Raw genomic sequence first — 57,671 nt, forward strand, 5'->3', positions numbered from 1 at the left:
TTTCTAAACCATCGATATTAGAAGCTGTTAAGGGAATTACTAGTAAGTATAAAGAACTTGCAATAACGGAAAGAACTCCAACTGAGAGTATTCTAGATGAAACGCAATTATTTGATTCTCTAGTTTCCTTAAATGGAAGAGCATACAAGTAAGGTGGATTATCTAACTGTAAAGCTAGTTCTTTAGGTATTATATGAGTGTTATACGAACATGAAGCGACCAAGAAAATCTTGGTCGCTTCTTTATATAAGAGAGGAGGAAAAAGGGGGTTATAGGCCAAAAAGTGTGTAAAACTAAGCTGATGAGTATTCTGTGGCATAAACTAGCCTCAGCACTGTTAAAAACTCAGTCAAGTATCTTAAGAAAGTAACGGTCATATGTTACTGGTGCAGTACGTAATCTGCGTTAACAACAGATAAGCGGGGTTATATGTTACTGGTGCAGTACGTAATCTGCGTTAACAACAGATAAGCGGGGTTATATGTTACTGGTGCAGTACGTAATCTGCGTTAACAACAGATAAGCGGGGTTATATGTTACTGGTGCAGTACGTAATCTGCGTTAGTAACAGCCTTTGACGATTTATTGTTAAATACTCAGCTAATACATGCTTCGAACGCCGCTTAATATAAGAAATAGCCCACATTCGATATACTGCGAGCCTTACTGCTATAAGGGTTATGAGCTTATTTTTACACACTTTTTGTCCAGGTGGCGAATGTGCAGAAAACAGATTCGATTACCGCAAAACCCTTGTATTGCAAGGTCTAAGACATGATTTCTTACACACTTTTTGGCCTATAACCCATTATTAGATTAATAAGGAGGAAAATATGAAAACATTAGTAAAAAAGACAATGGGTCTATTGATGGCTACATTAGTAGCGTTTGGTGTTATGGCTGGAACTACACAGGCGTTTGCGGCTGAAGGACAACTTGTATATAAAGTCGATAGTCAATTAAACGTAAGCGGATCCTTTTTCTTAAAGAAAATTACAGGAACCGTTGATGTGAGTAAGACGGTAACTGCATCTCCCGTCACGCCAATTGAAGGGCAAAAAGACTCTTATACGGGTACTATAAGCGCAAGCGTGGAAGCTGCAGACCTTTTTGAAGGAGCCTACAAAGTATATGAGAAAGAAATAAAAGGACAAGGTTTTGGACCTTTGAAATTTGAAAATATAATCATGTCCAGTGAAGGTGAAAAGTTCCCTATTGCTCAGTATACGATAAAATTCCCTTCTAACTTCCACGTTGATAAAAAGGGAATTAAAGCTACCGAAAACACATCTACTATCAGTGCCATTGAGACTAAATATGTAGAAAAGGATAATTCAGTTGTTATCACTATTCAACTAGGAAATTGGAATGATTATAAAGAATTTTTTAAGCTTGTAGAAAGTGAACGTAATCAAACTGGGCATGAAATTAACGTAAATATCCCATATATAGTAGAAGGAAAAGAAGAATTACTTGGAACTATAACTGGTTCAGGAATTTGCCAATTATACAAATTTGGCAATCACCCAGTTAGTGATCCAATCGTTAACATTACCTCCCCATTAAAGTCACTTGAAATCAAGAGACCGTAGGAGGTTTTGTATGAAATTACTAAAAAATATGGCTGTAACGATAGTATCAGCTACATTGATTGCATCAGCAGCATTTGTGTCACCAGTGTTTGCCGCGGATGGTAGCAAACCGCTTCTATATTTAATTAAGGATTCGTTGGCTGCTACGCCTGAATATTTGGGCGATAGTACGCTAAAGAATACGTATTGGGTTGATGTGGAAAAGAAAGAGATAACCGATGGTTTTACAGGGAAAACTTATTATGGGGTATTTCCTAAGTATTTAACCTCTTCAAGTAAAACAGCGATTGCTGATTTTCCATTTAACTCTTTAGAAGACATGACTAGTACGCCAAATGCGGGGATAGTGAATAACCCTAATACGTATTGGCTTATGCCTACTGGGATGGATTTTGAAGAAAGATATGGTTATCTCGCAGGTAATGATACGGCAGAAGGAGATACAAAACCAGGACAAAATCCTACAAAACCTATCGAAAATCGTGTCAACCCATTTGGCTTTAAGGAAAATGATTTATTAACTCAAGATGAAATTAAAAAGCCAGTTGATAAACTTAAAGTATACGGTGATCTGAAGCTTAAGGGTGGAAACGGATTCTAAAGCGGTTGGTGAGCTACAATCTGGGGATAAACTGAATCTTGATTTTTCAGTTAGTATCCCATGGTTTAAGCGTTATCTCAATGGTTGGACGCTAAGCTATACGAGAGTTGGTGGCACGAATGACGCCTATGTTACGAAATTCCACAATAGCTACGGTAAGGTTGATGCAGGATTTGCTTTTACGCTAGATATTCCAGATGGTGTAGAAGTAGCTAATGATGCATCTGCTACAATTAGCGGAATTAAGGGATTTTCTCCAAGTGTAACAAAAACAAATGATGGTAAAACGCTCATTGTTACATTAAAGAAAGATAATCCTGGAACAACTCAAAAATGGCAAGACATCATTAACCAAGTTAAGAATGTAGATACCAGCAATATCATTGTTTCAGTAACTGGTCTATCTGTGAAAAAGACAGTTACTGAAGGTAAAAATATAGAATTCGAGGAACGGTAGCCGGTTTCTATGATTTTGCTAATTCTTCCACAGAGAATTTTGTGAAAGCAACCACTGCAAGAGAGGATAACTGTGCTAATCGCAATTATTTCTTCTTTGCTGCTGAACAGGATCCTAAAGGGTTAGATGCGAACGGAGAAGAAAATAAGTCTAAACAAATCTCTTATTCTTTCCAAGTGAAGAAACCAGAATCGACACCAGATCCGACGCCTACATATAATACTGTAACTTTTAAAGATGGCGATTCTACGGTTGCTACTGTTAATGTGGAGCCTGGTAAGGCTATTGATACTGATGCGTTGACTAATGAGTCTATGCTGAAGAAGCCAACGAAGGCTGGTTATACCTTCAAGGAGTGGAATACGAAGGAAGACGGTAAGGGTGAGACGTTTACGGGAGCAAGCATAGTTAATGGCGATATGACTGTGTATGCTATTTACACGAAAGATCCTGTACCAAATCCGGATCCAACTCCGAATCCTCCGGCACCGACGCCAACTCCGTCACCGAATCCAGAGCCTAACCCAACTCCAAATCAACCTGCGTCGGAACTGAAGCTGCAGCCGCAGACACCAGCTCCTCAGCCGCAGCCTGAAAAGCATATTGGCATGATTCCTAAGACAGGCGAATCGGCATCGTTTGCAGGCTTGCTCGCAGTGCTTGGTTTCTCAATTGCTGGACTTGCACTTCTTCTTAAGAAGAAAATGATGAAAAAAACAATAAGTAGGCACTGCTTGTTTTAAGTAACCGGCATTGTTTATTAGAAGATGGCTCTAGCGATATGTTAGAGCCATCTTTTTGTATGTTATCTTTTGAGTGTTATTTGAGATAAGCTTTCTTATTTTCAATAATAAATAGTATGATGCTCCAAACTAAGGGTTAAGAGCTCAATGTCAAAATTTCAGGATTCCTATAAATAGTTTCAGAGTACAAGAGTAAGATTTCATTGTGTCAACACGTAATGAAACTAGAAGCGTGTTTTGGTAAAAAGATATTTTTAACCATAATAAATATAAAAGTTGGATTTCTACCACAGAAAAAATTGAGTTTTCAGAGAAATGCTCAACAAATTGGATGACATATGTAGATGAACGTCGAATGGAAATAACGTGCGGAGAAGCTCCTTATTTAGTTAGTCGTTATAATGCAACAACTGGCAAAATAATTCCACTTAAGCAACGTATTGGTCTTTTAGAGCGCAATATTAGAGTAGTTAAAGAGAATAGTAATAATGAAACAGATTGGCTCAAATGATCTAAATATGCATTTTTTGAATCTATTTATGGTTTTTAATATCAAGGAGATAGTCTTCTTCTGTCAATAGAAAACCTTCTTGCAACATAGAGCTGGGGTAGTACAGAAGAATTACGTCAAACAATTGATTTTTATAACAACCACAGAGTAAAAAGGCTTAAAAGATAATCGTGCTATTACTGCATAAAATACTTAAGAAATTATCATAAGCCCCTTTTCGACCTATAGACCTTCTTTTTAGTGGATTATATTTAGTCTAATTTTGTTAATCTTTAAAAATTTGTATTAGTTGCAACAGTATATTTTACTTTTTCTCAATGATCGTTTTCTTTTTAACACACCCATTTAGTATAAAATTTTTCATTCATACAATAATTTACTATAAGTCTTTCTTAAAATAATTAATAAAATTTATTATTTGTTACTGTTTTGTATTCATGACTTATAACTGTATTGTATTTTTTGTAAGAAGTAATAGTATCTTTTACCAAAGTTCTTAAATGAGTTCTTAAATGAACTTAAAAGGAAATTAAATGAGTTATTATTTTTTATTGAAAGGTGAATATTATGGGACGTACTAGAACTGAACACAGCACTCCACATTTTACTAGTATGAGTGATTTCTTTGTTGGTGAAATACCAGACGATGATGAAAATTGAAATAAACATGCTGGCGGTTTTGTTATTTTGTAATACAATTGCCAGCATTATTTTGTGAAAAGATATGTTATGGTTAATTTTGTTTCACCTGAACGAGAATTTACATTGATGGATTCTTTGTCATCAATTATTGAGGTATTTGCCTTAAAGAAGTGGCAATGGAGTGTTGAAGTATCAGCATTAGACACTACTTGTATTTTGGATTCGTGTGTTTATTTAGATGAGGCTGATTGTGCAGATATTGTTTTAGAATCCGCTAGAGGTAAAGGTCTTGGGCTTGAATCTCTAACTAGCGGTTTATATGAATTATTGGAACATATAGTATATTCGAATCAGTCTGTTTTGTATTCTTGTTCATCATCTCTTCGAATAAAAGGAGATGCGATTCTTAATCTTTCTAATTCAGCAAGCAAAAATACTGATTATACTTTTTATAGTATGAGTGATAATGCTATTGCTTCGTTACCACCAGAATACTGCGGTGGAAAGTCTACTGGTGAGTTTTCTTCTATTGATGAAAATTTAATTCGTTGCTACTATACAAATAATGGATGGGCCGCAGGTGCTTCTATCCAAGAAGCGACTTTGCATGCGCTTAATGAACTTATTGAACGAGATGCAACATCTAATATTCTTCTTTCTAATATATTTGATGATGTATGCGTAGAGTTTTTAATTCCTAATTGTGAATTATTGAAAGAAATAAAACAGGCTATTGAGAGCGCAACTGGTAACAAGGTGTATATTGTATCGATTCCAGCTTTGTCTGGCTCAGTGGTGCTATCTATATGTTATAAGACAGATAGAGAAGAAATTCCTACTTTTGGATGCGGCGCATCGCAATTTTTAGGATACGCAACATATCGTTCGCTTCTTGAGTTATGGCAAGAGTTATGTGCAGATAAAGATTATTCTAATCCTGAAGAACGTGATAGATCCAAAAGACTAAAACATCTTGTACATTCATATCCAAATATTAAGAAAGCTTTATTCTTAGAAAAAATTAGACAGGATAGTGGGAAATTTTCACAAAAATTAGTGTCATATGATATACGTGACACTTTATCTATTCCTAACATAGAAATTCAGATAAATAATATAGTAAATGATCTTCATAAGTACGGAATAGATATATGGAAACGTGACGCATTCCACTATGAGCGTAAATCGATGAAATGCAATCCTAGTGTTGTGCAAATTGTCGCACCAGGATTGGAACGTTTTCATGTTATTCGTCATGGTTTTCCTGCTGAACTTATAGGTCGTCTAAGAAAACGTAAATCAATAATGTCGATTCGTCAACACAATTAATGTAATTTATAAGGGGCTTATTATGAAGGCTATTGGTAAGCGGAATAATATTTTTATTCGTATGAGATCTATTAGTCCAGCATTGCGATGGGCTTTGGTTGGCTTCTGTTTTTCTATGCTCGGCAATCAAGCGTATGAAGGATCGGTTTTGCCTTCTATTATTATTGTGGGTTTGCCAGCTTGGGTGATTGGTTTTCGTAAGACTTTTATGACGGTTGCCGATTTTCTTTCGCCATGCTCTGGTTGGATTGTTGATAAGCTTGGCGGTTTTCGCGCTCTTGCTATGACTGAGGGCGTAGAAGGCGTGCTCGGTTTGCTGCCGCTTCTTATGTTTGGCTCTCCTGCGTGGAAGTGGTCGCTTGTAGCTCTTTCTTGTGCATTGTTGATTACAGGTCAAGTGATTGATATTGCTAGCGAAGTTTTCGAGGTTGATGCTGCAGGCGGCGACGACAGCATGATTGTAAACTACAGCGGCATTGTGAGCATTTTGGCAAGTATTACAGGAACATTACTTGGCTCTCCATTAGGATCGTGGATTGCGAGCTGGTCGATTCCTGCGGTTTTGATTTTCTCGTCCGTGACTTCTTTCGCGGCTTGTGCTACGCGATTTATTATGAAACAAGACATTGCGCAAGCGTCTTGCGCAGAAGAGGAAGCGTTGCAAGATGTAGAGAATGAATCGCAAGCGATTAGTGAAGAAGGAGAAGTATCGCAAGTATCGCAAGTATCGCAAGAAAATGACGTTGCCAATAAATCTGCAGCTAAGCAATCTGCGAATCCGTCACTCAAGAGTAAAATCATGCTTCTTGCAGGATCTCTTTTGGTTGCTTTTATTCCTGCATGCTCTGTTTCCTATATTCTTCTCGGTATCGGTAAACAATATAGCTCTCAATCTTTAACAATACTGTATATTTTCACTGGTGTAGGAAGCGTGCTCGCGTCCGTTTTATATGCGCACTCTTCTCAAAAACTCGGTTTAAGAAAAGTAGCGATTTTAGGTATTGCTGTGAGCTTGCTCGCTTATTGCCTTATGTTTATTAATCTTTTGCCAATGATTTGCTTCGCATTCTTCCTTCAAGCGATTGGTGGAATGTTACTAGTAGAGCCGATTATTGTTGCGCGTCAGATTCTGTTTAAAGGGAGTACTCTCGCTAAGTTTTCTGGTTGGGCGCGCCTTGCGTTTGCGATTGGTGCTACTACTGGTTCTTGGATTGGATTTGCATTCTCATCTACGTGCCAATGGCAGCTTTTGCCTATACTCGCGCTGATTTTTACTGCCGGTTTGATTGTTGTTTTGCCGCAGTTGCCAAACACTAGCTATGCGGCGCTCGCATGATTATTTGTAATATTTAATATTGAATATAGTTGTTACCTTAATCGCATGGTAGTTTTTGCCTATATTACTTGAATTATTACGCGGGGGGGGGGGTATCCTTTGCTCTATTAACAAGCTCTTTTGCAAGATGTGAGTTTATGTCTGCAGAGCGAGTTGAAGAGAAAATATATAAGTGAGGACTGTTAATGGTTAAGAAAACACAAGCTGCTAAAAATGCTTTACATGTGTCTAAAAATTACGCGTATTTGAAGCCGAGTACACTTCGTTCAATGGCGAAAGAGATAAGTGGAACTCGTTTAGAAGCATGTAAGTCGTATGCGATTTCACGTTTACCGAAAATTGCTGTGACTGCAACATTGGCAAGCTTGCTTGCTTGTGGTGCTGGTTTGCCAACTCATCAAGCTTGGGCTAATGGTTTTAATCTTCCTGATGGTAGCTATAGGTATGCGAATCGCGATTCTTCTACAAAGGCGCAGAGGTATGTGGATATTAAACTAGTGCCATGCGATGATAAACAAAACGATAATAAGGAAACAGCAGACAGAAAAACTTACGGACAATATTATAAGGTTGAGTACCAGTTTAATTCTCAGGGTGAATGGTGGGGTGGTCGACCATTCTGGTGGGCGAGCGTGCCTAAGGACGTCACGATTGTAAACGATAGCATTACTTTGTATAAGGACGAAGAGTTGACTGGTGGTTCGGCTTCTCAACAAACAGGTGCAACATATACAAAGGAGTCTTGGAATCAGTCTGCAAGCCGTTTCTGGTTTGATGATAATAAAGAGCAAAGTGTTGAATTTAAGAATAACTGGGAAAGAATGACCGGTGAAGCCGGCGGTTATGATGAATCTGGTAATACTCTCGATACTTCTAGAGAATATAGGAAAGCCACTAACTCTTTAATTATTAACTGGGAGAGTAGAGGCAATAGAAAATCTAAGATTAGCTTCGTTATTAAACTGAACGATAAAACAAAGCCGTTGAAGTTTGCTGCAGGCGTGTATCAGGTATTGGGTAACTGGCATTACACTGTTGGTAAGGTTGTGCTTGCGCCAACTTTGCCAGATTATTCCAAGGAATTAGAGCTTACTTATCCTCAGGCTACAGAAATTGCTACATTTGGACAGCCAACAGAGTCTGAACAAAAACAAATACTTAGCAAGCTGTGGGAAGCTAATAAGAGTAATACCGATGTGCTGAAAAAACTTAAAGGTATGGAACAGACTCAAACTGAAGATGCTTTCAAAAAGGCTGTAAAAGTCAATAACGATGGTAGCGCAACGGTAACGTACAAAGATAACTCTACGGATACTATTTCTAAGGAAAATCTGACTAAACGCTACGTGCCATTGTCAGAGCGCACAAAAATTACGTATCCGGATTTGACTCCTGTGAAGAATCCGTCTTCTCTTGATTCAACAGAGAAGAAGCAAGTTGAAAATGCTATTAAGAATGCTAATAGTAAGATTAAGGATCTTATAGAAAAGGTTGATGTTGCTGCTAATGGTGATGCAACAATCACATTCAAGGATGCAACTGGTACTCATTCAACTAAAAAGCTTGAAGGCAAGTATCTTGTAAAGAAGCAGCGTTCACTTGCGGATAAGTTTACGCCGTACTATCCAGTGCCAATGGCAGTTGGAAATCCACAAGGGTTGACTCAAGGTGAGCAAACAGAACTTGTGAAGAAAGTTTATGAAGCAAATAAAAATAAAGCTGACTTCATGAATGCTATTGGTAAGCCTCAGAATTTAGAAGCAGCTAAGCAATCTATTACAGTAGATGCTCAAGGCAACGTAACTATCACTTATACTGATAAGTCTACTGATAAGCTCGATGGCAACAAGCTGGTGTATCAGCGTAAGCCACTCGCTGATTTGACGAATATTACGCTTCCAGCTCGTACAGCTGTACAAGATGCTAAGAAGATTCAAAAGCAAGAACAGTCAATTATTAGGCAAGCTATCTTAACAGCCAATAATGACCTTCAAAGCAAGCTAAAAGGTAAGAATGAAAATAATGCTATCACATTTGATGACAGCAATCATACTATGACTGTTAAGTTTAATGATGATTCAACTTCTACCTTCGACTACTCTGAATTGGTGTATACCAAGGGTAATCCGGAAAAGCCAAGAACTGAAACAAAAGATAATAATGGCTACAGGTACAACATCACTAAGATTGCTATTACCGATAAGGATAAGCCGCAAGCTGCTGATTGGAATAGTTTTGTCATAAAGTTCATTCAAGATAATTGGAAAGTTAAATCAGGAAATGCTGAAATAACTACAGATTTTATAACTAAGACTGATGGCTTACTGAATAAACTTACCACTACTGGTGACAGTATAGGTAATGGAATGCAACTTTACAAATATAGTGGACAGTGGATTGAAAAAAATGGATCTAATCTTAAATTGGTTAGAGGTGGATTTGGTGGTGAAGATGGAATTGTAACAATTTATTTAGGCGACTCCATTGAAGTTAGAAAATCTAGTAGATATGGTGGTTCTGATTTAGCATTCAGTCTTACTAAGAACGACTGCTTTGTATCTAATGCTGCCGCTCCTCAGCCTAAAGAACTTAAGAAGGAAGCTGAGAATCTTATTGACAAGATTCTTAAGAAAAATGGCTTGAATGATCAAGAGATTAAGAAGTTCAAGGAAGATCATCAAGGTGAAATCAACAATATTACTAAGCCAGAAGATGTAGACAAGATTATTAAGTCTGCTAATGAGCATGGTCAAGATGAGAAGAAAAAGAAAGATGCTCAGAAGCAGATTAATGATGCTAAGAATGATCTTGGTTTGACTCCTGAGCAAAAGACTGAACTTGATAAGAAGATTGGTACTGAGACTGATCCTGAAAAGATCCGTGAGAAGATAAACGAGTTCCAAAAGGATCAGGATCAAAAGAAGCAAAAGGAAGCTGATCAAAAGCAGCAACAAGCTGATCAGCAGGCTGAGCAGGAGAAGCAACAGCAGCAGCAGAAAGATGATGCGAAGGTTGATGGCGAGGTAACGAAGCAGAATCAACAGGAGCAGCAAGACACAGGCAAGGCTGAAGAAGCTAAGAAGAAAGCTGAACTTGAGAAGCAAAAGCAGGCTGCTATTAATGAAATTAACGGGAATGATAAACTCAAGCCTGAGGAGAAAGAGCAGTTTATTAATAGCATTCAGACTGCAACTGATGAGAATGCTATAAATGCTATAAAGAAACAGGCCGCGGAAAAGGCTACTCAGAATCAAAATGCTGCTGATAACAGTAATAACGATGGTCTTAATGATGCTAAGACTGATGCTAAAAACAAGATTAGCAAGTTGAAGAATCTCAGCGAACAAGATAAGAAGAAGTATCAAGACGAAGTAGGTACTGCAGATAGTCTTGATAAAGTTGCAGAGATTCTCAACAAAGCTGAGTTTGAGGATGCTAAAGCTGCAGCTAAGAAGAAGATTGCTGATCTGAAGAAGCATGGTGATCTTACTGATCAAGAAGCTACGAACTTCAATGCAAAGTTGGATGATAAAAATACCGATTCTATACAAGACATTGATTCTATTCTTCAGGAAGCTGAGCTTGCAAAGACTAGAAAAGATGCGAATACTGCAATAGATAATCTTCAGAATCTTAATAATGCACAGAAGAAGGCTCTTAAGGAAGAAGTTGCAAATCCTGAAACTGACCCTAAGAGTGATTTAGACACTGTTGATAAGGTGAAAACTGCTATCAATAATGTTGTTACTAAGGCTAAAGATCTTGACGGCAAGATGAAGTCACTCAAGAATCTTGTGACTCTTATTAATGACCAGAAGTCTACTCTTACAGCAAAGCCTGATTATAAGGATAATAAGAAGACTGCTTTTGATAGTGCGTTCACAAATGCATCTACTCTTGTTGATGCAACTAAGGGTATGAATGCTGATGGTGCCAAGGTTGATGAGATTAAGAAGGCATTAGAAAAGGCTGTTCAGGATCTCGGTGGCAAGACTGTTGATAAGTCTGCACTGCAAAAACTTATTGACGGTGACACTGACTTCAAGAAGACGATCGCATACATTAACGCAGATCAGACTAAGAAAATTACTTACAATGAAGCTATTGCTGATGGTAATGCAGTGCTTACTGATGCTAATGCAACTGCTGAGAAAGTAGCTCAAGCTGTTAATGCTATCAATTCTGCTAAAGCTGCTCTTGATGGAGCGGTTAATACAACTGAACTTGAGCAGAAAGTTGCTGATTCTAAGAAGCTGAAGAAGTCGACTAACCCTCAATCTGTTGGCGATGCTAAGTATGAGAATGCTTCTGAAGCAAAGAAGTCTGCGTTTGATAAGGCTTTGCAAGAGGCAGAGTCCGCTCTTACTGAAGCTAAGAACGATCAGTCTCAGAAGTCTCCTGAGCAGAAGCAGCAAGCTGTTGATACTGCATTGACTGCACTCAAGCAAGCTGTTAATGAACTTGATGGTAACGATGTGAGTAAGTTGCAGACTGCTATCACCAATGCAAAAGCTAAGCAGCAAGAAGTTATTTACAAGAATGGTACTGCTGTTAAGAAAAAGGCTCTTGATGATGCTTTGAAGACTGCCGAAGATCTTGTTAAGACTCCTCACGGTCACACTGATTCTGAAATCAGCACAGCTTTGAATAAGTTGAATACTGCAATAAACGGTCTTGATGGAGCGGTTAATACAACTGAACTTGAGCAGAAAGTTGCTGATTCTAAGAAGCTGAAGAAGTCGACTAACCCTCAATCTGTTGGCGATGCTAAGTATGAGAATGCTTCTGAAGCAAAGAAGTCTGCGTTTGATAAGGCTTTGCAAGAGGCAGAGTCCGCTCTTACTGAAGCTAAGAACGATCAGTCTCAGAAGTCTCCTGAGCAGAAGCAGCAAGCTGTTGATACTGCATTGACTGCACTCAAGCAAGCTGTTAATGAACTTGATGGTAACGATGTGAGTAAGTTGCAGACTGCTATCACCAATGCAAAAGCTAAGCAGCAAGAAGTTATTTACAAGAATGGTACTGCTGTTAAGAAAAAGGCTCTTGATGATGCTTTGAAGACTGCCGAAGATCTTGTTAAGACTCCTCACGGTCACACTGATTCTGAAATCAGCACAGCTTTGAATAAGTTGAATACTGCAATAAACGGTCTTGATGGAGCGGTTAATACAACTGAACTTGAGCAGAAAGTTGCTGATTCTAAGAAGCTGAAGAAGTCGACTAACCCTCAATCTGTTGGCGATGCTAAGTATGAGAATGCTTCTGAAGCAAAGAAGTCTGCGTTTGATAAGGCTTTGCAAGAGGCAGAGTCCGCTCTTACTGAAGCTAAGAACGATCAGTCTCAGAAGTCTCCTGAGCAGAAGCAGCAAGCTGTTGATACTGCATTGACTGCACTCAAGCAAGCTGTTAATGAACTTGATGGTAACGATGTGAGTAAGTTGCAGACTGCTATCACCAATGCAAAAGCTAAGCAGCAAGAAGTTATTTACAAGAATGGTACTGCTGTTAAGAAAAAGGCTCTTGATGATGCTTTGAAGACTGCCGAAGATCTTGTTAAGACTCCTCACGGTCACACTGATTCTGAAATCAGCACAGCTTTGAATAAGTTGAATACTGCAATAAACGGTCTTGATGGAGCGGTTAATACAACTGAACTTGAGCAGAAAGTTGCTGATTCTAAGAAGCTGAAGAAGTCGACTAACCCTCAATCTGTTGGCGATGCTAAGTATGAGAATGCTTCTGAAGCAAAGAAGTCTGCGTTTGATAAGGCTTTGCAAGAGGCAGAGTCCGCTCTTACTGAAGCTAAGAACGATCAGTCTCAGAAGTCTCCTGAGCAGAAGCAGCAAGCTGTTGATACTGCATTGACTGCACTCAAGCAAGCTGTTAATGAACTTGATGGTAACGATGTGAGTAAGTTGCAGACTGCTATCACCAATGCAAAAGCTAAGCAGCAAGAAGTTATTTACAAGAATGGTACTGCTGTTAAGAAAAAGGCTCTTGATGATGCTTTGAAGACTGCCGAAGATCTTGTTAAGACTCCTCACGGTCACACTGATTCTGAAATCAGCACAGCTTTGAATAAGTTGAATACTGCAATAAACGGTCTTGATGGAGCGGTTAATACAACTGAACTTGAGCAGAAAGTTGCTGATTCTAAGAAGCTGAAGAAGTCGACTAACCCTCAATCTGTTGGCGATGCTAAGTATGAGAATGCTTCTGAAGCAAAGAAGTCTGCGTTTGATAAGGCTTTGCAAGAGGCAGAGTCCGCTCTTACTGAAGCTAAGAACGATCAGTCTCAGAAGTCTCCTGAGCAGAAGCAGCAAGCTGTTGATACTGCATTGACTGCACTCAAGCAAGCTGTTAATGAACTTGATGGTAACGACAAGACTCAATTGGTGGCAAAGCTTGCAGAAGCAAAAGATAAGAAGAATGATGTTTCTTATAAGAATGCTTCTGCTGAGAAGCAAGATGCTCTTAACAATGCTATAGACTCTGCAGAAAGCATTGTAAAGAAAGCTGGTGCAACAGAGAAAGAAATTTCTGATGCTACTTCTGCGCTTAATAATGCTGTTACTGGTTTGGACGGTCACGATACCTCTGCTTTGCAGACGGTTGTAACTGCTGCCGAGTCGAAGAAGAAGACTATTGCTTACATGAATGCTCCTGATACTACGAAGACTGCGTTTGATCAGGCTTTGCAAGCTGCTCAAGATATCTTGAAGAATCCTCAGGGCAAGACTGAGCAAGAAATCAACGATGCTAAGACTAAGCTTGAAACTGCTTCTAGTGCTCTTAATGGAACTGTAGATACGTCTAAGTTGCAGGCTGAAGTTGACAAAGCTGATTCTTTGAAGAAGTCCGTACAGTATACGAATGCTGTTCAGGATAAGAAATCTGCGTATGATACTGCTCTTGCTGCTGCTGAGTCTGCTCTTGCTGATGCGAAGGATGCTCAATCAGCGAATACTCCTGATCAGCAGCAGACTGCGGTTGATAATGCGCTTAAACAGCTTCAAACCGTAGCTGCTGCACTAAATGGTGTTGATATTGCTGATTTGCAAGCTGAGATTGCTCTTGAGAATAGTGTGAAAGAATCTGTAAAGTACGTGTATGATACTGCTGAAAAGCAGCAAGCATATAATAAGACTTTGCAAGATGCGAAGGAGCTTATATCTAAGCTAGCTGATCCTGCTGGTAAGGGTGTGGATCTTGCTGCTAAGTCTCAAGCAGATCGTAAAGCTCTTGTTGATACTGCGTTAAAGAATCTTAAGAATGCTAAAGATGCTTTGAATGGTGTTAATAAGACGGTATTGCAAGCTGAAGTTGATGATGATTCTCGCTTTAGCAAGTCGTTTGCCTACTTGCTTGGTGAAGCTCCTGATTTGGATGTGTATAAGAAGGCGTTGGCTGAAGCTAAACGTTTGCTTGCTGATCCGAATGCTACCCAGGCTCAGGTTGATGCTGCGGTTAAGAATCTTTCTGCTGCTCGTAAGGCTTTGGCTGCTGCTAAGGCTCATGCGGCTGATGTTCGTGCTTCTGTGCGCGCTCAGGTGTTGAAGAGTGGTAGTGTTGCTCAGCTTAGTAAGACTGGTAGTGACGTGTCTGTGTTTGGCTTGTTTGCTGCAACTCTTAGTGCTGCTGGTGCTGCGCTTTTCTCAACTAAGCGTCGTGGTACTTCTCGTCACAGTAGTAAGTAAAATATTTGCTAGCTGGTCTGGTTATTGCAGATCAGCTAGTTTTAGAGCTGCTTAATGTTTGCTTAATTGTATTCAGTAAGTTTGCTGAGTATTGAGTTAATTAGCATAATGAAGTTAATGTAAAATGTGCCTTACTTTGCGTCTTTCTTTACTACGCAAAGTGAGGCATTTTGCTATTTTAGTTTGCGATTACACGGGAAGTTATTGTTGCTTACTATATTTTAAGAGTTATCTTGCTTACAAAGCACTTATTGAAGCGTTTAGTCACTGAGTTGCTAAGTTATTGAAACATCGAAACATTAAACCTTAACAATTTGCATATATATGCATCCTTATGTATAATCTTTAAAAAATAAAATCTTGCAAGTGCTAATACACGTAAAAGAGTATAAAACATTCTGCACAAACTAAATTACAGGAGACTCTCATGCACAAGATTGTTCAAAAATGGAATAACATTGACCTTATTTTACGCATTGTAATTGGTCTTTTTCTCGGTGCTGCACTTGGTATTTTTGTGCCAGCTCACGTCTATGTGCTCGATCTTATGGGAAAACTTTTCGTCAGTGCGCTTAAATCTGTTGCGCCAATTTTAGTATTTTGCCTAGTTATTGGTGCGCTTGCGCAAGCAAAAAGTGTTGGCAACATGAAAGTGGTAATAGGGCTGTACGCGCTATCTACGTTTACTGCAAGCCTTGTAGCTGTATGTGCGGCTATGATTTTCCCTGTTGATTTTACTTTTGCTCATGTTGCAGCAGCGTCTTCGCCGTCTCCTCAAGGAATTGGTGAGGTGCTTAATTCACTTGTGCTAAATATTGTTGTTAATCCTGTAGATGCTCTCGTTAAAGGTAACTTTATTGGCATCCTCTTCTGGGCGATTGCTTTCGGTGTTGCTCTGCGATTAGCCGAGCCTTCCACCAAAGCATTTTTCGATAACATTTCGTCTGCTATTGGAAAAATTGTCCACTGGATTATTAACGCAGCACCTTTTGGCATTATGGGTCTTGTTTATACAACAGTTGCAAGTAACGGTCTTCGTATTTTTAGCGAGTATGGTTTCGTTATTGCTTTGTTAGTAGGCACTATGGCTGTTGTTGCTTTGATTCTTAATCCTATTTTGGTTTTCATGCTTACTGGCAAGAATCCGTATCCTCTTGTTTTTAGAACTTTGCGCGATTCGGGTGTTACAGCGTTCTTCATGCGTTCTTCTGCTGCGAATATTCCTGTAAATATGAATTTGTGTGAAAAACTTGGCTTCAACAAAGATAATTACTCTGTTTCAATACCGCTTGGCTCAACTATTAATATGAGCGGAGCTGCTATAACTATTTCTATCATGTCTTTGTGTGCTGCTCACACGCTTGGTATTCGCGTCGATATTCCAACTGCTGTGATTCTTTCTGTGCTTTCTGCAGTTTCTGCTGCAGGCGCATCTGGTGTAGCTGGTGGTTCGCTTTTGCTTATACCTCTTGCATGCTCGTCGTTTGGTATTTCAAATGATATCGCTATGCAAGTAGTTGCTATTGGTCTTATTATTGGTGTTATTCAGGATTCTTGCGAAACCGCACTTAACTCTTCCACGGATGTTCTCTTTACTGCGGTTGGCGAATATCGCATGTGGCAGCGTGCAGGTATTGAATTCAAAATGGGCAAGGATCACGAGACTGTGCAACTTAAAAAGTAGATGTTCTGCTGTTGCTAGTTTTTGCTAAGTATTCTTGCTAGTGCGCGTTCTTCCGTTTTTACGTTTTAGATCGCGCACTTTTATTATATTTGGATGTTTATTGTAAATGAATCTAGCAGATGTTCAAATAAAATAGTAGAAGTGGAATCGGTATTTTTAGCGCGCATTAGGCTTTAGGGAAGTGGTAGGTTGTGTTTGCAGGAATACTGCGGTTAATCCACGCGTTTGCTGCGATTATGCTTCCGCTGCCGATTGTGGTTTCTCCGCCTAAGATTGTTGCGTTTGCGTAAATTACAACATTATTTCCAATATTTGGATGCCGCTTTCCGCCTTTTACAGGATTTCCATTCTCGTCTAGCGCAAAACTTTTTGCACCCAGCGTTACTCCTTGGTAAAGCTTAACATGCTCGCCGATCACAGTTGTTTCGCCGATTACAATGCCAGTTCCGTGATCAATGCAAAAATATGCGCCAATTTTTGCTCCTGGATGAATGTCAATTCCAGTTTTTCTGTGCGCGTATTCGCTCATAAGTCTAGGAATTAGCGGTACGTTAAGTTCGTAGAGTGCGTGAGCTGTGCGGTGAATAAGCATTGCATAAAAACCAGGGTATGCGAGCGTGACTTCTACTTTGCTTGTGCAAGCAGGATCGCCTTCATACATGGCTTGAATATCTGTTAAAAGTAACTTTTTAATTGCAGGAAGAGTATCTATAAATTGATTGCAAGTTTCTCGAATTTTAATTGTGTTGCTTGTGTAGCATTGAAGTTCGTGAAATATAATGCGTTCTATAGTGTCTAATGCGTTTGAAGTAACGGTATTCAAACTAGCGTTATTATTCAAACTAGCGTTGAGTTGCGTAGTCTCGTTGCTTTCATTGCGCACATGCAACTCAGGCAAAAGTAGAGCCTGAGTCGCATGTATGAGTGCAATAATATTGCGGTAATTAGGTATGAATGTAGCTTGCCTTATGTCAGAATCATGAATTGAGTTGAGTTTGTTTATAAGGTCAAGATGCTCATTCATACATTAATCTCCAGTATTTTTCTTGTCTTCTTTGTCTTCTTTATTTTCTCGTTTTAATTACTAATTAATATTTGCACATATTATTTAATCAAAACTTGCGTGTTTATAATAGTGCTACTAAATACAGTTAGTCTTCAAATAATGCGGTAGACAAGTATCGATCTCCTGAATCTGGCAGTATTGCAACGATGGTTTTGCCCCTGTTTTCTTCTCTTTTTGCTTCTTGGATTGCTGTCCAAATCGCAGCTCCGGAAGAAATACCAACGAGGGAGCCTTCTTTTTTGCTTATAAGCTTGCCGTTTTCGATTGCGTCTTCATTTGTTACGTGAACAATGCGATTATAAATGTTTTTGTTGAGCACATCTGGCACGAATCCTGCGCCGATTCCTTGAATCTTGTGCGCTCCTGGTTTTCCGCCTGCGAGCACAGGGGAGTCGGCTGGTTCTACTGCGATTACTTCAAGATGCGGATTTTGCTCTTTTAAGTATGTGCCAGTACCAGTGATTGTGCCGCCTGTTCCAACGCCTGCAATAAGCATATCCACGTTTCCGTCAGTGTCTTGCCAAATTTCTGGACCTGTTGTGTTGTAGTGTGCGTGCACATTTGCTTGATTGGTAAACTGTCCTGGAGTCCACGCATTTGGCGTGCTTTCAACGATTTCCTTCGCTTTGGCGATTGCGCCTTTCATTCCTTCTGCAGCAGGTGTGAGCACGAGTTCGGAGCCGTAAGCTTTCATAAGTTTTCGGCGTTCAATAGACATGCTTTCTGGCATTACAATAATGCTTTTGTATCCTTTTGTTTGCGCAATCATTGAAAGACCAATGCCAGTATTTCCAGAAGTTGGCTCAACAATTACTGAGCCTGGTTTAAGTGTGCCTGCAGCTTCTGCTTCTTCAATCATTTGCTTTGCGATGCGGTCTTTTACGGAACCTGCTGGGTTGAAGTATTCGAGTTTTACAAGGATTTTTGCTGCTAGATTGTACTCTTTTTCAATGTGCGTAAGCTCCAGAAGTGGAGTGTGGCCTACGAGTTCTTGCACGGACTTGTAGATGTTGGACATAATATTTCCCCTTACTTGTTTGTTTTGTTTAATTTAATTTGTTTAATTTTGTTTATTTTTAATTTTTAAAAAATAATTTTTTATTAATAAAGCGACTGCTGCTTATTAGTTGTTTCTAAAGATGCCATTTATTCGTTTTAATATTTAATTCGCGTTAAATTGTTATCTTTTTAACGTTTTATATTCGAATTTTGGCATAAAAAAAGAAACAGCGCGCTGTTTCTTGAATCGTAATTTGCTGCGTTTTAACGTAAATGCTTTTAACACAGGCTAGATGTTATGCATATTTAGTGCTTGCAAACATCATTTCGATTAAGAAATGCGCAACAGCATACGTTACAACAACAATTTGTCATCATATTTGTATGATACATGTGCACTCCTTTACTCGTCGAAATGGTGATAAGTGGAAACTATAGCGAATGGATTTGCGTTTGTCAAACTTGATTTGTGTTTGGCATACCTTGATACGTACTCCTTTTTCTGCGCGAGTGTCTGATTTTGCCTGTTTTTGGGCACTGGTGCAGTTGGCGCATTAAAGGCCTATGTTAAAAGAAGAGATAGGCGACTTGATATACTGAGCGATTACGCTAGAAAATTCAGGGTTTCAACGTTGATTGCACAGTATTCGGAGGTGTTATTGTCAATGAATTTAGCAGATGTTCAAATAAAAGAGTATGAAAAGTATAATAGCAAAGATATTTTAAGGTTGTATGATTCCGTTGGTTGGTCTGCGTACACAGATGATTTAGTTGCTTTGGAAAATGGTTTTAACAATTCGCTCAAGGTTTTAGCTGCCTATAAAAATGATGAGCTAGTTGGAATTGCTAGAGCTGTTGGTGACGGATATACGGTTGTTCTTATTCAGGATATTCTTGTTTTGCCTGAGTATCAAAGGCAGGGGATAGGGTCTGCTTTGTTAAAGGCGATTGTGGATTATTATCCTAATGTTCGTCAAATTCAATTGACTACGGATTGTACTGAAAAAACTATTGCTTTTTATAAGTCAGCTGGTTTTATTGAGTTAGCAGAAATCGATTGCTGCGGTTTTATAAAAGACAGGACATGATGCAGAAAATATGATTCTCTAGTAGCCATTAAGTGCGAATTTGCATAGATTGGCCACTTTGTGATTTTCGTGTACTAATGCGTGTATTTGTATATAGGATTGAGTTGCTTGTAGGATGGAGCTGATCTTATGAAGGAGCTGATTGTATGGCAGAATATGATTTGCCGATTTTAGAGTATGATTCCGATAAAAGTGCAGTTTTAATGCCCAATCACGATAATATTTCTGTTCAGCTTCCATCTAAAGCGGTTTTTGCTTTTTTAGGCGATGAAATCGATCAGTATGCTTTAAGTAGGAAAGCTACGATTGTAGCAAATTTTGAATCTGCAACTAAAGTATATCCAATATATGTTTTGGAAGAAAAAGTAGAGAAAAAAGTAAAGGAAGACGCAAACAGCGAAGTAGAAGAAGAAACTCAAAAAATCTGCTTAGTACAAGCTCCAGTTGGCGCTCCTGCTGCTGTTCAGATCTTAGATTGGTTGATTTCTTACGGCGTTAGGGAAGTTGTTAGTGCTGGTTCTTGTGGGTCGCTAGTTGATTATGCGGAAAACGTTTTTCTGGTTCCGTATAAAGCTTTAAGGGATGAGGGGACTTCTTATCATTATTTGCCTCCAAGTCGTTATGTTGATGTTTCAGAGCGTTCGAGGCGCGCTATTTTGCAAACTTTGCAGGCGCATAATTTGCCTTATCATGAAGTTAAAACGTGGACTACGGATGGGTTCTTCCGTGAGACTAAGACGAAAGTTGCTAATCGTAAGCAGGAGGGATGCGCGGTTGTTGAAATGGAGTGTTCTGCTTTAGCGGCTTGTGCGCAAATGCGTGAGATTGTTTGGGGTGAGATTCTTTACACTGCAGATACTTTGCACGATGTTGAAAATTATGATGAGCGCAATTGGGGCGGGGATTCTAAAGCGTATGCGCTTGAGCTTTGTGTTGAAGCGGTGTTGCGTATTTGATTTGATTTTTTTTTTAACTCTATGCTTATTATTTCTAGCAAGCATTACGTATAAGTGTGTTTAAGCATTTATAGGTGTTATCAAGCAGATAAGCATGACCAATCAGGATAAGTATGATAGTGTGTCTTTCAATACTTAGTAGAGAGTGGATTAGCAATTCGAAAGCGAAAATGCTATTAGCGAAAAATAGCAAAAATAGCAAATAGATATAAAGGAAGTGAGAGGTAGCGAGAATGAACAAAACTGACAATACAGCAAATCAGCAATCGCCCGCGAATCAGCAATCATCCAAACTACATCCCGACGTAAAAAATTACGTAAAACTATTTTTCAAGGAAAACAAGCTTGTAGCTTTTCTTTCGATGATAGTTTTTATTTCCTTGTCCATGATTTACACTGCTATTTCTTGGATTTTGCAAATTATTTTCGACTATATGGCAGGTAAAGGAGCTTTCTCTTTAACTACTATTTTGCTGCTTGTTGTTTCCTTTATGCTGGCAATCTCCCTGATTTTCGCGTTGAAGCGCAGCTCGTACCCTCGCTTTCTTGAAAAAGCAATGAATCAGTATAAAGAGTCTGTTATCAAGAAGCTTTTACAGAAGAGTTATAGTGATTTTTCGCTCGCGAATTCCGGCACGTATCTTTCTGTACTTACTAATGATTGTGAGCGTATTCAAGAAAAGTATTTGAAGAAGATTTTTGATTTTGTTCAAGACGTTCTTATGCTTGTAAGCTCTCTGGCTCTTATGATTTATTATAGTCCATTGCTCACTGTTATTGCTCTTATTATTTCTGTGCTTCCAATGGCGTGCTCGATTCTTACAGCTAACGGAATTGCCACTCGCGAGGAGCAGGTTTCCAAGTCGAACGAGTCTTATACAGCCTTAACGAAGGATGTTTTGAACGGCGTTTCGGTTATTAAGAGTTTTAAGGCGGAGCAGGAGGTTATTAACCGTTATCAGAATCAGTCGATGGAGCTTGAGCATACTAAGAATCTTCGCGAAAAAACGATGACTACTGTTTCTGCTCTTGGTACTATTTCAAGTCTTGGAACTCAGCTTGGCGTGATGCTTGTTGGCGCTTGGATGGTTAACGCTCACGTGGGCGTTATTACTGCTGGAATGGTGTTAGCTTTCACTAATTTGATGAATGGCGTGCTTCAGCCTATTGCAAGTCTTCCTCAAATGCTTGGCGAGATGAAGGGTGCTAAGAAGCTTATTAGCAAGATGGCTGATTATATGAGTAATGCTAAGGAAGATTCTGGCGAGATCATTGACGATTCTATTAAAAGCGTTGTTTTGCGCGATGTTTCGTACGCTTATGACGCGGATCATAAAGTCTTGAAAAATGTAAATCTAACTTTGCAAGCTGGAAAATCTTATGCAATAGTAGGACCTTCTGGAGCTGGTAAGAGTAGTTTGATTAATCTGCTTATGGGCTACTACAAGGATTATGAGGGTAGTGTGCAGCTGAATAATCACGAGCTTAGCAATGTGAGCAAGAGTTCGCTTTACGATAAGACTACTCTTATGCAGCAGTCTGTGTTTATGTTTGATGCTTCGATTTTAGATAATATTACGCTTTTTAAGCCGTTCCCGAATGCGGAGGTGAATCGCGTGATTCACTTGGCTGGTTTGGATGATTTGATTGCTGCTAAAGGCAAGGATTATCAGTGTGGCGAGAACGGTAGTCATCTTTCTGGCGGCGAAAAGCAGCGTATTGCTATTGCGCGAAGCTTGCTTAAAAAGTCCGAGATTCTGCTGGTTGACGAGGCAACGAGCGCGCTAGATAACGAGACGAGCGTTAACGTAACGCAGTCTATTTTGGATTTGCAAGGAATTCTTCGACTTGTTGTAACTCACCGCTTGGATGCCAATTCGCTTAAGCAATATGATGAGATTCTTGTGATGAAAAGCGGCGAGCTTATTGAGCGCGGAAGCTTTGAGGAGCTTATGAATCAGAAGGCTTACTTCTACTCGCTTTACACTGTGTCTATGTGAGGCTGTGGAGCTGGTTTGCTTTCAATGCGCTGTGCAATTTAGCGCAATAGATTCTGAGCCCGTGTTAGTAGCCATTAAGTGCGAATTTGCAGCAATTGGCCACTTTCTCAGCAATGCAACCTGCTTTCGAGTTACATTTTAAGGAATTACGCTGTTACTTGCAGTGCTTTCTTTGCTTTAAAATTTTGCAAAATAAATTTTAGTCAAAATCTGTTTTTATTTAATGATCTTGTGTAATTTAGATTGTATAGAGTTAGAGAAAAGGCATATATGGAACAGTTTAATCAGCATGATTCGAATGATATAGATAACTATGAATCGAATGAACAGAATCAGACAAATCTAAACAATGATACTGTAAATTCAAATCCTACAACGTTGTGCATAGTGATTCGCAAAATATGTCAAAAATGACGAGTGATTTATAAAAGGGAGATGACATGAATGTAAAATATGGTAGCGTATTTACAAATCCAGAAGTTTTAGACAAACTAGCGCGAATAGAACAATCTCCCCAAATACAAGGGAAATTAAATGAGTTAAAAGAAGGCATAAAAAATAATTCTTTTGATCCAATTCGTTTAATTCCATTCATACCGGTAGTAATGGTTTTAGGTGTTTTGTATAACTACTTTCCAAATATTGATTACTCTTGTTACAAATATTATTTGCTAATAGTAGGTGTTTTTGTTGTTTACTTTGCAGGTAAGTTTTTTGTAAATAATAAAGTTGATGTAGATGCCCTATATTCGGATAATATTCTAACGCCGATTTTGAATGCGATTCTGCCAGGAACGGTATTAGAAAATTCTGAAGGAATTGACAGCAGCATTTTTGATAATCTTCTGCCAATATCTAGTAGGTATTATTCAAGTAAACACATAATTTTTGGCGATGAATTTAAAACTGAATTTTCAAATATGCAAGCAATCCACTTTTCTAGAAGTGAAAGTGGAAAAAGTGTTAAAAAAACGGATTTTATTGGGCAAGTCTTATTAATAAACTCAAAAACCAACATAAATGGCCACATTAGAATCGTCCCTGTTACTGGAAAGAACTTTATGGGACAAAAACTAAATGGATACTATGGTAAAAAAACAAAAGAGGAGAGCGAAGTTCAGACAGAATCCATTGAATTTAACGACTCGTATTCAATCTTTTCTACAGACGATTTTTATACAAAGCTTGTATTAGATCCAAGTTTTATAGAACTAATGAATAATTTGCAAAAAAGAATGAGAGTTTGCATATATCTAGATAGTGAGCGTATTGTTGCAGCCTTTGATTCTGGTCGGTATTTATTCGGCGCTCCAGGAAAATCTGGAGTAGAAAACCTATCTTTAACAAGAGAATATGCAAGATTTAGAGATGTTTTGGCTGAGTATTACGAAATAATTAACGTAATTAGAGAGAAATTACAAAAGTAAAAATTACAAAAGTAGAAACTAGTAAATTGCAATACTAGCGAACTAAAAAATTAGAAAATACTAGAACTAAAGGAGATGTTATGGGAGACATTATGGGTGACGTTATGGATAAGAACACTGTGCTAATTTGTGTTGCAATAGTGCTTGTAGTGCTTATTGTCTGGTTTATTGGCATGTTAAATAGGCTAAGAAAATATAGGGTGATTATAGAAGAGTCGCGGAAAAACGTTGATATTGCGCTCGCTAAAAGATATGATACGATTTGCCAAATGCTTAAAGTTGCGCAGTCGTTTGCAAAGTACGAAAAAACAACCTTAGTGGATTTAGTGAGTTTAAGAGAAGGATTGGGATCAGCGGATTCTAGTTCGGTAATCAAAAATCAGAATCATGCAATAGGGAAGATTTTTGCTTTGGCGGAAGCTTATCCGGAATTAAAGTCTTCTGAGCAGTTTTTGAACTTGCAAGAGGAAATAAACGATGAAAATGAGCAGCTGGCGGCGGCAAAAAGAATCGTAAATAGTAACATTAGTACTCTTAATCAAAATATCGTTACCTTCCCAGTGTCGCTTATTGCAAGCTTAAGCGGAATAAAGCAGATGGCTTTTCTTGACGAAGATAATCTAATCAATAAGAAGAATATTGATAGCATACTGAGCTAGTGAAAATGTTTAGCTAGACGGTATATCTAATGTAGCCAATCGCCCGCGAATTTGCAGTGATTGGCTACTTTGTGATTTGGTTAAATGTGGTTTGGCTATTTGCACTTTACGATTTGCTTGCGCATTCGATACGTTTATGCTGATATAATATATTAAATCAGCGTAAACGTGTCATTAAGTAGGTGGGCAAATGTTAAAAGATCAATTGCGCAATTACATAGAGAAAAAGCAAGTTTTAAGCATTGATAGTGTCATCAAAGAACTTGGAATTAGCCCGTCTAGTGTTTATCGATTTATTAAAGATGAGAGCTTAGAGCGTGTATCAAAAGGCGTTTATGTTAACAGCAGTTTGTGGAATGATGAAATGAATTTATTGTCAAAGCGCACATCTGTTGCTGTTTTTTCACATGAGTCCGCACTTCTTTTACATAATTTGACTGATAGAGAGCCTTCTTCTTTAACAGTGACTGTTCCGTCAACTTATAATGCAAGTAGTCTAATTAAGACTGGTGTTAGAGTGTTTTATATAAGACCAGATTTTTTAGGAATTGGTAAGACGAATCTTATGTCGCTTGAAGGTAATCTTGTGCCTTCTTATGATTTAGAGCGCACAATTTGCGATATTTTGCGTTCTCGTTCTCAAATAGATGCACAGGTGGTATTTGGTGCGTTAAAAGCTTATGTTAAAAGAAAGGATAAGCGACTTGATATACTAAGCGATTACGCTAAAAAATTTAGGATTTCAAAGTTGATTTCACAATATTTGGGGGTGTTGTTATGAGAATGAAGGATGCTAATCAGCTTAAAGCAAAAATAAAGAATGTTGCACTCCAAAAGGGTGTAGATCCTCGCGTGCTAATGCGCGTATATATGATGGAGCGTTTTTTAGATCGTGTTTCCCGCTCGCGGTATAAAGACAATTTTGTTCTAAAAGGTGGAATGCTGATTTCTTATCTTGTTGGCGTAAATCTTCGTACAACAATGGATATTGATACAACTATGCAAAATATTTCTCTTAGTGAAGATGATGTGCGTATTTTTATATCAGATGTAATATCTATCAATATCGATGATGGTGTTAAATTTACGCTACAAACGCTTGATTCTATTATGCAAGAATCTGACTATCCAGGGGTTCGAGCTAGCCTAATTGCAGATTTTGATGGTACAAAAACTCCTGTCAAAATCGATATTTCAACTGGGCATGCTATTACTCCATCTGCTATGGAAGCAGAATTGCCTTTAATGTTCTCAAAATCTATCTCTTTATTGACTTATCCAATTGCAACGATTTTAGCAGAAAAGTTGCAAACAATTCTTGTGAGGGAAGAATTTAACACGAGAATGCGAGATTTTTATGATTTGCATGCTCTTAGAGTGTCTCAAGGAGATAATGTCTTTAAGAAAGAAGAGATTGCTAAAGCTTTTTACGCTACTTCTCAAACGAGAGACACCCTTTATTTACTGAGTAACGTGAATGAAATTTTCGATAGGATTAAAGATAGTGAAGTGATGAGAATAAAGTGGAAGGATTACCAAAGGAAAGCACCTTGGGCTAAAAGTCTTTCTTGGGAAGAAATAATGCAAGATATGAATTTCTTTTTGATGTTATTTCATAATGAGGTTGTAGCTTAAGTTATTTTATTATTTGAATGGCTTTTCTAAATCGTCGGGAATCTTGTCTTAGTGGTCAATCGTTATAAATTTGCAGCGATTGGCTACTTTGCGATTGGCTACTTTGCGATTGGTTGATTGGTATTTAAAAATAAACGCCAGGGAGTTTATTCAACTTGACTGGCGTTTATTAGTCATTTGTGTTATTCGCTAGTTGCGTTTTTACTTGCTGTGTTTGCCAATGCGCGTGCGTTTAAGCGAAAATGCGCCGAAGGCTGACAGCAAGAATGCTAATCCAGTACCTGCAATGGTTGAGGTTGCAGAACCGGTGCGTGCGAGCGGTTCGTGTGTTTGTGGAGCTGGTACTTCTTCCGTTGTCTCTTCTTGTTCTGGCTCTGGTTCTGTCACTGGCGTTGGCACTGGTTCCGGTTCCGAAATTATAGGCACTGGGATAGGCTCAGGCTTAGGCTCTGGAGTTGTAACAGGAGTTGGTTCTGGTTCCGGTTTTGGTGTTGATGGAACAACAGGTGGTTTTGGTGGTTCCGGTTTTGGCGGTTCCGGCTTTGGTCTCGTTACTGTCAAATACGTCACAGATATTCCCATAGTTTTCGTGTATGTATTCGGTACATGACAAGTCTCTACTCTATAAACAGGAATTGTGCGACTTGTTTCGCCTTCCTTCCAGTCTGTGATGGTAGGAGTGCCGATAACAGTTTTAGTTTCAAAATTGAACGTTAAGCCGCTTAAACCATCACCGCCAATCATTACTTCATGATAGTTTCCTGCCAGATCGCTATAAGTTGTTGAACCAATTGTAGTTTTGGTAACCGCGTTAAAAATTTCTTGATATTCTTTGTATTTGAAGAACCACGGGGTTTCTGTAATGTCCTTTACAACTTTAGGTTCCGTTTCGCCAGCCTTTAGTATTTTGAGCGTGATATTGGTATATTTCCTTGCAACAACGTTATGGTTGTTCTCAGCATTACTAAATGGGATAGTACACGGTTCTGCGATTAGCACGTTGTTATTGGGATCATATTTGAGATAGTTGCTATATGCCGCTGCTCGATACATATCGGTACTAGTCACTTGCCAGCGTATATATTGTCCACTCTTATCAGTGGCTAGTCCTTCAGCCAATTTATTAGTGCTATCAGTAAATTGTGGCGGCTGCGGTTTCGTAGGGTCTAGAACTGGAGTTGCTTGTGGATTACTCACTGGCCATTCAAACATGCTTAAGCTCATAGTTTCCGAGCCATCATCGCCCCTACGAATTGTTGCCATATAGATGGTAAGTGTACGAGTTGTTTCGCCTTCTTTCCAGTCTGTAATGGTAGGTGTACCAGTGATGCCTTGTTTTCCAAAGTCGTATTTCAGGCCAGTTAGCCCCTTGCCACCGATTCTTTGTTCAATGTTGGATCTCTTAAAATTATGCGAACCAATTGTCGTTTGATTAATTTCGTTCCAGATATTCGCATACTGCTGGTTCTTAAAAAACCACGGCGTTTCTTTAATACCGTCTACGGCCGTAGGTTCCGTTTCGCCAGCTTTCAAGGTCTTGAGGGTGATATTGTTGTATTTCCTTGCAACAACACCTTGCTTCTCATTCTTAAACGGCTCCGTGCTTGCAGTTGTAGTCAACACTTTTTTATCAGGATCATAATTGAGATAATCACTGTACGCAGTCATTTGTTCTGAGTTAGAGTTGGTGGAATTATTTATTGCTCGCCAGCGAACATATTCACCACTTGCATCGGTTGCGAGTGCTGCCGACAGCTCGTTCCTGTCAAACGCAAATGGCTTTGGCTCAGGCTTATGATTCTCCGAGCCTGCAGTCTTAAATGTTGGAACAATCTCTTCTTGGAGTTGCTTCCCGTTCTTGTCATACATACGAAGTCCTGTGACGCGGATGGTAGCGTTAGGATGTTCGCGAGCTGCGCTCGTGCGCCATTTGAACGTGTAGCTATAATCTTCAGAGCGCGTTATAGCACTGCCATACGCAAGTTCGTATTTGTCGCCGTTCTTATATTCGACGCGTATATACTCATAAGAATCTCGGCAAGGACCGTATTTCTTTGATTCAGCTAACGTAATCTCTTTATCGCCGCGCATGAACTTTGGCTTGATGGTAACCGCTACACCTGGTTCTGCCACTGTCATTTGTGGATATGAAACAGTTTCTTCCTGAGAGTCTGCTTTTTCTGTTGTAGCTTCTGTTTCCGTAGTCTTAGCAGTTGTAGTAGTTGTAGTAGATGGAGTTATACCGCGGTATTCTGCAATGCTGGCTTTATTTTCGCGAGATTTATTATCTTCTGTTTTATCGTTTCTAGTTTTATTTTCGTTAGCTTTATTATTGCTGGCTTTGGTGCTATTTTCTAAATCATTTTGATTAGTGAGATTGGCAGGGGGGGGGTAGTTGTTTTTATGTTATTTGTATCAGTACTAGCAGCGTAAGCTGTTTGGCTCATGCATACTGCGCAAGCTGCTGTGGCAATACCCATCATGGTTGAAGTCAGAATTATTTTCGCTGCCTTATTCATAAAACACCCAACTCTCTAATCAACTACCTAATCAGCTATCTAACTAGATACCTAAATAAATTTATTTTATTTTATTTCGAAATATACAATAAATATATTGTAAATTCGAAATTTGCATGTTACATTATAATGTTTTTGATAAAAAATAAAAGTGTTTATCGATAATTTTATCAATAAACACTTTTGCGTTTCGAAATACTTAATCTCTATTAAATATTCAACTAAATATTTAGCTAAATAATATGAGATATTTAGTATCTAATCTTAAGAAATCTGCTAAATAAACTGCGATATTACAATGCCTGCAACCATAAGCGGAATGTTGAAAATAAGGAATGTTGGAACGCAAGTATCCCAAATGTGACTGTGCTGTCCGTCCGCATTTAAGCCGGCAGTAGGCCCGAGCGTGGTGTCGGAAGCAGGGGAGCCTGCGTCTCCAAGAGCTGCAGCGGAAGACATAAGAAGAATCGTTGCAGGAGTGCTAAAACCAATGCTCTGGCAAAGAGGTACGAACAAAACCGCAAGAATAGGAACCGTGCCAAACGAAGTGCCAATGCCCATAGTCACAAGCAAACCAATAAGCGTAATAACAAATGCGGCAACAAGTTTGTTCTGTCCCATAGAAGCTACGCCAAAGTTTACAAGCTCCTCAACTCCTCCTGTCGCTTGGATCACGTTAGCATATCCGCCCGCAATGAGCATCACAAATGCAATAAGACCCATGAGTTTTACGCCGCCAGTAAGCTGCTTGTCGATGTCGTTCCACTTTATTGCGCCAAAGATAATCATCGTTGCAAGACCTGCAAGAGAAGAAAGTGAAAGATCTTTACTAATAATTTGCACTACTACAACAACAATAATTGCGAGAATAGTCACATAATGGCGTAAATTAAGAGGTCCGACAACAGCGTCAGCAGCACGAGTATCAGCTTCGGTGGTTTCGTATTCGCGAGGCTTGCGATAGAGCACAAATACGGCAAATAGCAAAGCTGCTAGCATTGCAGCACCCAAATACCAGTTCACAGCGCTAACGTCCGCAACGCTAACTTTCATGCCATTTTTAGAAAGATTCGTAGCAATAACAGTCTGGAAAATAAGACCAAAGCCAAACGGAATAGCAATATATGGAACCTCAAGACCAAAAGCAGTACAGCATGCTGCAGCTCGACGGTCAAGCTTCATCTTATTCATAACTCTCAAAATAGGCGGAATAAGAATAGGAATATAAGCAATATGAACCGGCACAATATTTTGAGACATGCATGCAATAATAGTTAGTACCGCAAGTAGAGCGTACTTTTTCATGCCAATAATTGAGCTAATTTTTTTAGAAATAATTTGAGCTAAGCCTGTTGCGGTAATTGCTTCCGCAAAAGTTCCAAGAAGAATGTAGGCTAAAGCGGTTTGTGAGTTGGTGGAGAAACCGTCGCAAAGCAAAGCCATAATTGTGTGATTTCCGTCACCAAAAAGAGGAAGATGACCGGCAATGCCACCTGCAATGCAAGCTATAATCATTGCTAGCAAAACATTAAGTTTTGCAAGACTAAGCGCGCATAGCACTACAACCGACACAATAACCGGATTAAATATGATATTTAAAATTTGCAAACCTAGCATGCCGTTCACCCCTTCAAATGCTTGAATGTTAATGTATTGTTTGAAGCAATACGTTTTATTTCGTATTGCTTACGCTTGTATTTTTGCATATGTATTCTTACATATGTATTTCTTACATTTAGTAATTAAAGACAATATAGCATGGAAGTGTTTACAACTTGTTTCTTAAGTGAATATAAAATATAAACAATTAAATAAAAAAATTAGTGTAACTCAACAATTGTTTGCACAAAAGAGTATTCTAAATGATTAGTGGTGAAGAATTGATAAATCACCAAATGTTCGGTTTTACACCGTTTTATTGCAGTATTGCAACGTGAGTTTACTGCTGAAAAGTGGCGATAAAGCAATGCGAAAATTAAAAATTGTTTTGCTAATTGTGAAGATCTAAAAATAAGCAGTAAACAATAAACAACAAACTGAAAAACTAAAAAACTGAAAATAAGTTATTTAGAGTATTTAGAGTAAGGAGGAATGCCTGGCGCTCTAAGTAAAAAGGATATTACGACATATCTTAATTACAAGCGTCAAACATGCAAATTATGAAAGATAGTAAAACACTTTTAGAAGCTAAAGAATTAGGCTTACAAATATTTAGAAGAACACCATTTTGGGACGTATCGTTAAAAGTAGAGCCTCATCAAATCGTTGCAATATCAGGTGAACACGGCTCTGGAAAATCAGCTTTGCTGCTTGCACTGTCTGGTTATATGAAATTTACGAACGGAACTCTTACTATTGCGGACTCAACTCTTCCTAACGATTTTAAAAAATCACGTAAATATGTGGGATTGGGATTATTCAACGGAATTAACGAATTCTACAAAATGCAAACAATAGAAGAAGCTTTGATGAGTGAGCTAAAACTCGCATCATCTTCGCCACTATTTCGCGAACAGTATAAAAATGATGTAAAAAATCGCGAAGCATTGCGCCAATACGCGTACAATCTTCTTGCTCAATGGAAAGTATTTTCTCCTCACAAAACAGCAATAGGAGAGTTGACTCCGTGCGAGCGCATGCGTTTGGCAATTGCGTTGGCATTATTAAAGCAACCGTGGCTGCTATTTGTTGATGGAATTGAGACGGAGCTTACTAGTGAGCAACGCGAATGCTTACTTTCCGATATTCGCGAATATGTTAGCAAAAACTACTGCTCCTGCCTTGTTGGAGTTTTGCAAAGTGAGTTAGAAAAGCAAGCGGATCAAGTCTTAAGACTTATGCCAAATAATGAGAAAACAGAAAATTCTCATACTGATTCTCAACTTGCTACAAGTGAAGCAAACGGTGGTGAAAACAATGCACGTTAGTACTATTGCTCTTGCATTTCGTGAGATTAACAATACGATGAAAGGAAAAGCTCGAAAGCTTGTTATTGGAACCGTAGCTTTGATTCCACTTTTATACGGATCGCTTTACTTATGGGCATTTACAAATCCTTATAAGACTTTGGATACTGTGCCTGTGGCTGTTGTTGTTGAAGACAATGGCGCTATGATTAACGGCAAAATGCGAAACATTGGAAACGAAATCAAAACTCGTTTAAAGAATCAAAAAGACGGTAGTGAAGGTTTCCAATGGAATTTTGTAAATAGTGCTGAAGCAAATAAGGGCCTTAAAAATGGCAACTATTTTATGGTAGCAACTATTCCAGCTTCCTTCAGTAAGTGCATTGCTTCCGCGCAATACGATACTCCAACTAAAGCAAAACTTCACGTAAAGTACGATCAAGCAAGCAATATGCTGGCTTCACAAATTGGTAAAACTGCTTTCCGCACTATGCGTACTGAGATTAGCGAGGCGATTGCTCAAGAGTATTGGGAGCACATGTTTGCGAAAGTTAATTCAGCTTCCGATTCTCTTGGTGCTGCTGCAAACGGTGCTGGAGCATTGCATGAAGGTTCAAAGTCTTTGCAAGGCGGAATAAATAAGCTTGCAGATGGGTCGAATAAACTTTCGCAATCTTTGCAAAAACTTCAAGGCGGATTAGGGGAGCTTCAAAAAGGCGCGAATATGCTAACTGAAGCCAATGCTCGCAGCAAAGAAGGAGCTCAATATCTTGCACAAAAAACGCAAGATTTAGCAAACGGAGCCCAACAGTTAAGCGAAGGAACGCAAAGGCTATCGGCAGCGACAAGCGAATTCTATGAAGGAGCTCAAAAGCTTGCAGCTTCAAGCAACGAATTAGAAGAACATGTTAAAGCTGGAAACGCTGAAACAAAAGCACAAATTACTGGTCTTCTTATGCAAGCGCAAAACCCAGCAGTAACAAAGGAAGACGTGCTTGCTAATTTGCAAAGATTGGCAGAAGGATTAGGTGAAAATTCTAATCTTCTAGAAACAAATCTTTCTGCTTTAAGCGCTGGAGCAGACAAGCTTTCTGCAGGGAGCTTGCAAATAAAGGGCGGTGCTGACGCTCTTATGCAAGGCATGGAGAAAGTTAATGTTGGTTCAGATAAGTTAGTTGCTGGCACAAATAAGCTTGCTGACGGTTTGGCTCAAGTAAGTAACGGTAGCGAGAAACTAAATAGTGGCGTGAATGAAGCTGCACAAGGTTCTGCGAAAATAGTGAACGGTTCTGATCAGCTTAATTCCGGCGCTAAGAAGCTATCTGATAACACTCCAAAGCTTGTTGATGGTACTAAGAAATTGCATGACGGGCTTAAAGATGCTCAAAAGTCTGGAAAAGTAAACGGTATTGTTCAAAAAAGTAAGATGATGAGCGCACCAGTTTCCTTGGAGGAGCACGAGTATTCGCACGTTGAAAACTATGGAACTGGTTTTGCTCCTTACTTTATTTCTATCGCCCTTTGGGTTGGTGCTCTTATGACAACATTCGTTTTGAGAGTTATGGATAGGCGAGCGATACTAAACGGCATGAATCCGCTTAAAAGCGCGCTTATTAGCTTGACGCCGTTTGTGATTATGGGCGTTTCGCAAGCGATTATTCTTATGGGCGTTGTTCAAGGAGCGTTGAAGTTGCAAATCGATAATGTTGGTGCATTCTACGCGCTGGGGATTATAGCGTCAATAGTCTTTATGGCTATAATGCAAATGATTATGGTGGTGTTCCGCATGCCAGGGCGAATAGTTGCGATTGTGCTACTTATGTTGCAAATCACAAGCTCTGCAGGAACGTTCCCAGTACAAATGACGCCGGCATTCTTTAGAGCTGTTCACCCATATTTGCCAATGACGTACTCGATTATGGGGTTGCGTCAAGCAATGTCTGGAAAGAACAGTGGTGAAATAGTTTCAGGCATTGGAATGCTTGTGCTTTTCGGCGTTATTGCGATTGCCATAACAAGCATTGCCTTTCGCATGAAGCGTACTGTAAAAATGTTTGATTTGCATCCTGTAATAACGCTTGATGCATAAGCGTTCATGCAGGCGCGATAATTAAAATCCCCGCAGCTCTTGTTGGTTGCGGGGATTTTTTAGTGAATTTTGTTTAATTTAGTTACTTTATAAATACGTTATCCGACTTTAGAAAGTAGACGCGTAGACTTCGGCAATGGCGGCTTCGTCCATATGCATGTAGGAGTTCTTCAAAAGTCGCTGCTGCTCTTTGACAACGCTTGCAGCCCAACTTTGAATCATATCCTCGGTCATGCCATACTCGTGAAGCTTGTGCTTAGGAAGAATCGTGTTAAGAACTTCGTCAAGCTTATTTAATACGTCTGTTTTCTGGCATTCAAGAATATTTGCCATAAAGTCAAAAAGCTTAGAAAGCTCAGTGTTTTCTGCGTTATTCTCGTCGTGCTTAGCATAGTATCGCAAAACGCTTGTAAGAAGAGCTGCATTCGTTTCGCCGTGAGCCACGTGGAAAGTTCCACCAAGCGGATAAGCCATCGCGTGAACGCAACCGCAGCCAGCGTTACCAAACGCAATGCCAGCGTAAAGACTTGCCGAAACCAAGTCGCTTACAACTTTGCTTTTTGCGCTGCTGCCTTCTTTAACAACTCGCATATAACTTTGCAAAATAAGTCCGCAAGCCTTGTAACTAAACATTTTTGTAAGCTCGGTTGCAATAGGAGAAAGTGCGGACTCAATCGAATGCGTAAGAGCGTCAATAGAGCTGGTTGCAAAAACGTAATCAGGCAGGCTCTTTAACAATTCTGGAATAAGAACAGCGTCCGTAGCATAGCAAGCATCGTTCGCCAAACCCTTCTTGGTATTGCGCTTAGTAAGCGAGAACACCGCAACGTTCGTAACTTCGGAGCCAGTGCCGCAAGTAGTTGGAACAAGAATAAGATCCGCGCCTTTTTGTGCAGGAATCTTGCCGTCAACCAAGTCTTCAAGCGGGCTTGTTTGCTTCAATGCACAAACCTTCGAAATATCCAAAACAGTGCCGCCGCCAATGCCAATCACGCGCTTTGGAGTTGTGTGAATGTCACTAACGATTGCATCAACCATTGCGTCGCTCGGCTCACCCTTGCCGTATTTCTCTTGGAAAATCACGTCGCAATCAAGATTCAAATCGCCAAAATAAGGCTCCCAAATGTACTGGTTTGTAATAACCAAATCGCCCTTGCTGAGCTTGAATTCTTGCGCGAAGTCGCGTGCGTTCTCGAACTTATGAATAGTTGGTTTAATAGAAAGCTGCTTCATCCTAGACTCCTTTGTTTTAATCTGCATGTCTTATGCTAATAGTGCGCGTTTTGTGCGCTCTTTTGTGCGCGGATGATTAAAAAACCAAGCAACTGCTCCATTATAGAACAGATTGCTTGGTTTAATAAATGCGATTTAAGCTAATCAGAAAAAGTGATTCAGCCTAAGCTAATCAGCAAAGTTTAATCATCCCTTCAACAAAGCCGTGTAAGCAGCCATCGTAATGTAGTTGTATGGCTGGTTGAAGTGAGGCATGAAGAAGATGTCGCACAAAGCAAGCTCCTTAATCGTGACTTTCTTTTGAATAGCTAGCGAGAACAGGTGAATTGCGGCAGACATATCGTAGTTAGAAGCCAATTGGCAACCAACAATAACCTTCGTATCCTTCTTGTAAACGATGCGAATCTTCACCTTTGGATTCTCAACTTCCATAAACGCAGGCTTTTGAGTATCCTCAAAATCAACGTAGTTAACGTCCATGCCCTCTTTTTGAGCGGCAGTCAAACTCAAGCCGGTGCAAACAAGCTTGTAGTCGTAGATCATCATTGCGCTAGAGCCTTGCACGCCCTCGGTTTCTACAGGAGTTCCGCAAATGTTGTGACCTGCAATCAAGCCGCTTCGAACTGCGTTAGTAGCGAGCGCAATGTAGTTTACGCGGTCTCGAGCGTTGTCGTAGATTGTAGCGCAGTCGCCGATTGCGTACACGTCTGGATCGGAAGTTTGCTGCTTCTTGTCAACAAGGAAAGCGCCGTTAGCATACTGCTTTAAGTGGTCTTTGCCGAGCGCAACGTTTGGGTGGAAGCCAATAGCGCAAATCACCATGTCGGCTTCGTAAGTGCCTTTGCTTGTTTTAACAGCCTTGACTTCAGTGTCTCCAACAATTTCTTCAACAGTTTGACCAAGTTCAAACTTAATGCCTTTATTCTCCATAATTTGCTTCAAATTATCGGAAAACTCTGGGTCAAAGTAGCCGTTAAGAATATGGTCTTCCATGTCAATAAGAGTTACGTTCTTGCCAAGTCGCTTAAAAGCTTCCGCAAGTTCCACACCAATGTAGCCGCCGCCAAGAACCACAACATTACGGAAATCACGCTCTTGGAGCTTAGCAATAACAGTTTGAGCATTCTGGAAAAGCTTTACCATTTGCACGTTTTCCAAGTCGATGCCTTTAATACGCGGCTTGTTTGGAAGGCTGCCGGTGGCAAGAACCAGCTTGTCGTAAGAATCGTGAATAACAGTGCCGTCTTTAAGCTCGACTGTTACTTCTTTCTTTGCGTAATCAATGTCTAAAACTTTACTTTCAAGATTTACCTTAGCGCCTTTTTTAACAAAATCTTCTGGCTTCTGGTAGAACAGTCCGTCGCTGCTTTGAATTTGCTTGCCAATCCACAAAGCCATGCCGCAGCCAAGGAAGGAAATATTGCTATTCTGATCGTAAATGGTAAGCTCGTTTCCTGGGTAGCTCAAAATTGTGTTAGCGCAGGCAGTGCCGGCATGATTTGCGCCAATCTGAATGATCTTCGTCATCGGTAATCTCTTTTCGTCGTTGAATTCTGTTGAAATTATTGTATGTGCTTCAACTGCTTTGTTTAATTCACACTACTGCGCGAATGCACATCCAATGCACAATACTATTACACGAATGCGAGTCTTACCAATTTTGATTTTGTGCGTGTTGTGAGGGAGTTGTGTGGTTATTTCACAATATGACTATCACTAATCTTTTTGCGAACATGAATTACGTAGTAGAATCCTGAAGTTTGTATACAGTTTATATACAGTGACATTCACATATGTACAGTTTTTTGTGATGCGTTTTAATGTTTTAATAAAGTGATATTCGTGTGAAGGGGTATTGTGATGCGTATTTTGATTACTGGTTTTACGCCATTTGATAATGAGTCTATAAATCCGTCGTGGGAGATTGCGCAATCAGTGCATGCGCCTGAGGGTGTGGAACTTGTTCGTTTACATATCCCTACGGAATTTAACAAGGGTGCGCAAGAAGTTATTGAAAAAATAGAGGAAGTTCACCCTAATGCCGTGCTTTCGTTAGGACAATTTGGTGGTTCTGCTTGTTTTAACGTTGAGTATGTTGGCATTAACTGTAGAGCTGCGCGTATACCGGATAATAGTGGGTATAAGCCTTGGTATGAGCCTGTTGTGCAGGATGGTGATGTGGCTTATAAAGCGACTTTGCCAGTTGTGAACATAGTTGATGCTTTAAATAAAGCAAAATTGCCGGCGTCTGTGTCTTTTTCTGCTGGCGCGTACGTGTGTAATGACGTGCTTTACAGTGTTTGTCATTATTGCCAGACTAAAAAATTGCCGATTAAGAGTGGTTTTATTCACGTTCCATATTTGCCTGAGCAGATTCTTGATAAGCCTACTACGAGTTCTATGAGTTTAGTTGATATGCTTCGAGGTATTGAAGTTGCGCTGCAAGTAATTGCGGATGATTGCAAGTGATTGCAGATTAATCGCCAGCAAATCTTTAATTTGTAAGTAATTGCTAATAATTAGTATGCAGTATTTATTCTCTACGCTCGCTCAAGAACGCGTTCAATAGCGTTATTTTGCGAAAGAAGATACACGCAATACTGGTTCATGCTTATGCCTTCTGCTTGAGATTGCTCAGCCAATTGCCTGTGTAATTCTTTAGGGAGACGCAGTTTGAATTGACCAGAATAGTCATTCAGCTCATGGTAAGACGGCTCTTTTATGTTGATTTTGCTTTCAAGAGCTGCTTCAATCCAAGCGTGTTTAGCGTCCTGTGCATTTGCTGCTGCTTCCTGTTCGGAGTCTCCCGAACTTATGCATCCTGGCAAATCAGGGTAGTAGGACACAAATCCGCCTTCATCTGGATCTTTTACAATCTCCAGCTTGTATGGGAGTGACATGTAGTAGCTGAGTCTTTTATTTGTTAGTGTTTTGGACTTATTTTTGTGAGAGATATTTTTGCTAGATTTATTTGTTTTAGTCATATTTGATTTTATATTCTGATGATTTTTTGAAAGTTTTATAAGAGTATAAGTGGTGTTACATGTGGTGTCAATGGTTGAGTTATTTTTGCTATACTTTAATTCTCTATACTCTAATTTTAATTAGTGGAATCTTAGTTTATAAGTCAAAGAGTCTATATATCTGAATTTAAGTGGAAGTCAATTGGTGAATTATATCAATGATTTACAAATATTTATGCTTCAGAGCTCTAGAAGAATTAAAAAATTAATTAACAAAAGTGTAGAAGATTATCATCTTATGCTAGATGAGCTTACAGAGAATAAACTATTTAAACAACATATGAGCAAATGAACAGGTGAAGCAACTAAGACATTTAATTGGGAAGTTTATAAGTTTATTCATCTAAATGCAGTAGTGAATTTTAAAGTATTTGGAACTAAAATCGTGCAACAGAAGAAATTAGTTTTATAAATTTAATTTGTTTATCAACCTATAGAAGAAGAATCTTTTTATTTGATAATACAACATAGATAAAATATAAAATCATAGATTATTTATAATACTATAAAAGTAAAAGAAAAATTCGTTGATATAAGAACAGTGTATTGAGTAATAGTGCGAAAATAAATTAAAATGAGATAATCTAATTCTAAAAGTGTAAGATGTGAATTAGATATGCTTGGCAAGATGAATAAACAAATGAATTTTATTAGAGGATAGTATATATGATAGGTTACTATTATTGTTCTTTAAGCACATTTTTGAATATTATTAAGAATAAATCTATTTATCTTTCAGATCCACTAAAAATGAATGATAATTTAGAAATAAAATGGTATATTGATAAACTAAATGATGAAAGAAACAATTCAAATGACGGATTTAAAGCATCAGGATCGCTTTACCATGGGATGACAAATCGTTCGTGTCTAGATTTTACATGCGAAGAATTAATGCAAATACTAGAATCTAAAGGACAGAACAGCGTATATATTTGCTGTTTTTCTGAAGAATCAGATATGTTAAGTCAGTGGAAAGGATATGCCGATGATGGAAAAGGAGTTTCAATAGGATTTAATTTAGAAAAATTGACAAAATTCGATAATTTATTGTTTAAAAAAGTAATTTATACGGATAGTCTGGTTCATGATGATATAGAAAGTGATGTTGAATGTGTAGCAGACACAATAAATACGGTGATTAGTGAGCAAAATATTACAAAGAGAGAAGAAAAAATAGAGGTGTTTTTACATGAATTAATTCCTGAACTTGTGAAATATAAAAATCCTGCTTTTGCTGAAGAAAAAGAAATACGCCTTATTTATTGTGACGATTTGAAATTTGAAAAGATAGTTAACAATCATGATGCTTTTACTGAAAGATTGTCTTTAAAATCATTAGAACATGATTTTAGAATTATTGGGAATGATAACATTACTGAGTTTGTTAAACTAAACTTTACTCCAGATATTATAGAAAAAATATGTATTGGTCCAAAATGTTTATTGAATAAGAGTGATGTTAGAAATATTACTAAGAAATTATTGGGAATAGAAATTAGCACTATAGAATCAAAATGTAGCTACAGATAACAAAATGGGAGGATTTAGTTTGTAGAGCCTGCGTATGCGTTGAACTGCATCTCTGAATTTGAACTAAAAGTACCAATTTGGGAGGTGTAGTTTCATTATGATTAAATACAGCAAGGAGACTCAGCAAAAGTAGCAGAACTACTTGAAAAGGGGTAGGATAATCGGTCGATAATGTTGAAACTTGCCAAACCACCACTTATGTTGAAGGTGTGGTATAAAAGTCTTATGTTTTCTAAACGCGCTATTACCATTTTTGCGGCTGCTGTCGTAACTGCTTTAACGTTGGGTACGTTGAGTGCTTGCGAGCCGCAGGGTAAAGCCGTTGGTAGCACTGGTCGCGCTGGAGACATAATTCACGACGGCATAGATATTAATGACATCCATTTGCTGGTCATTGGTTCAAAATTAGCTGCGCTTGATGACGAAGTTATGAAGCATTGTAAAACGTCAAAATTGAGTGCTTCTTATGTGCCGCTATCAAATGTTGTTAATCCTAACGAAGCTGCTCAGCAAGCTATTCGCGCTGCAAGCGAGCAACCTGTTTCATTAATACTTATAGACGCGCTCGACGTAACAGGCGTTGACGACCTGCATAATGATAATAATCAACCTAATATAAAAGAGAATAACAAGCTTAATAACAGCACTCGCAATAAACAAAACGAAAGCAAAGCATGGATTTCTGCGCTGCAATACGTGCGTTACGCTGGAGTGCCAGTTGCGTTAATAAATCCTGTAAAAGCACCAAAAGACGCAACTTTATACGCAGCTACTTTGTATTTTGATAGCGATGGAAGTGGAATTGGAAAAAATATTCATGAATCTTATTTATCAAAAAATAGCGAATCTTTAAACAATAAAAGCAATAAATCAAAATTTGAGCGTTCGTCTTTGCTAAGCATCGTTCGAGCAATAATCGACAATACACCGCATAGTAGGGAAGTGATTATAAATGACAAATAACGAACAAAACGCAATGGCATCTACAGAAATTAGCAAAAATAACGCTATTGCGGTGCTTCCTAAAGTAGAAGTTTCTGGTTTGAGCACAGAAGAAGTTGCAGAGGCAGTCTCTCGCGGAGATGTGAATATTACTTCTAAGCAGACTTCTCGCTCTTTAATGGATATTGTGCGCGCGAACGTGTTTACATTGTTTAACGCGATTATTTTCACAGCAATGGTTGTTGTGCTTGCCACTGGTTCGTGGAAGGATGCTGTTTTTGGTGTGGTAATTCTGGTAAATACTGGAATTGGCATTGTGACTGAATTAAAAGCAAAGCGCACTTTGGATAGGCTTTCTATACTTGTGGCGTCTTACGCAATGGTTCGTAGAGGCGGAGAAAATATTGAGATTGCGCACAAAGATATTGTGCTTGGAGATATTTTGTGGCTTAGGGCTGGTGAACAAGTTCCTGCAGATGTAGAAGTGCTGGAATCGTGGGGCTTAGAAATGGACGAGTCCATGCTCACGGGCGAGTCTGCTACAGTTCGAAAAGCAAAAGGTGATAACGTTTATTCCGGATCTACTGCAGTTTCTGGAATGGCTTTAACGCGTGTTACTGCCGTAGGAGAGCACAGTTATGCGGCAAAATTGGCGGCGCAAGCGAAAGTTTATACCAAAACAATTTCCGACTTAAGCCGTGGAATTAACACGATTTTGAAGTATATGACGATGGTTGTGGTGCCTTTGTGTGTGCTGCTTGTGTGGTCGCAAATGCACAAGGTTGGCGGATTTGTTGAAGCTTGGCAGACTGGTGCTTGGAGGGGAGCTGTTGTTTCTGCTGTTGCAGGCGTTGTTGGCATGATTCCAGAAGGATTGGTTCTTCTTACTTCGCTTAATTTTGCGGTGGCTGCTATGCGGCTTGCTCGTAAGCAAACGTTAGTTCAGGAGTTGGAATCTGTAGAAACTTTAGCGCGCGTAGACTGCTTGAATCTGGACAAAACTGGCACTATAACCGACGGTGGTATTGCATTCGTTGGCGTGGAAAATCTAGATAATAGTGGTGCCGAAATATCTTTGCAGACCAACTTGCAAACCAATCAAGCTTTATTCGACTTATCAAATGAAGAAAATCCGAACGCAACAGGTGTTGCGATTATGGAAGGGCTTGGCTCTAAAGGAGTTGCAGCTAGCCAGCATGTATCTAACCGTCTTCCATTCTCTTCTGCTAGAAAGTGGAGTGCGGTGCAATATGCGAAAAGCAGCGGAGAACATGAAACTTGGTATATGGGTGCTCCGGAAGTATTGCTAAGCGCGATTAATTATGCAAATTCTAATGAACTTTTAGCGAAAGTTAATTCTTATGCGGAGCAAGGTGAGCGCGTGCTGCTGCTTGCAAAAGTAAGTAGCGAAAGTAGCAGCGTAAGTAGCGTAACAGAAACAGATAAAACTTTTGGTGATTCTCCAACTATTTGCGTAAATGCTCATCCTATTGCTTTAGTTCGCTGCTCTGAGCGTATTCGTGATGATGCTCGCAAAACGCTTAAATGGTTCCGTGAGCAGGGTGTGCGTTGCCGCGTAATTTCGGGAGATAACCCTACAACAGTTGCGGCTGTTGCTGCAAAAGTTGGCTTAACAGGAGATCGCAAGCCTGCTGCAATGGACGCTAGAAAATTGCCAGAAGATATTAACGAATTGGCTAAAGTGCTTGAAAATGTGGATGTGCTTGGGCGCGTGCTTCCTCATCAAAAGAAAGCGATTGTTCAGGCGCTTCACACTCAAGGTCATGTTGTTGCTATGACTGGTGATGGCGTGAACGATACTTTGGCTCTTAAAGAAGCTGATTTGGGCGTTGCTATGGGCAATGCTGCTCCTGCTGCAAAAGCTGTAGCTCAAGTGGTTCTTGTTGATTCACGATTCTCGCATTTGCCGGATGTTGTGGCTCGCGGTAGGCAAGTGATGGCAAATATGGAACGTGTGGCTGGCTTATTCCTTGTAAAAACTGTTTATTCTGCGCTTATTTCTGCAGGAGTTGTGCTTCTAGCGTTGCACTTCCCGTATTTGCCTCGTCACATTACTTATATTGGTTCTTTAACTATTGGTATTCCAGCATTTTTGCTCGCTTTAGCACCTAATACTCGTCGATACATTCCAGGTTTCTTGAAGCGAGTTGTTCGTTTTGCTGTTCCTAGCGGATTTGCTATAGCTGCTTCTGTGCTCGCTACTGCTGTTATAGCTCCGCGAGTTTTGGGATTAAATCTTGACGATGTTGTTGCAAATAATTTGATAGCATCTCGTTTTATTGTCTCAAACGTGCAAGCTTTGGTAACTACTCGCAGTATTTGTTCCGTAATCGTATTTGTTCTCGGCATACTCGTGCTTGCAAGCGTTGCCAAGCCGTTGCGCTCGTGGAGAGGAATTATGGTTGCGCTATTTGCTGCAGCTGGAGTTGCTGGAGCTTTTATACCGTTTACTGCAAAATTCTTCGAAATTCACGTGCCGACTGCAGGAAGCGCGTTTACTGTAATGCTTATAGCTGTTGTTTTAGCTGTAATCTTATGGTTTGTGTGCGTGAGTTTAGCAAACTTGTTATCTAAACAAAGTAAGAAGTGAACAATCTAACATATTTCTCATGTAATTAGTGTGTCGACGTGAGCTTAATGATGCTTACAATAGATACGTGTTTAGTATTTTAGAGATGTTTTCAGTAGGCGTTGGTCCTAGTTCATCACATACAGTAGGTCCTATGCGAGCTGCGTGTTCGTTTGTTTCATCGCTTAAAAAAAGTGGTAGTCTTGCAAACGTTGCGCACGTAAGTGTGACTCTTTACGGATCACTGTCTTTAACAGGTCTTGGTCATGGCACTGATCGCGCTTGCGTTGCAGGTCTTGAAGGAAATCTTCCAGATAATGTAGACACTGATCATATGCTTACTATTCGTCAGGAATGCAAAAAAACTGGCACTTTAACGCTCGCAGGTGAACATACTATTGCTTTTGATTACGATAAGGACGTAATTTTTGAAAAATGGATGCGAATGGTTGTTCGTCCTAATGGAATGCGTTTTGTTGCAACTGATTCTGACGGAAATAAAATCGATGAGCAAGTTTGGTATTCAATTGGCGGCGGATTTATTCGTCAAGGGTGTGCAGATGATGCAATGGTTGGCTTGCATGAGCGTGTTACTGAGCAAGATGAAAATAATGCCAATAAGAATGGTGTAAGCGAGAATAATAGCGAAAGTAATAGCGAAAGTAATAACGGAAATAGTAGTGATAATGCTGCAAGCTCCTCAAATCAAACAAAAGATTCCACTGTACCTTATCCTTTTACTTCATGCGACGAGCTTATAAATATTTGCCGAGAAAAGTATATGTCAATAAGCGATGTTGTGTGGCAAAACGAGCTTGCATTGCATGAAGGTGATGCTGACTACGTGCGCAACTATTTGCTGCATGTTTGGAAAGTTATGAGTAAATGTGTAGAAAACGGATGCAACTCAAAGCAACCGATTTTGCCAGGAGGTCTTGATGTGCCTCGCAGAGCTCCTCACATGTATGAGCGTTTGGCTGCAAATTCAGACATGCTTCGTAACAATCGTCGTCGTTCGGATGCTGCTTTAGAAAGTTCAGACTCTGCGTGGGTTAATCTTTTTGCGCTCGCTGTTAGTGAAGAGAATGCTGGTGGTGGGCGTATTGTTACTGCTCCAACGAATGGTTCTGCAGGAATTATTCCTGCAGTATTGCAGTATTATTGGCGATTTGTTGATTCTGCTAATGAAGATGGAGTTGTGCGATTCTTGCTTGCTGCAGGTGCTGTTGGTTACTTATTTAAACGAAATGCTTCAATTTCTGGAGCTGAAGTTGGTTGTCAAGGAGAGGTTGGTTCTGCTTGTTCGATGGCTGCTGCAGGATTGTGCGAAGTGTTGGGAGGGACCCCGGAACAGGTTGAAAATGCTGCAGAAATCGGTATAGAACACCATTTGGGATTAACTTGCGATCCTGTAGGCGGTTTGGTACAAATTCCTTGTATTGAGCGCAATGCTATGGCTGCAAATACAGCAATTAATGCTGTTCGAATGGCAATGCTTGGAGATGGCTCGCACATGGTAAGCCTTGACAAAGCGATTAAGACTATGAAAGAAACTGGTCATGACATGATGTCTAAATATCGCGAAACCTCAAAAGGTGGGCTAGCTGTAAACGTTGTTGAGTGCTAATTTGCTAATATTTTTGCATTAATTCGTTGATGTTTTGAGATTAATTTTTGCTAAGTTATACACAATGCGTATATTTCATGTACATACGTAACGTTTCAGTGCTAATCTAGGACAGGTTAATCTAGGAAGTGTTAGTCTAAACTGCATTTATTCGAATGTGCATTTACTTAAATGTACTATTTAAAATGCGCTGCTTTAGTAATGCAGGATGGTTAAAAGCTGTCTGTGTAGATGTTATACTGTTCAGATTATACTGTTTGGAGTTTGTAAAGGAGGAAATATGGCACAAGATATGCCAGAAGTGATTGCAGAATTTGGCACTACGCCAACGGTGACGTTCCCTGAATCTGAACCGCCAGCAGGCCTTAAAGTTGTTGAATTAGTTGAAGGTAATGGTCCTGTAGTTCGTGCAGGTGACACTGTAACTGTGAATTATCATGGTGTGGTTTGGGGTAGCGACAAGCCATTTGATTCAAGCTTTGCTCGTCATACTCCAGCTAGTTTTGGTATTGGTGTCGGTCAAGTGATTCAGGGCTGGGATCGTACTGTTCCAGGTCATAATGTTGGATCTCGTTTGTTGATTTCTATTCCTCCAGAGTATGGTTATGGCTCTCGTGGCATACCGCAAGCCGGTATTGGCGGCGGAGACACGTTGGTATTTGTTGTTGATATTATTTCAACTCGTTGATAGAAGAGCGTGAATTTTATTTACGAACGCATAGTTTTTATTTTTAGAGATTGTTGTATAAGGAGGTAGCAATGGCTGAAGAAAAAACTATTTTACTTACGCAGGAAGCGTATGACAAACTAAAAGAAGAGTTAGCACATCGTGAAGGTGAGTATCGAGAAGAAATCACTGAGCGTATTGCTGCAGCTCGTGCTGAAGGTGATTTGTCTGAAAATGGTGGTTATCAGGCTGCTCGTGAAGAGCAAGGAAAGAATGAAGGTCGCATTAATGAGCTTATTGTAAAGCTTCGTAATGCGAAGATTCTTGAAGCACCGAAGGATGGCACTGTTGGCAATGGTTCTTTGGTTACTCTTGAGCTTGCAGGTCGAGAAATGACTTATGTTCTTGGTTCTCGCGATATTGCTGTAGCTACGGATTATGACGTTATTAGCCCGGAATCTCCAATTGGGGCAGCTATTATGGGTGCTCATGCTGGTGATACTGTTAGCTATGCAGCTCCAAATGGACGTGAAATTTCAGTGACAATTAAGGATTCGCATCCACTTGCGTAAGTTGCGTAAGTTACATGATTTTCATAATCTGCATAAGTTGATTTTATAAATATTATTCTCCCCACTTAGTCCATATTTTGAAATAAGTGGGGAGAATATTTTTTGAGGGGTTGGTGGGTAAGTTCTATTATATTTTTCGCAAAACTGTAACAACTTTTCCCATAATAGTTGCGTGTGATCCGTCAATAGGAGAGTAAGCCGGATTATGTGGAATAAGCCATACGTGACCGTGGTCATTTCTGAAAGTTTTAACAGTTGCTTCGTTATCTAACAGTGCTGCAACAATGTCTCCATTTACAGCCTCATGCTGCTCTCTAACTACTACATAATCGCCATCGCAAATAGCGGCGTCAATCATCGAATCGCCGTGTACTTCAAGCATAAAAAGATTTCCTGTACCTGTAAGACGTTCTGGCAATCGCATTACATCTTCAATATGCTGTTCTGCTGTTATTGGAGCTCCTGCTGCGATTCTTCCCACTAGAGGAACATCTCTAGAATTTATAACAGAATCAGATTCGTATGCGCTAATATTGGCAACTCTTGAAGAATTTTTATTAATTTTGTTATTTGAATTCTTTTCAACAATTGAATTATCAAGAATTTCAATAGCGCGACCTTTATTTGCATTAATTCGCAAAATCCCTTTATCTTCAAGTGTTCGCAATTGATGTTTCACAGAAGATGGGCTTCTAAGTCCAACTGCTTCTCCGATTTCGCGGAAAGAAGGAGGGAATCCATGAATTTTTATATTGTTTTGGATGGCATTGATAATATTGCGTTGGCGGTCAGTAAGTGACATTGCGCTAATATCGCTAGCATTAATGCCATTGTTATCGTTATTTGTGCCATCGTTATTCATGGTGCTCCTTTCGCTTTTACTATTTTAACGCACTTTCTTAAAAAAATCAAACATCTGTTCGACACGCCGTTGCAACTATCGAACAAATGTGTCATTATTAATACATCTGTTCGATAGAACAAATGTTCAGTCGATTAAGGAAGGAGAAAGGATAATTATGAGTACGTCATTAATTAGAAGTGGCAGGGAAGTTAGAGTAGGTATGCAAGAAAATACTTATTTGATTCGTAAACGCTGCGTTTCTAATAAGCATGCGCGCAAAACTAGAGTTTTTCGTGTAACTGTACTTTTGATGACAGCAATAACATTCTGTACATTGTTTATGCCAAAGACTGCTGTTTCTGCAATACCTGAAAGAGTTGTTACATATACAGTTCGTCCTGGAGATACGTTATGGAATTATGCTGCTACTATTACTCCTAAAAACGGTGATATATCAGATAATGTAGAGCGTTTAATGGCTTTAAATCATCTTTCTTCTGAAGATTTGGTTATCGGACAGTCTATTAATGTTCCATTAAATGATGCTCAATAGTTGATTGAGTGCAAATAGTATGAAAATGGGGGAAATATGAGAAGGGAAAATATTACTATATTTGAAATTGAAACTGATGAGCTAAGTTTTACTGAAAATGATGATGTAATATTCAGTGTGTTTTATGGAGTATTTCGGATTATGGACAATAAAATCGTATAATATTCGGAAATATTTGAATAAAGTGAATAATATTATGTAGTTTTTCGCTATTTTTTAGTATGCTGAATATATGCATTGTCCTTTTTGTAAGAATTCTGATACGAAAGTTATAGATACTCGTATCAGTGAAGATGGTTACTCTATTCGCCGTAGACGTGAATGCCAAGTTTGTGGTAATCGATTTACTACGGTGGAAACAACTCAGTTGCTTGTAATGAAGCGTTCAGGCTCTATTGAACCTTTTGATCGGGCAAAAGTTGTTGCCGGTGTTAGCAAAGCATGTCAAGGACGTCCCATTAATGCTGAAGCGTTAAAGACAATTGGTATGCGAGTAGAAGCTGATTTGCGAGCACGAGGTTTAGCGCAAGTTACATCTGAAGAAGTTGGCAAAGCTATTCTTAAGCCATTGCGTGAATTAGATGAAGTTGCATATCTTCGTTTTGCAAGTGTGTACCAAAACTTCGCAGGTCTTGAAGATTTTGAACATGCCATTGAAGATTTAAAGCGCAGTAAAACAGAAAAATAATAATTTTATCGATTATTGTTACAGAATATCTATTCCCTGCGCTTTTGCATTATTTTGAGTTCTATTTCTCAAAATTTGCGTCATCTGCAGTGCGTATTATATGCAATTTTTGAGTTGGTCTAGTCATTGCAACATATAGATTGGCTGCAGCAGTTAGTCTAGATGCTGCTTCCTGCTCAATCTGAGAAGGTTGCAACACTATGACAGCGTCATATTCAAGACCTTTTACTTCCTCAGCTGTGCAAACGCTGCATTGGCAATCATCGGCATTTTGTTTGTTTAACTGATTCCATAATTTTTCAGGTAATGCATGTTCTAATGCTTGATTTACAACCTTTTTAGCATGGCTAACCATACTGTTAGGAGTAATGATTGCAATACGACCACTACCATCATCAGAGACAAATTTTTCGAATAGTTTTGTACAAGATTCTGCAAGTGCAGTATCGAGTTCATCTTGTGATTCAACCGTTTGTGATACGAGTGAATCAGGTACTGAGCGAACTGCATGAACAGTAGAAATGTATAATCCTGAATCTGTTGCAACTTTGCTTGCTGCTTCAGAAACTTCACTAGGATTTCGATAATTAATTGTTAACTCGTAAAGATCCCAATTTGGTTCTCCAAATAGAGAATTCATATTCTTCTGCCATCTGTGAGTTCCTCCGAGCGCAGAAGTTTGTGCAACATCGCCAACAATAGTAAAGGAGCGTGAAGGACAACGACGAATAAGCATTCTCCAATCCATTGCTGTAAGCTCTTGAGCTTCATCGACAACTACGTGACCATATGTCCACTCGCGGTCAGAAGCTGCTTTACGGGCAAGCATTCCTGCATCGTCGCCTTGCAGATTATCAAGAAGCATATCGGCAGTTACTATGCCATTTCCAATACCAGCTTGTGCTAAAGTGTCAGCTGCAAATTGTTGTTCTTCAAGTTTTTTTGCTTGTGCTGCAGATCTTTGAGCGTCAAGTTTTGGATCAGGACCGAGCAATTCCATAGCTTCATCAAGTAATGGAATATCAGAACGAGTAAGCGGGCTGCCCTTTGGTCTAGTAAGTGAGTTAATGTCTTCGTCGCTTAACCAAGGTGCGTATGTGCGTAATTTGTCAGGTTTAGCAAAAAGTTGGTCAATGAGCCATTCTCCAGTCATAGGTAACCATGCAAGATTTAAAGTAATGCGCAGTTTATCGTCAAGACGAAGTTGAGAAGTTATATCGTTTAATTCAGCTTGATCTGGAACATAATCAAGTTTTTCCAAATAACGATTTTTCAATATGCTGAGCACGGTTTTTATAAAAGTATTTCGTGCCTGGTTATGCGGCTGGTGAGTCCGTTGAGCATCTGATTGAGCTATCTCAATATCTTCTTTTAGAAGAGGAATACTAAATCCTCCAACATGAATTGTTGGAAGATTTTTAGGAACGCGAATACGAGCGGCAATTGCATTCGCAATAACTGTTCGCATACGATACATTCCTTTTAATTTTGCTGCGTATGGAGAATCTTCATCTGTAGCACAAATTCCAGGAATTAAGTCGGAAATAGTTCTACTTACTACACCTGTTTCACCAAGAGAAGGGAGTACTTGATCAATATAACGCAAGAATGCCGAACTTGGACCAACAATAAGAACTCCTGAACGCTCAAGTTTGCGCCTGTGAGTGTATAACAAATAGGCTGCTCTGTGCAAAGCAACAGCTGTTTTTCCTGTGCCAGGACCTCCCTGTACAACAATAGTGTGATCAAGAGGAGCGCGAATAATTCGATCTTGTTCTGCTTGAATAGTGGCAACAATATCAGTCATTTTGCCGGTTCTGCGAGAACCTAAAGATGCGAGCAGTGCTCCTTCACCAGTAAGAGTACCTTGTTGTGAAGCTTTTCCTATTTCATCAGAATGTATGTCAAGTACTTCATCTTCAACACCAATAACGTCTCTGAAACGGAGTGTAATATGACGACGCATAACAATATCGCCATGATGCGAAGGGGTTGCCTCATAAAAAGGTCGTGCAGCTTCAGCGCGCCAATCTGTAAGAATAGGATCATGGTTTTCGCTAAGCAAACCAATGCGACCAATGTATCGCCTAATGCCTTCTGTGTTATCAAGTCTTCCAAAAACAAGACGATCTTCAACAGCTCGTAATTGTGTAAGACGATCTTCGTACATGGTTGCGAATGAGTCGCGCTCTGTGCGCTGTGTTGGTGAACCGTGCGAACCTGACGCGCGCACAGCGTCTAAGCGCGCGCGAATAGTACTACGCAAATCATCTAGACGGCTATAAGCTCGGTCAACAGCTTGTTGTTCTTCGCTAAGTTGTGAGGAATAGGTAGACATACGCTTCCATTCTTCGTAAAATCTGCAGCCAAATCAAAGCCAATTTTTAGGCATTTAAGTGTATCTCGAGGCATAAACCACTGATTTATTTCGTGTTGTAATCTAAATTAAAACAAGCTAAAAGCTTAGCGAATAATTGCGTTTTATTTTGCCGCAAAAATATAATCTAAACATATGTTTATAAGGGTTGATTTTGAATTATAGAGAGATAGAATTCTTGAGTTGTGAAGCATAAAACGATGAGGTTGACGCCTACTAGTTTGTTGCAACTTAGAAATAAACAGAATGGCTTACTGCATCACTGTTGATGTAGCGAGTTTGTAATCAGAAAGGTAGTTCACATGAAGAAGCTTATTCTTGATTTGGATACTGGTGTTGATGATACCTTAGCAATTTCTTATGCTCTTGGTAGCCCTGAGGTTGAGCTGATCGGTATTACTGGTACGTATGGCAACGTTTTAATGGAACAGGGCGTTCGTAATGCTCTTGCTATAACAGATTTATTTGGACATCCAGAAGTTAAAGTGTATCGTGGTTTGCCGCATGCGAGCAAGAAAGATTCGTTTGAAGTTCTGCCTATTTCTGCATTCATTCACGGTGACAATGGTATTGGCGATGTTGTTATTCCAGATTCAAAGCGTGAAGCTGAGTCTGAGCCAGCTGTTGATTTCATAATTGATTCAGTTAAGACTTATGGCAAGGATCTTATTTATGTTCCAACTGGTCCTATGACAAATATTGCTGCTGCATTGCATAAGGCTCCAGAAATCAAAGATGAAATTGGTAAGATTGTTCTTATGGGCGGTGCTCTTACAATTCATGGAAATGTAACTCCTTGGATGGAAGCAAATATTTCCCAAGATCCAGATGCAGCAGACGTCCTATTCCGTTCTGGCGCCCCTGTAACAATGGTCGGTTTGGATGTGACTTTGCAAACCTTGCTTACCTATAAGGAAACGCAACAGTGGCGTGACCTTGGTACAAAGGCTGGCAAGTTCCTTGCAGATATGACCGATTTTTACATTAAGGCATATGAAACAACGGCTCCACACCTTGGTGGCTGCGGTTTGCACGATCCGTTGGCTGTTGCAGTTGCTGTTGACCCAACGCTTGTTACAACTCTACCAATCAACATGCAGGTAGATGTTGAAGGCCCAACTCGTGGACGCACAATTGGTGATGTTACGCGCTTGAATGACCCTGTTAAAACAATGCAAGTTGCTGTTGGTGTTGATGTTCCACGATTCTTGAACGAGTTTATGACGCGCATTTCTGGCTTGGCAAAAATCGCTGGATGAGTGTGGATTTTACGAGTTTTAGCTCCGCTTTTTGTTGTTCGACACGCCGTAAATCGCAACATTTTCCGCAATATACGACGTGCCTTATTTACCAATGTAGAAACTAAAAATATTAATTGATTGGATTATTATGACTGAGATTGCAAAATTTAGCGCGGTAGACCCATACGAGGATCCAAAAACCCGCGACAAAGTGGCGATTTACTCGCTAATTTTACTTCTTATAACCTTTATTCTTGGAACATTGTGTTTGCAAGGATTTAATCTGGTATTCGATCAGATTGGTAAAGCTGTTGGTGCTCCTAATCAAGCTTCTCTTATTACGAGTTTGCCAATTATTGTTTTAGGCATTGTGTGCTTTATTTACGGCTCTTTGGGTGACTTTGTGTCGCTTCGTAGACTCATAACAATCGGACTTGTAACACTGTTTGTTGGATCCTTGTTCGGTTTTATTGCAAACTTCTTCTTCACTCCAAACTTGTGGACTGTTATTATTGCGCGTATTTTACAAACCGCTGGCGAGCAGGTAGCAGGTTCTTCCTTCCTTGTTATTGCAACTAAGTATTTGCGCAACGATCTTAAGGTAATTTTCTTTGGACTCTTTACTGCAGCTTATCAGCTTTCTGCTTCTATTGGCGTTTTTGCTGCTGGTGCTCTTAGCTCTATTGCTTGGCAGTATTTGTTCTTGATTCCTGCAATTACTATTCTGTTCTTGCCAGTTCTTGTTAAGTGCTTGCCTACAAAGAATGGTATTGGTGGGAAGATAGATAAGCTTGGCTTTACAGTGTTTGGTATTGCTGTTGCATTGCTGACTTTGTTCTTCTCGTACAAGGCATGGGGATTGTTGCTTGGATCCATCGTGCTGTTTGTTGTGTTTGCTGGCTATATTATGAAGGCAAAGAACCCGTTTGTAACTCCTGCATTCTTTAAGAATAAGCGTTGGCTTTCGGGCATTGTCTTAATATTCATCTTCTACTTTACTAACTATTGCATGCCTCCAATTTACAATGTTATTGGTGGAGCTTTGTATCATATGAGCACTGAGGCAGTTTCTTCCTACCTTGTATGGGCATTCGTTGTAGCAGCAGTGTTTGGAACATGCTCTGGAACAATTATCGGTTTCATTGGACGTAAAGCTGGCATTATTATAGCTGCTGTTCTTATGATTCTTGGATGGGTTGGAGCTGCTGTATTCATCAATTGCGGATTCCTTGTTCTAACTTTGTGCGCATGCGTTTACTACGCTGGTTGCGGACTTATGTATTCGCCAATCGTTTCAACGGTTCTTAGCGCATTGCCTGTTGAAGAATCGGGTCGTGGATGCGGTATGAATGATTTAGTTATGAATGTTACAGCATCAATCGGTATTTCCATTTTCAGCGGTTTCTTTGGCGGAAACTTGCTAAAAGGATTCTCTTTTGCTGGAATCCAAGGCTTAGGTGCAGGTTATTCTAACTTGCTTATGATGGGCGCTATTGTAGCCTTTATTGGCTTAGTAGTTTACATTGCTCGTAGTCTTATGGTTAAGGAGTAGGCGATATTTGTTAGTGGCCACTAGCTTGCAGTCGTGTTGGGCTGATTGGTTAGTGGCCATTTTTGTATTACTTTGCTTGCACGCTATCAAATCTTTTTCATGCGCTGAATACTAATCTTTTGATATTGTATTGGTGAGGCTTATTTTTAATGATTATTTAAATTAATTAGCGTTATAGCCAAAATCCTTACTTTTTAATACTTCTTTCCACCATGATTCTCTGCCTAAAACAAACTTATCATCAACTTTCGCATTAAAAATTAAATCTGTAGTAAGTGAGTCTTTGTTGTTTTTGTTAAATATAGAAGCAGTCAATTTGTAATCTTTAACCAATTGTGCCAAAAATTAGACATTTGAGTGTACCTCGACGCTTATACACCGAGATTGTATTCCTATGTCGATCTAACGAATATTATTTGCGAGGATCTCCGAACCATGCAGAATAAATCAATGAAAAATTGCGATTTCCATATGCTGAGCACGAATTTCCTTCGCCGTATCCAGCTTTTAACGATTCTATATTTGGCTGATAAGGAGTATAGATATAAAGCAATGCAGTAGCCTTATTTTCGATATAAACATTGCTAGATCCGCATGATTTATTTGGCGAATATTGAATTGTGTTAATCGTGTTAGGGTGGTAGTTATATTGATCGTTATGAAGAAGATAATATCTATATCTTCTTGCGGAACCAATTACTTGTTTAAAGAATCCTGCAAAACGTGGGTTGCAATGAGAATCATCTGGACAATCTAATCCCATAGCTGATTCGTATTGGAAATCGCTAGGATCAGTGTCTGTTACAAGATGTTGTTCTTTTTGCAGCATGGTAAGTAATACTCGTTGACTGATATGACATGCTTTTGCTGATTTGTATATTATGTCTGCAGAAGATTCTTTGCTTACACTTTGATACTTTGAACATAGTGAATCGGCAGGAATAGTGTGAGTATTAAAGTACGCATTTTTTAAGCAATTTTTACCAGTGCATTTTGCTCCTTTTTTGCGTATAAAATTGCGTACTTCGTCTTTACTCATTGCGTTATCGTCAAAAAATTGAGAATCAGAAATAATATTGCCTGGATTAAAATCGAAGCGTGACACAAGTTGTTCTTGTTTGTTGCGAAGATTAGAAACAGTCTGTTCCCAACGTATCCACTGAACAACAGGAATGATAATAGCAATGCCTATGACAGCAATAATAATGTTTCGTAAAATTTTATTGGAGTAAAACTTATGCTTTAATGAACTGTTGTTTTTATTGTGATGAGCACCACTATTATGTTCACTATTTAGGTTGACATGAATAGAATCATGTTTCTTTCTTCTCTGCACCATGTTTCCTCCTACTTAGCTTGTTACATTATAAGTGATATGCGAATCATTTTATTATTGTGATTATTTTTTAAAATTGTTCCTAACTTTTATTGTTGATTGTAACTATCAAACTGTAGAATTATCCGATTGAGTAGCTACGCGCGAAGAATTTGTTGCGATTAACTTTAGATTGTTAGGGCAGATTGATTTATTTGCAGTAGTTTTCTGCATAAATATTTGGAATTATTAGGCTGTTGTAGGGGAGTAAGACGGTGATGATTGGGACTAAACGATTTGATTGTTCTTCTGTGGATCCTTATGATGACCCAGAAAAGCGCGATAAGGTTGCTGTTCGTGCGTTAATACTACTGCTTATTACATATATTATTAGCACCTTGTGCTTGCAAGGTTTCAACCTTGTTTATAAACAAGTTGGTATAGATGTGAAAGCTGTTGATCAAGCGCCTCTTATAACTGGTTTACCTGGCATTATTTTAGGAATTGTATGCTTTATTTACGGTTCTTTAGGCGACTTTGTGTCATTAAAAAAGCTAGTAACTATTGGATTAACATCTTTGTTTATAGGCTCAGTTTTTGGATTTGTAGCTAATTCTTGTTTTGAGCCAAATTTGTGGACAGTTATTGCTGCTCGTATTATGCAAACAACTGGTGAACAAGTAGCAGGTTCATCATTCTTAGTAATTGCAACGAAATATTTGCGAAATGATTTGAAAGTTATCTTCTTCGGATTATTTACAGCATCGTACCAGCTTTCTGCATGTATTGGAGTATTTTCAGCGGGATTGTTAAGCTCTATTGCTTGGCAATATTTATTCTTAATTCCAGCATTAACTATTCTAATATTGCCGGCATTATTGCATTATTTACCAACAAAAAACGGCAATGGTAAAAAAATTGATGTTGTTGGTTTTACAGTCTTTGGATTTGCTGTTGCATCTCTTACATTGTTCATTTCATACAGAAACTTGTTGATGCTTATTTCAGCAATTATATTGTTTATAATTTTTGGTATTTACATTAGTAAAGCTAAAGAGCCGTTTGTTACACCAGCTTTCTTTAAAAATATTCGTTGGCTTTCTGGCATAATTTTGATGGGCATAATATACTTCACAAATTATTGCATAAGCCCACTGTTCAATAGAGTTGGAAAAACTTTGTATAACATGACTACTTCACAAGTAGCTTCTTATTTAGTTTGGGCTTTTATTGTTGCTGCAATATTCGGTTCATGCTCAGGCTTAATAATTAGTCGTATAGGAAGAAAAACAGGTTTATTATTAGCAATATTGTTTATACTTTGCGGATGGATTGGTATTGCAGTATTAATAAATTCTGGATTCTTGGCTATAGCTTTGTGTGCATGCATTTATTATGCAGGTTGTGGAATGGTGTATTCTCCACTGGCCTCAACAATTCTTTCATCTCTTCCAGTTGAAGAATCTGGCAGAGGGTGCGGAATGAATGATTTAGTTATTAGTGTTTCTGCGTCTGTTGGTGTAGTAATTTTTGACGGAATATTAGATAAAAACATGCTGAGTGGAAATTCTATAACGGGTGCTTCTGGTATTTCGTCTGGATTTGCAAACATATCTCTTATGTGTGCTGCTGTTGCATTATTAGGGATTATCGTATTTACATTCAGAAACTTTATTACTAAAGAAAGCAATGCAATTGAAGTAAACGAAGATCAAGAATAAGACCAAAATAATAGTAAAAGCAAAAGCAATAGAATTATAATTGGCAATAGCTTAGCAACTGTGCAAATAAAGTTTGTTTACAACGTTATGAGCAATATTGTTTACAACATTGCAAGCGCTAAGAAAAAATATATGCATATATGCGAAACAGCTTTCACCTTCCGCCAATCATCTTTCGCATGCGTTGTATGCTAATCGGATATGCAGTTCCCAATTCTTGCGCCCAAAGAGATACATAGAATTCTTCGCACATCCAACGTAATTTCTCAGCGATTATTTGTGACTCGTCATGTGCTGGTCCTGATGGGATTTTCTGAGCGTCTTCTTGAGCTTTTACTACAAGCTTATGTGCTTCATCTGCCTGCCAAGACCAACGTACGTCACGGTTTTTGTCTGCCTTAGCTTTAGTAAGACGAATCACGTCTGCATGCAAGTAGCGTTCAATACGAGGCAGAGAATCAGATGGAGTTTTGGCAATAAACCCTTCGTATACAAGACTTGCAGTGTGTTCGCGGATTGATTGCAACACTGAAAGCAAAGGCAAATCTGCTTTGCCAGAAACAGCTTTACTAACTTCCGCATCACGCTTTAATATAGCAATCACATCGTGAGCTACATCGTATACCGTATCCTCGTATATTTCGGAAATGTTGGCAACAGTTTCGCGTAATAAATTGTCGTCAGTAATATTATCTGTGTTCGCAATTAGTCGTTTTACTGCAGCCATTTGCAAGTCTTCTGCTAAAGCGTTAGAAGTTGAATAAGGTGCAGATGCGAGCATTAAAGATTCAGCGCCAAGCCAGCGAGAAGTAATACGCTTATTGTCTAAATGCAACATGTTTAGCGCACCCTGCCATACCATTTGCGCGCGCGAAAGATTTGTAGCGCCTGATTTGTGCAATAAATCAGCTCTTTCTACAACGTTTCCAGCTTGAGCTGCTTTACTTGCTTTACGATTTACAACCGCCCGCGCAGATTCTTGAGCTTCTTTTGCAAAGCGTTTTTGCAATGCAATTAATGACTTATCTGTTCCAAGAATTGTAGGTTTTACGCGATTAGAGTACTTGTTACGACCTGCAGGTTTATTGCGATTTTCGTTAGCTTTTCTCTCTTCAACACTAAACGTCATGCGCAAGTATGGTGAGAGTCTGCTTATTTGCTCCTCGTCGAAAACTTCAGGATGTATTTGCGCTCCAACTACACAAATTGCAGCTTTAGTGAAAACTTCTCTAAAATCTTGCCATTCGCTTTTTATAT

43 protein-coding genes (2 of these 43 running past the window's edge) are annotated in these 57,671 nt (G+C 39.2%); 31 read left to right on the forward strand and 12 right to left on the reverse strand.

Annotation, left to right across the window (positions count from 1 at the left end):
- From HXT44_RS02635 to sstT, 10 genes are all read left to right on the forward strand, one after another.
- Positions 1-152, forward strand: the 3' portion of a protein-coding gene (locus HXT44_RS02635; protein WP_064621841.1) for a hypothetical protein. The gene continues 616 nt to the left of window position 1, outside the view; the window shows 152 of its 768 coding nt (coding positions 617-768); its start codon lies beyond the left edge, outside the window; the stop codon is at positions 150-152.
- 681 nt (positions 153-833) lie between these two features.
- Positions 834-1,592, forward strand: a complete 759-nt coding sequence (locus HXT44_RS02640; protein WP_064621843.1) for a hypothetical protein — start codon at positions 834-836, stop codon at positions 1,590-1,592.
- 10 nt (positions 1,593-1,602) lie between these two features.
- The gene (locus HXT44_RS02645) at positions 1,603-2,193 is read left to right on the forward strand and encodes a hypothetical protein (protein ID WP_421783087.1); all 591 of its coding nucleotides are present in this window, start codon (positions 1,603-1,605) and stop codon (positions 2,191-2,193) included.
- Positions 2,177-2,650, forward strand: a complete 474-nt coding sequence (locus HXT44_RS02650; protein WP_421783089.1) for a hypothetical protein — start codon at positions 2,177-2,179, stop codon at positions 2,648-2,650. The genes HXT44_RS02645 and HXT44_RS02650 overlap by 17 nt, the downstream gene beginning before the upstream one ends.
- Positions 2,651-2,691: 41 nt before the next feature.
- Positions 2,692-3,393 carry an InlB B-repeat-containing protein gene (locus HXT44_RS02655; protein ID WP_064621847.1) on the forward strand — a complete coding sequence of 234 codons (702 nt, stop codon included), beginning with the start codon at positions 2,692-2,694 and terminating at the stop codon, positions 3,391-3,393.
- A 355-nt stretch (positions 3,394-3,748) separates the two neighbouring features.
- Positions 3,749-3,904 (forward strand): hypothetical protein, encoded by a 156-nt coding sequence (locus HXT44_RS02660; RefSeq protein WP_233186361.1) that lies wholly within the window; start codon positions 3,749-3,751, stop codon positions 3,902-3,904.
- Positions 3,905-4,633: 729 nt separating this feature from the next.
- Positions 4,634-5,875, forward strand: a complete 1,242-nt coding sequence (locus HXT44_RS02665) for a YcaO-like family protein (RefSeq protein ID WP_102155297.1) — start codon at positions 4,634-4,636, stop codon at positions 5,873-5,875.
- Positions 5,876-5,897: 22 nt separating this feature from the next.
- Positions 5,898-7,211: an MFS transporter gene (locus HXT44_RS02670; RefSeq protein WP_064622165.1), complete on the forward strand. Its 1,314-nt coding sequence runs from the start codon at positions 5,898-5,900 to the stop codon at positions 7,209-7,211.
- 185 nt (positions 7,212-7,396) lie between these two features.
- Positions 7,397-14,908, forward strand: coding sequence for a GA module (locus tag HXT44_RS02675; RefSeq protein ID WP_421783092.1), 7,512 nt, complete (start codon positions 7,397-7,399; stop codon positions 14,906-14,908).
- Between the two features lie 427 nt (positions 14,909-15,335).
- Complete coding sequence (sstT, locus tag HXT44_RS02680; RefSeq protein WP_421783094.1) at positions 15,336-16,592, forward strand: serine/threonine transporter SstT; 1,257 nt, start codon at positions 15,336-15,338, stop codon at positions 16,590-16,592.
- A gap of 166 nt (positions 16,593-16,758) precedes the next feature.
- On the opposite strand, the gene epsC is transcribed toward sstT, so the two are convergent.
- Positions 16,759-17,616 (reverse strand): serine O-acetyltransferase EpsC, encoded by an 858-nt coding sequence (epsC, locus tag HXT44_RS02685; protein WP_421783096.1) that lies wholly within the window; start codon positions 17,614-17,616, stop codon positions 16,759-16,761.
- A gap of 127 nt (positions 17,617-17,743) precedes the next feature.
- Complete coding sequence (cysK, locus tag HXT44_RS02690; RefSeq protein WP_410311165.1) at positions 17,744-18,676, reverse strand: cysteine synthase A; 933 nt, start codon at positions 18,674-18,676, stop codon at positions 17,744-17,746.
- Between the two features lie 646 nt (positions 18,677-19,322).
- Between cysK and HXT44_RS02695 the strand changes: the two genes are divergently transcribed.
- From HXT44_RS02695 to HXT44_RS02725, 7 genes are all read left to right on the forward strand, one after another.
- Entirely contained in the window at positions 19,323-19,745 is a 423-nt protein-coding gene (locus HXT44_RS02695; protein ID WP_064621771.1) for a GNAT family N-acetyltransferase, read from the forward strand.
- Between the two features lie 146 nt (positions 19,746-19,891).
- Positions 19,892-20,701: a nucleoside phosphorylase gene (locus HXT44_RS02700; RefSeq protein WP_064621770.1), complete on the forward strand. Its 810-nt coding sequence runs from the start codon at positions 19,892-19,894 to the stop codon at positions 20,699-20,701.
- A gap of 233 nt (positions 20,702-20,934) precedes the next feature.
- On the forward strand, positions 20,935-22,701 hold the full coding sequence (locus HXT44_RS02705; protein WP_410311164.1) for an ABC transporter ATP-binding protein: 1,767 nt from the start codon (positions 20,935-20,937) through the stop codon (positions 22,699-22,701).
- 440 nt (positions 22,702-23,141) lie between these two features.
- Positions 23,142-24,128, forward strand: a complete 987-nt coding sequence (locus tag HXT44_RS02710; RefSeq protein ID WP_421783099.1) for a DUF3137 domain-containing protein — start codon at positions 23,142-23,144, stop codon at positions 24,126-24,128.
- A gap of 80 nt (positions 24,129-24,208) precedes the next feature.
- Positions 24,209-24,787 (forward strand): LemA family protein, encoded by a 579-nt coding sequence (locus HXT44_RS02715; protein WP_012914016.1) that lies wholly within the window; start codon positions 24,209-24,211, stop codon positions 24,785-24,787.
- A 190-nt stretch (positions 24,788-24,977) separates the two neighbouring features.
- A complete protein-coding gene (locus HXT44_RS02720) occupies positions 24,978-25,568 on the forward strand; it encodes a type IV toxin-antitoxin system AbiEi family antitoxin domain-containing protein (RefSeq protein WP_012914017.1) in 591 nt (196 codons plus the stop codon).
- The gene (locus tag HXT44_RS02725) at positions 25,565-26,422 is read left to right on the forward strand and encodes a nucleotidyl transferase AbiEii/AbiGii toxin family protein (protein WP_102155281.1); all 858 of its coding nucleotides are present in this window, start codon (positions 25,565-25,567) and stop codon (positions 26,420-26,422) included. Before HXT44_RS02720 ends, HXT44_RS02725 begins: the two co-directional genes overlap by 4 nt.
- A gap of 201 nt (positions 26,423-26,623) precedes the next feature.
- On the opposite strand, the gene HXT44_RS02730 is transcribed toward HXT44_RS02725, so the two are convergent.
- Together HXT44_RS02730 and HXT44_RS02735 are read right to left on the reverse strand one after the other, a co-directional pair.
- Positions 26,624-28,555: a hypothetical protein gene (locus HXT44_RS02730; RefSeq protein ID WP_174182802.1), complete on the reverse strand. Its 1,932-nt coding sequence runs from the start codon at positions 28,553-28,555 to the stop codon at positions 26,624-26,626.
- A 662-nt stretch (positions 28,556-29,217) separates the two neighbouring features.
- Complete coding sequence (locus tag HXT44_RS02735; protein ID WP_421783103.1) at positions 29,218-30,558, reverse strand: Na+/H+ antiporter family protein; 1,341 nt, start codon at positions 30,556-30,558, stop codon at positions 29,218-29,220.
- Positions 30,559-31,091: 533 nt separating this feature from the next.
- Here HXT44_RS02735 and HXT44_RS02740 point away from each other — a divergent pair.
- Both HXT44_RS02740 and HXT44_RS02745 read left to right on the forward strand, forming a co-directional pair.
- On the forward strand, positions 31,092-31,868 hold the full coding sequence (locus HXT44_RS02740; RefSeq protein WP_004110838.1) for an ATP-binding cassette domain-containing protein: 777 nt from the start codon (positions 31,092-31,094) through the stop codon (positions 31,866-31,868).
- The gene (locus HXT44_RS02745; protein WP_421783105.1) at positions 31,858-33,936 is read left to right on the forward strand and encodes a YhgE/Pip family protein; all 2,079 of its coding nucleotides are present in this window, start codon (positions 31,858-31,860) and stop codon (positions 33,934-33,936) included. Before HXT44_RS02740 ends, HXT44_RS02745 begins: the two co-directional genes overlap by 11 nt.
- 108 nt (positions 33,937-34,044) lie before the next feature.
- On the opposite strand, the gene HXT44_RS02750 is transcribed toward HXT44_RS02745, so the two are convergent.
- A complete protein-coding gene (locus HXT44_RS02750) occupies positions 34,045-35,169 on the reverse strand; it encodes a 4-hydroxybutyrate dehydrogenase (RefSeq protein ID WP_116431793.1) in 1,125 nt (374 codons plus the stop codon).
- Positions 35,170-35,355: 186 nt separating this feature from the next.
- Complete coding sequence (gene nox / locus HXT44_RS02755; RefSeq protein WP_116440580.1) at positions 35,356-36,696, reverse strand: H2O-forming NADH oxidase; 1,341 nt, start codon at positions 36,694-36,696, stop codon at positions 35,356-35,358.
- 333 nt (positions 36,697-37,029) lie between these two features.
- On the opposite strand from nox, the gene HXT44_RS02760 reads away from it, so the two are divergent.
- On the forward strand, positions 37,030-37,638 hold the full coding sequence (locus tag HXT44_RS02760; protein ID WP_421783205.1) for a pyroglutamyl-peptidase I: 609 nt from the start codon (positions 37,030-37,032) through the stop codon (positions 37,636-37,638).
- 71 nt (positions 37,639-37,709) lie between these two features.
- Here the strand turns inward: HXT44_RS02760 and HXT44_RS02765 are convergent, their stop codons facing one another.
- A complete protein-coding gene (locus HXT44_RS02765) occupies positions 37,710-38,153 on the reverse strand; it encodes a toxin-antitoxin system HicB family antitoxin (protein ID WP_248893247.1) in 444 nt (147 codons plus the stop codon).
- A gap of 705 nt (positions 38,154-38,858) precedes the next feature.
- Between HXT44_RS02765 and HXT44_RS02770 the strand changes: the two genes are divergently transcribed.
- From HXT44_RS02770 to HXT44_RS02795, 6 genes are all read left to right on the forward strand, one after another.
- Positions 38,859-39,725, forward strand: a complete 867-nt coding sequence (locus tag HXT44_RS02770; RefSeq protein WP_421783107.1) for a DUF2971 domain-containing protein — start codon at positions 38,859-38,861, stop codon at positions 39,723-39,725.
- Between the two features lie 225 nt (positions 39,726-39,950).
- On the forward strand, positions 39,951-40,688 hold the full coding sequence (locus tag HXT44_RS02775; protein WP_004110825.1) for a hypothetical protein: 738 nt from the start codon (positions 39,951-39,953) through the stop codon (positions 40,686-40,688).
- Complete coding sequence (locus tag HXT44_RS02780) at positions 40,678-43,278, forward strand: HAD-IC family P-type ATPase (RefSeq protein WP_421783108.1); 2,601 nt, start codon at positions 40,678-40,680, stop codon at positions 43,276-43,278. Before HXT44_RS02775 ends, HXT44_RS02780 begins: the two co-directional genes overlap by 11 nt.
- A gap of 85 nt (positions 43,279-43,363) precedes the next feature.
- Entirely contained in the window at positions 43,364-44,884 is a 1,521-nt protein-coding gene (locus HXT44_RS02785; protein ID WP_421783110.1) for an L-serine ammonia-lyase, read from the forward strand.
- 280 nt (positions 44,885-45,164) lie between these two features.
- On the forward strand, positions 45,165-45,572 hold the full coding sequence (locus HXT44_RS02790) for an FKBP-type peptidyl-prolyl cis-trans isomerase (RefSeq protein ID WP_004107148.1): 408 nt from the start codon (positions 45,165-45,167) through the stop codon (positions 45,570-45,572).
- 71 nt (positions 45,573-45,643) lie between these two features.
- The gene (locus HXT44_RS02795; RefSeq protein ID WP_004110818.1) at positions 45,644-46,123 is read left to right on the forward strand and encodes a GreA/GreB family elongation factor; all 480 of its coding nucleotides are present in this window, start codon (positions 45,644-45,646) and stop codon (positions 46,121-46,123) included.
- Between the two features lie 127 nt (positions 46,124-46,250).
- Here the strand turns inward: HXT44_RS02795 and lexA are convergent, their stop codons facing one another.
- The gene (lexA, locus tag HXT44_RS02800) at positions 46,251-46,925 is read right to left on the reverse strand and encodes a transcriptional repressor LexA (RefSeq protein ID WP_102155756.1); all 675 of its coding nucleotides are present in this window, start codon (positions 46,923-46,925) and stop codon (positions 46,251-46,253) included.
- Positions 46,926-47,142: 217 nt separating this feature from the next.
- Here lexA and HXT44_RS02805 point away from each other — a divergent pair, with 217 nt between their 5' ends.
- Positions 47,143-47,520, forward strand: coding sequence for a LysM peptidoglycan-binding domain-containing protein (locus tag HXT44_RS02805; RefSeq protein WP_012914030.1), 378 nt, complete (start codon positions 47,143-47,145; stop codon positions 47,518-47,520).
- Between the two features lie 232 nt (positions 47,521-47,752).
- A complete protein-coding gene (gene nrdR / locus HXT44_RS02810) occupies positions 47,753-48,208 on the forward strand; it encodes a transcriptional regulator NrdR (RefSeq protein WP_012914031.1) in 456 nt (151 codons plus the stop codon).
- A gap of 61 nt (positions 48,209-48,269) precedes the next feature.
- On the opposite strand, the gene HXT44_RS02815 is transcribed toward nrdR, so the two are convergent.
- Complete coding sequence (locus tag HXT44_RS02815; RefSeq protein ID WP_421783112.1) at positions 48,270-50,546, reverse strand: HelD family protein; 2,277 nt, start codon at positions 50,544-50,546, stop codon at positions 48,270-48,272.
- 341 nt (positions 50,547-50,887) lie between these two features.
- On the opposite strand from HXT44_RS02815, the gene HXT44_RS02820 reads away from it, so the two are divergent.
- Entirely contained in the window at positions 50,888-51,844 is a 957-nt protein-coding gene (locus HXT44_RS02820; protein WP_076002774.1) for a nucleoside hydrolase, read from the forward strand.
- Positions 51,845-51,974: 130 nt separating this feature from the next.
- Positions 51,975-53,378: an MFS transporter gene (locus HXT44_RS02825; RefSeq protein ID WP_012914034.1), complete on the forward strand. Its 1,404-nt coding sequence runs from the start codon at positions 51,975-51,977 to the stop codon at positions 53,376-53,378.
- A 162-nt stretch (positions 53,379-53,540) separates the two neighbouring features.
- Here the strand turns inward: HXT44_RS02825 and HXT44_RS02830 are convergent, their stop codons facing one another.
- Together HXT44_RS02830 and HXT44_RS02835 are read right to left on the reverse strand one after the other, a co-directional pair.
- Positions 53,541-53,693, reverse strand: a complete 153-nt coding sequence (locus tag HXT44_RS02830; RefSeq protein ID WP_410311154.1) for a hypothetical protein — start codon at positions 53,691-53,693, stop codon at positions 53,541-53,543.
- A 97-nt stretch (positions 53,694-53,790) separates the two neighbouring features.
- Positions 53,791-54,717 carry a hypothetical protein gene (locus HXT44_RS02835; RefSeq protein WP_004110800.1) on the reverse strand — a complete coding sequence of 309 codons (927 nt, stop codon included), beginning with the start codon at positions 54,715-54,717 and terminating at the stop codon, positions 53,791-53,793.
- A gap of 254 nt (positions 54,718-54,971) precedes the next feature.
- Between HXT44_RS02835 and HXT44_RS02840 the strand changes: the two genes are divergently transcribed.
- On the forward strand, positions 54,972-56,414 hold the full coding sequence (locus HXT44_RS02840) for an MFS transporter (protein ID WP_421783114.1): 1,443 nt from the start codon (positions 54,972-54,974) through the stop codon (positions 56,412-56,414).
- A gap of 154 nt (positions 56,415-56,568) precedes the next feature.
- On the opposite strand, the gene hrpA is transcribed toward HXT44_RS02840, so the two are convergent.
- A protein-coding gene (gene hrpA / locus HXT44_RS02845) for an ATP-dependent RNA helicase HrpA (protein ID WP_421783116.1) crosses the window boundary here: on the reverse strand, positions 56,569-57,671 show its final stretch. 2,983 nt of this gene lie beyond the right edge of the window; the window shows 1,103 of its 4,086 coding nt (coding positions 2,984-4,086); its start codon lies off the right edge, out of view; the stop codon is at positions 56,569-56,571.

Origin of the sequence: Gardnerella sp. DNF01198P (genome assembly GCF_049244165.1) — a bacterium.
In the GTDB taxonomy this organism is placed as follows: domain Bacteria; phylum Actinomycetota; class Actinomycetes; order Actinomycetales; family Bifidobacteriaceae; genus Bifidobacterium; species Bifidobacterium swidsinskii.

Bases quoted from the DNA above. Each gene is read 5' to 3' on its own strand.
- HXT44_RS02640 (WP_064621843.1), top strand. From the start codon at position 834: ATGAAAACATTAGTAAAAAAGACAATGGGTCTATTGATGGCTACATTA.
- HXT44_RS02645 (WP_421783087.1), top strand. From the start codon at position 1,603: ATGAAATTACTAAAAAATATGGCTGTAACGATAGTATCAGCTACATTG.
- HXT44_RS02660 (WP_233186361.1), top strand. From the start codon at position 3,749: ATGGAAATAACGTGCGGAGAAGCTCCTTATTTAGTTAGTCGTTATAAT.
- HXT44_RS02665 (WP_102155297.1), top strand. From the start codon at position 4,634: ATGGTTAATTTTGTTTCACCTGAACGAGAATTTACATTGATGGATTCT.
- HXT44_RS02670 (WP_064622165.1), top strand. From the start codon at position 5,898: ATGAAGGCTATTGGTAAGCGGAATAATATTTTTATTCGTATGAGATCT.
- HXT44_RS02675 (WP_421783092.1), top strand. From the start codon at position 7,397: ATGGTTAAGAAAACACAAGCTGCTAAAAATGCTTTACATGTGTCTAAA.
- sstT (WP_421783094.1), top strand. From the start codon at position 15,336: ATGCACAAGATTGTTCAAAAATGGAATAACATTGACCTTATTTTACGC.
- epsC (WP_421783096.1), bottom strand. From the start codon at position 17,616: ATGAATGAGCATCTTGACCTTATAAACAAACTCAACTCAATTCATGAT.
- cysK (WP_410311165.1), bottom strand. From the start codon at position 18,676: ATGTCCAACATCTACAAGTCCGTGCAAGAACTCGTAGGCCACACTCCA.
- HXT44_RS02695 (WP_064621771.1), top strand. From the start codon at position 19,323: ATGAATTTAGCAGATGTTCAAATAAAAGAGTATGAAAAGTATAATAGC.
- HXT44_RS02700 (WP_064621770.1), top strand. From the start codon at position 19,892: ATGGCAGAATATGATTTGCCGATTTTAGAGTATGATTCCGATAAAAGT.
- HXT44_RS02705 (WP_410311164.1), top strand. From the start codon at position 20,935: ATGAACAAAACTGACAATACAGCAAATCAGCAATCGCCCGCGAATCAG.
- HXT44_RS02710 (WP_421783099.1), top strand. From the start codon at position 23,142: ATGAATGTAAAATATGGTAGCGTATTTACAAATCCAGAAGTTTTAGAC.
- HXT44_RS02715 (WP_012914016.1), top strand. From the start codon at position 24,209: ATGGGAGACATTATGGGTGACGTTATGGATAAGAACACTGTGCTAATT.
- HXT44_RS02720 (WP_012914017.1), top strand. From the start codon at position 24,978: ATGTTAAAAGATCAATTGCGCAATTACATAGAGAAAAAGCAAGTTTTA.
- HXT44_RS02725 (WP_102155281.1), top strand. From the start codon at position 25,565: ATGAGAATGAAGGATGCTAATCAGCTTAAAGCAAAAATAAAGAATGTT.
- HXT44_RS02735 (WP_421783103.1), bottom strand. From the start codon at position 30,558: ATGCTAGGTTTGCAAATTTTAAATATCATATTTAATCCGGTTATTGTG.
- HXT44_RS02740 (WP_004110838.1), top strand. From the start codon at position 31,092: ATGCAAATTATGAAAGATAGTAAAACACTTTTAGAAGCTAAAGAATTA.
- HXT44_RS02745 (WP_421783105.1), top strand. From the start codon at position 31,858: ATGCACGTTAGTACTATTGCTCTTGCATTTCGTGAGATTAACAATACG.
- HXT44_RS02750 (WP_116431793.1), bottom strand. From the start codon at position 35,169: ATGAAGCAGCTTTCTATTAAACCAACTATTCATAAGTTCGAGAACGCA.
- nox (WP_116440580.1), bottom strand. From the start codon at position 36,696: ATGACGAAGATCATTCAGATTGGCGCAAATCATGCCGGCACTGCCTGC.
- HXT44_RS02760 (WP_421783205.1), top strand. From the start codon at position 37,030: ATGCGTATTTTGATTACTGGTTTTACGCCATTTGATAATGAGTCTATA.
- HXT44_RS02765 (WP_248893247.1), bottom strand. From the start codon at position 38,153: ATGACTAAAACAAATAAATCTAGCAAAAATATCTCTCACAAAAATAAG.
- HXT44_RS02770 (WP_421783107.1), top strand. From the start codon at position 38,859: ATGATAGGTTACTATTATTGTTCTTTAAGCACATTTTTGAATATTATT.
- HXT44_RS02775 (WP_004110825.1), top strand. From the start codon at position 39,951: ATGTTTTCTAAACGCGCTATTACCATTTTTGCGGCTGCTGTCGTAACT.
- HXT44_RS02780 (WP_421783108.1), top strand. From the start codon at position 40,678: ATGACAAATAACGAACAAAACGCAATGGCATCTACAGAAATTAGCAAA.
- HXT44_RS02785 (WP_421783110.1), top strand. From the start codon at position 43,364: ATGTTTTCAGTAGGCGTTGGTCCTAGTTCATCACATACAGTAGGTCCT.
- HXT44_RS02790 (WP_004107148.1), top strand. From the start codon at position 45,165: ATGGCACAAGATATGCCAGAAGTGATTGCAGAATTTGGCACTACGCCA.
- HXT44_RS02795 (WP_004110818.1), top strand. From the start codon at position 45,644: ATGGCTGAAGAAAAAACTATTTTACTTACGCAGGAAGCGTATGACAAA.
- lexA (WP_102155756.1), bottom strand. From the start codon at position 46,925: ATGTCACTTACTGACCGCCAACGCAATATTATCAATGCCATCCAAAAC.
- HXT44_RS02805 (WP_012914030.1), top strand. From the start codon at position 47,143: ATGAGTACGTCATTAATTAGAAGTGGCAGGGAAGTTAGAGTAGGTATG.
- nrdR (WP_012914031.1), top strand. From the start codon at position 47,753: ATGCATTGTCCTTTTTGTAAGAATTCTGATACGAAAGTTATAGATACT.
- HXT44_RS02815 (WP_421783112.1), bottom strand. From the start codon at position 50,546: ATGTCTACCTATTCCTCACAACTTAGCGAAGAACAACAAGCTGTTGAC.
- HXT44_RS02820 (WP_076002774.1), top strand. From the start codon at position 50,888: ATGAAGAAGCTTATTCTTGATTTGGATACTGGTGTTGATGATACCTTA.
- HXT44_RS02825 (WP_012914034.1), top strand. From the start codon at position 51,975: ATGACTGAGATTGCAAAATTTAGCGCGGTAGACCCATACGAGGATCCA.
- HXT44_RS02835 (WP_004110800.1), bottom strand. From the start codon at position 54,717: ATGGTGCAGAGAAGAAAGAAACATGATTCTATTCATGTCAACCTAAAT.
- HXT44_RS02840 (WP_421783114.1), top strand. From the start codon at position 54,972: ATGATTGGGACTAAACGATTTGATTGTTCTTCTGTGGATCCTTATGAT.